Origin of the sequence: Micromonospora sp. NPDC048898 (assembly GCF_043198035.1) — a bacterium.
Lineage (GTDB): Bacteria > Actinomycetota > Actinomycetes > Mycobacteriales > Micromonosporaceae > Micromonospora.
The window spans coordinates 626,112-681,507 of sequence record NZ_JBICUF010000002.1 but is presented as its reverse complement, the minus strand read 5'-3'; the positions used below and the strand labels follow the sequence as shown (position 1 = coordinate 681,507).

At 71.7% G+C, this 55,396-nt stretch carries 57 protein-coding genes and 1 pseudogene (2 of these 58 only partly in view); 15 read left to right on the top strand and 43 right to left on the bottom strand.

The window, feature by feature from the left end; genetic code table 11:
• The 3 genes and pseudogenes from ACGFIQ_RS09900 to ACGFIQ_RS09890 form a co-directional block, all read right to left on the bottom strand.
• Positions 1-561 carry the beginning of an ATP-binding protein gene (locus ACGFIQ_RS09900; RefSeq protein ID WP_357066015.1) on the bottom strand. Its footprint begins 681 nt before the window's first position, so only the first 561 of its 1,242 coding nucleotides appear in the window; it begins with the start codon at positions 559-561; its stop codon lies beyond the left edge, outside the window.
• A 156-nt stretch (positions 562-717) separates the two neighbouring features.
• Positions 718-1,167, bottom strand: coding sequence for a hypothetical protein (locus tag ACGFIQ_RS09895; RefSeq protein WP_393242198.1), 450 nt, complete (start codon positions 1,165-1,167; stop codon positions 718-720).
• A gap of 457 nt (positions 1,168-1,624) precedes the next feature.
• Positions 1,625-2,110, bottom strand: a pseudogene (locus ACGFIQ_RS09890) (hypothetical protein); the annotation flags it as partial.
• A 490-nt stretch (positions 2,111-2,600) separates the two neighbouring features.
• Between ACGFIQ_RS09890 and ACGFIQ_RS09885 the strand changes: the two are divergent.
• On the top strand, positions 2,601-3,242 hold the full coding sequence (locus ACGFIQ_RS09885; protein ID WP_393241964.1) for a prepilin peptidase: 642 nt from the start codon (positions 2,601-2,603) through the stop codon (positions 3,240-3,242).
• 68 nt (positions 3,243-3,310) lie between these two features.
• Here ACGFIQ_RS09885 and ACGFIQ_RS09880 read toward each other — a convergent pair whose 3' ends face one another.
• The 5 genes from ACGFIQ_RS09880 to ACGFIQ_RS09860 form a co-directional block, all read right to left on the bottom strand.
• Entirely contained in the window at positions 3,311-6,502 is a 3,192-nt protein-coding gene (locus ACGFIQ_RS09880; RefSeq protein ID WP_393241961.1) for a UvrD-helicase domain-containing protein, read from the bottom strand.
• 61 nt (positions 6,503-6,563) lie between these two features.
• Positions 6,564-7,856, bottom strand: coding sequence for a metallophosphoesterase (locus ACGFIQ_RS09875; protein ID WP_393241958.1), 1,293 nt, complete (start codon positions 7,854-7,856; stop codon positions 6,564-6,566).
• Positions 7,857-7,866: 10 nt separating this feature from the next.
• On the bottom strand, positions 7,867-8,121 hold the full coding sequence (locus ACGFIQ_RS09870) for a MoaD/ThiS family protein (RefSeq protein ID WP_393241956.1): 255 nt from the start codon (positions 8,119-8,121) through the stop codon (positions 7,867-7,869).
• Between the two features lie 3 nt (positions 8,122-8,124).
• Positions 8,125-9,138 (bottom strand): GTP 3',8-cyclase MoaA, encoded by a 1,014-nt coding sequence (moaA, locus tag ACGFIQ_RS09865; protein ID WP_393241953.1) that lies wholly within the window; start codon positions 9,136-9,138, stop codon positions 8,125-8,127.
• A complete protein-coding gene (locus ACGFIQ_RS09860; RefSeq protein ID WP_393241950.1) occupies positions 9,135-10,049 on the bottom strand; it encodes a fructosamine kinase family protein in 915 nt (304 codons plus the stop codon). Before ACGFIQ_RS09860 ends, moaA begins: the two co-directional genes overlap by 4 nt.
• 195 nt (positions 10,050-10,244) lie before the next feature.
• Between ACGFIQ_RS09860 and ACGFIQ_RS09855 the strand changes: the two genes are divergently transcribed.
• Positions 10,245-11,291, top strand: coding sequence for a DUF4192 domain-containing protein (locus ACGFIQ_RS09855; RefSeq protein WP_393241947.1), 1,047 nt, complete (start codon positions 10,245-10,247; stop codon positions 11,289-11,291).
• Between the two features lie 199 nt (positions 11,292-11,490).
• Here the strand turns inward: ACGFIQ_RS09855 and ACGFIQ_RS09850 are convergent, their stop codons facing one another.
• Complete coding sequence (locus ACGFIQ_RS09850) at positions 11,491-12,045, bottom strand: XRE family transcriptional regulator (protein WP_393241944.1); 555 nt, start codon at positions 12,043-12,045, stop codon at positions 11,491-11,493.
• Positions 12,046-12,515: 470 nt separating this feature from the next.
• Here ACGFIQ_RS09850 and ACGFIQ_RS09845 point away from each other — a divergent pair, with 470 nt between their 5' ends.
• Entirely contained in the window at positions 12,516-13,295 is a 780-nt protein-coding gene (locus tag ACGFIQ_RS09845) for a GAP family protein (RefSeq protein WP_393241941.1), read from the top strand.
• 106 nt (positions 13,296-13,401) lie between these two features.
• On the opposite strand, the gene fdhD is transcribed toward ACGFIQ_RS09845, so the two are convergent.
• Complete coding sequence (gene fdhD, locus ACGFIQ_RS09840) at positions 13,402-14,268, bottom strand: formate dehydrogenase accessory sulfurtransferase FdhD (protein ID WP_393242195.1); 867 nt, start codon at positions 14,266-14,268, stop codon at positions 13,402-13,404.
• A gap of 100 nt (positions 14,269-14,368) precedes the next feature.
• Here fdhD and ACGFIQ_RS09835 point away from each other — a divergent pair, with 100 nt between their 5' ends.
• The 3 genes from ACGFIQ_RS09835 (at position 14,369) to ACGFIQ_RS09825 (ending at position 16,569) form a co-directional block, all read left to right on the top strand.
• The gene (locus ACGFIQ_RS09835) at positions 14,369-15,118 is read left to right on the top strand and encodes a molybdenum cofactor guanylyltransferase (RefSeq protein ID WP_393241940.1); all 750 of its coding nucleotides are present in this window, start codon (positions 14,369-14,371) and stop codon (positions 15,116-15,118) included.
• Entirely contained in the window at positions 15,115-15,381 is a 267-nt protein-coding gene (locus ACGFIQ_RS09830; protein WP_393241938.1) for a DUF6457 domain-containing protein, read from the top strand. Before ACGFIQ_RS09835 ends, ACGFIQ_RS09830 begins: the two co-directional genes overlap by 4 nt.
• 81 nt (positions 15,382-15,462) lie before the next feature.
• A complete protein-coding gene (locus ACGFIQ_RS09825) occupies positions 15,463-16,569 on the top strand; it encodes a hypothetical protein (protein ID WP_393241936.1) in 1,107 nt (368 codons plus the stop codon).
• 7 nt (positions 16,570-16,576) lie between these two features.
• Here the strand turns inward: ACGFIQ_RS09825 and ACGFIQ_RS09820 are convergent, their stop codons facing one another.
• Positions 16,577-17,041, bottom strand: a complete 465-nt coding sequence (locus ACGFIQ_RS09820) for an Lrp/AsnC family transcriptional regulator (RefSeq protein WP_357065971.1) — start codon at positions 17,039-17,041, stop codon at positions 16,577-16,579.
• Between the two features lie 59 nt (positions 17,042-17,100).
• Between ACGFIQ_RS09820 and ddaH the strand changes: the two genes are divergently transcribed.
• Positions 17,101-17,934 carry a dimethylargininase gene (gene ddaH, locus ACGFIQ_RS09815; RefSeq protein ID WP_393241933.1) on the top strand — a complete coding sequence of 278 codons (834 nt, stop codon included), beginning with the start codon at positions 17,101-17,103 and terminating at the stop codon, positions 17,932-17,934.
• 60 nt (positions 17,935-17,994) lie between these two features.
• Here ddaH and ACGFIQ_RS09810 read toward each other — a convergent pair whose 3' ends face one another.
• Positions 17,995-19,182, bottom strand: a complete 1,188-nt coding sequence (locus ACGFIQ_RS09810; RefSeq protein ID WP_393241930.1) for an ABC transporter substrate-binding protein — start codon at positions 19,180-19,182, stop codon at positions 17,995-17,997.
• Positions 19,183-19,262: 80 nt separating this feature from the next.
• The gene (locus ACGFIQ_RS09805; protein ID WP_393241928.1) at positions 19,263-20,060 is read right to left on the bottom strand and encodes an alpha/beta hydrolase family protein; all 798 of its coding nucleotides are present in this window, start codon (positions 20,058-20,060) and stop codon (positions 19,263-19,265) included.
• Positions 20,061-20,143: 83 nt separating this feature from the next.
• Between ACGFIQ_RS09805 and ACGFIQ_RS09800 the strand changes: the two genes are divergently transcribed.
• Positions 20,144-20,746 carry a bacterial proteasome activator family protein gene (locus ACGFIQ_RS09800; protein ID WP_393241926.1) on the top strand — a complete coding sequence of 201 codons (603 nt, stop codon included), beginning with the start codon at positions 20,144-20,146 and terminating at the stop codon, positions 20,744-20,746.
• 3 nt (positions 20,747-20,749) lie between these two features.
• Here ACGFIQ_RS09800 and ACGFIQ_RS09795 read toward each other — a convergent pair whose 3' ends face one another.
• The 3 genes from ACGFIQ_RS09795 to ACGFIQ_RS09785 all read right to left on the bottom strand — a co-directional run bounded on the left by ACGFIQ_RS09795 (position 20,750) and on the right by ACGFIQ_RS09785 (position 23,302).
• On the bottom strand, positions 20,750-21,562 hold the full coding sequence (locus ACGFIQ_RS09795) for an HAD family hydrolase (protein ID WP_393241923.1): 813 nt from the start codon (positions 21,560-21,562) through the stop codon (positions 20,750-20,752).
• Positions 21,562-22,383, bottom strand: a complete 822-nt coding sequence (locus ACGFIQ_RS09790; RefSeq protein WP_357065955.1) for an HAD family hydrolase — start codon at positions 22,381-22,383, stop codon at positions 21,562-21,564. Before ACGFIQ_RS09790 ends, ACGFIQ_RS09795 begins: the two co-directional genes overlap by 1 nt.
• Before the next feature lie 175 nt (positions 22,384-22,558).
• On the bottom strand, positions 22,559-23,302 hold the full coding sequence (locus tag ACGFIQ_RS09785; protein ID WP_393241920.1) for a hypothetical protein: 744 nt from the start codon (positions 23,300-23,302) through the stop codon (positions 22,559-22,561).
• 131 nt (positions 23,303-23,433) lie between these two features.
• Between ACGFIQ_RS09785 and ACGFIQ_RS09780 the strand changes: the two genes are divergently transcribed.
• From ACGFIQ_RS09780 to ACGFIQ_RS09770, 3 genes are all read left to right on the top strand, one after another.
• Positions 23,434-23,865 (top strand): OsmC family protein, encoded by a 432-nt coding sequence (locus ACGFIQ_RS09780; protein WP_357065949.1) that lies wholly within the window; start codon positions 23,434-23,436, stop codon positions 23,863-23,865.
• A 151-nt stretch (positions 23,866-24,016) separates the two neighbouring features.
• On the top strand, positions 24,017-24,379 hold the full coding sequence (locus tag ACGFIQ_RS09775) for a metallopeptidase family protein (RefSeq protein ID WP_393241916.1): 363 nt from the start codon (positions 24,017-24,019) through the stop codon (positions 24,377-24,379).
• Positions 24,380-24,481: 102 nt separating this feature from the next.
• Positions 24,482-25,204, top strand: a complete 723-nt coding sequence (locus ACGFIQ_RS09770; RefSeq protein ID WP_357556562.1) for an AIM24 family protein — start codon at positions 24,482-24,484, stop codon at positions 25,202-25,204.
• Between the two features lie 57 nt (positions 25,205-25,261).
• Here the strand turns inward: ACGFIQ_RS09770 and pheA are convergent, their stop codons facing one another.
• The 5 genes from pheA to ACGFIQ_RS09745 all read right to left on the bottom strand — a co-directional run bounded on the left by pheA (position 25,262) and on the right by ACGFIQ_RS09745 (position 28,759).
• Positions 25,262-26,218 carry a prephenate dehydratase gene (gene pheA, locus ACGFIQ_RS09765; protein ID WP_393241913.1) on the bottom strand — a complete coding sequence of 319 codons (957 nt, stop codon included), beginning with the start codon at positions 26,216-26,218 and terminating at the stop codon, positions 25,262-25,264.
• Between the two features lie 10 nt (positions 26,219-26,228).
• Entirely contained in the window at positions 26,229-26,741 is a 513-nt protein-coding gene (locus ACGFIQ_RS09760) for a hypothetical protein (RefSeq protein ID WP_393242192.1), read from the bottom strand.
• Positions 26,742-26,939: 198 nt separating this feature from the next.
• On the bottom strand, positions 26,940-27,329 hold the full coding sequence (locus tag ACGFIQ_RS09755) for an ACT domain-containing protein (RefSeq protein ID WP_393241910.1): 390 nt from the start codon (positions 27,327-27,329) through the stop codon (positions 26,940-26,942).
• Between the two features lie 65 nt (positions 27,330-27,394).
• A complete protein-coding gene (locus tag ACGFIQ_RS09750; RefSeq protein ID WP_357065932.1) occupies positions 27,395-27,853 on the bottom strand; it encodes a hypothetical protein in 459 nt (152 codons plus the stop codon).
• Between the two features lie 168 nt (positions 27,854-28,021).
• Entirely contained in the window at positions 28,022-28,759 is a 738-nt protein-coding gene (locus ACGFIQ_RS09745) for a hypothetical protein (protein ID WP_357556567.1), read from the bottom strand.
• A gap of 163 nt (positions 28,760-28,922) precedes the next feature.
• Between ACGFIQ_RS09745 and ACGFIQ_RS09740 the strand changes: the two genes are divergently transcribed.
• The gene (locus ACGFIQ_RS09740; protein ID WP_393241906.1) at positions 28,923-30,140 is read left to right on the top strand and encodes an arginine deiminase; all 1,218 of its coding nucleotides are present in this window, start codon (positions 28,923-28,925) and stop codon (positions 30,138-30,140) included.
• A 130-nt stretch (positions 30,141-30,270) separates the two neighbouring features.
• Here the strand turns inward: ACGFIQ_RS09740 and ACGFIQ_RS09735 are convergent, their stop codons facing one another.
• From ACGFIQ_RS09735 to ACGFIQ_RS09670, 14 genes are all read right to left on the bottom strand, one after another.
• Positions 30,271-31,158: a DUF5926 family protein gene (locus ACGFIQ_RS09735; protein ID WP_393241903.1), complete on the bottom strand. Its 888-nt coding sequence runs from the start codon at positions 31,156-31,158 to the stop codon at positions 30,271-30,273.
• A gap of 131 nt (positions 31,159-31,289) precedes the next feature.
• Positions 31,290-31,709 (bottom strand): ATP-binding protein, encoded by a 420-nt coding sequence (locus tag ACGFIQ_RS09730; protein ID WP_393242189.1) that lies wholly within the window; start codon positions 31,707-31,709, stop codon positions 31,290-31,292.
• A gap of 61 nt (positions 31,710-31,770) precedes the next feature.
• Positions 31,771-33,225, bottom strand: coding sequence for an ATP-binding protein (locus ACGFIQ_RS09725; RefSeq protein WP_393241900.1), 1,455 nt, complete (start codon positions 33,223-33,225; stop codon positions 31,771-31,773).
• A gap of 45 nt (positions 33,226-33,270) precedes the next feature.
• The gene (locus tag ACGFIQ_RS09720) at positions 33,271-34,059 is read right to left on the bottom strand and encodes a glycerophosphodiester phosphodiesterase family protein (RefSeq protein ID WP_357556571.1); all 789 of its coding nucleotides are present in this window, start codon (positions 34,057-34,059) and stop codon (positions 33,271-33,273) included.
• A gap of 10 nt (positions 34,060-34,069) precedes the next feature.
• Positions 34,070-34,405, bottom strand: a complete 336-nt coding sequence (locus tag ACGFIQ_RS09715) for a rhodanese-like domain-containing protein (RefSeq protein ID WP_357556572.1) — start codon at positions 34,403-34,405, stop codon at positions 34,070-34,072.
• A gap of 58 nt (positions 34,406-34,463) precedes the next feature.
• Positions 34,464-35,426 carry an LCP family protein gene (locus ACGFIQ_RS09710; protein ID WP_393241897.1) on the bottom strand — a complete coding sequence of 321 codons (963 nt, stop codon included), beginning with the start codon at positions 35,424-35,426 and terminating at the stop codon, positions 34,464-34,466.
• A gap of 183 nt (positions 35,427-35,609) precedes the next feature.
• Positions 35,610-36,872 carry an LCP family protein gene (locus ACGFIQ_RS09705; RefSeq protein ID WP_393241894.1) on the bottom strand — a complete coding sequence of 421 codons (1,263 nt, stop codon included), beginning with the start codon at positions 36,870-36,872 and terminating at the stop codon, positions 35,610-35,612.
• A gap of 175 nt (positions 36,873-37,047) precedes the next feature.
• The gene (locus ACGFIQ_RS09700; RefSeq protein ID WP_393241891.1) at positions 37,048-38,274 is read right to left on the bottom strand and encodes an LCP family protein; all 1,227 of its coding nucleotides are present in this window, start codon (positions 38,272-38,274) and stop codon (positions 37,048-37,050) included.
• Positions 38,275-38,339: 65 nt separating this feature from the next.
• Positions 38,340-39,317 carry an NAD-dependent epimerase/dehydratase family protein gene (locus ACGFIQ_RS09695; protein WP_393241888.1) on the bottom strand — a complete coding sequence of 326 codons (978 nt, stop codon included), beginning with the start codon at positions 39,315-39,317 and terminating at the stop codon, positions 38,340-38,342.
• An 85-nt stretch (positions 39,318-39,402) separates the two neighbouring features.
• Positions 39,403-41,094: a cation acetate symporter gene (locus tag ACGFIQ_RS09690; protein ID WP_393241885.1), complete on the bottom strand. Its 1,692-nt coding sequence runs from the start codon at positions 41,092-41,094 to the stop codon at positions 39,403-39,405.
• Complete coding sequence (locus ACGFIQ_RS09685) at positions 41,072-41,437, bottom strand: DUF485 domain-containing protein (protein ID WP_393241883.1); 366 nt, start codon at positions 41,435-41,437, stop codon at positions 41,072-41,074. The genes ACGFIQ_RS09690 and ACGFIQ_RS09685 overlap by 23 nt, the downstream gene beginning before the upstream one ends.
• A 175-nt stretch (positions 41,438-41,612) precedes the next feature.
• Entirely contained in the window at positions 41,613-42,179 is a 567-nt protein-coding gene (locus ACGFIQ_RS09680) for a flavin reductase family protein (RefSeq protein ID WP_393242186.1), read from the bottom strand.
• 181 nt (positions 42,180-42,360) lie between these two features.
• A complete protein-coding gene (locus tag ACGFIQ_RS09675; RefSeq protein WP_393241880.1) occupies positions 42,361-44,064 on the bottom strand; it encodes an ABC transporter permease in 1,704 nt (567 codons plus the stop codon).
• Positions 44,049-44,813: an ABC transporter ATP-binding protein gene (locus ACGFIQ_RS09670; protein ID WP_393241877.1), complete on the bottom strand. Its 765-nt coding sequence runs from the start codon at positions 44,811-44,813 to the stop codon at positions 44,049-44,051. The genes ACGFIQ_RS09675 and ACGFIQ_RS09670 overlap by 16 nt, the downstream gene beginning before the upstream one ends.
• A gap of 114 nt (positions 44,814-44,927) precedes the next feature.
• Between ACGFIQ_RS09670 and ACGFIQ_RS09665 the strand changes: the two genes are divergently transcribed.
• Both ACGFIQ_RS09665 and ACGFIQ_RS09660 read left to right on the top strand, forming a co-directional pair.
• A complete protein-coding gene (locus ACGFIQ_RS09665) occupies positions 44,928-45,395 on the top strand; it encodes a hypothetical protein (RefSeq protein ID WP_393241874.1) in 468 nt (155 codons plus the stop codon).
• Positions 45,392-45,745, top strand: coding sequence for a hypothetical protein (locus ACGFIQ_RS09660; protein ID WP_393241871.1), 354 nt, complete (start codon positions 45,392-45,394; stop codon positions 45,743-45,745). Before ACGFIQ_RS09665 ends, ACGFIQ_RS09660 begins: the two co-directional genes overlap by 4 nt.
• Before the next feature lie 27 nt (positions 45,746-45,772).
• Here ACGFIQ_RS09660 and ACGFIQ_RS09655 read toward each other — a convergent pair whose 3' ends face one another.
• The 5 genes from ACGFIQ_RS09655 to ACGFIQ_RS09635 are packed head-to-tail and all read right to left on the bottom strand — an operon-like array spanning position 45,773 to position 51,449.
• Positions 45,773-47,413 (bottom strand): cation acetate symporter, encoded by a 1,641-nt coding sequence (locus ACGFIQ_RS09655; RefSeq protein ID WP_393241868.1) that lies wholly within the window; start codon positions 47,411-47,413, stop codon positions 45,773-45,775.
• Position 47,414: 1 nt separating this feature from the next.
• The gene (locus tag ACGFIQ_RS09650; RefSeq protein WP_393241866.1) at positions 47,415-47,828 is read right to left on the bottom strand and encodes a hypothetical protein; all 414 of its coding nucleotides are present in this window, start codon (positions 47,826-47,828) and stop codon (positions 47,415-47,417) included.
• 44 nt (positions 47,829-47,872) lie between these two features.
• Positions 47,873-49,702 (bottom strand): DUF4153 domain-containing protein, encoded by a 1,830-nt coding sequence (locus tag ACGFIQ_RS09645; RefSeq protein ID WP_393241863.1) that lies wholly within the window; start codon positions 49,700-49,702, stop codon positions 47,873-47,875.
• The gene (locus ACGFIQ_RS09640; protein WP_393241860.1) at positions 49,699-50,775 is read right to left on the bottom strand and encodes a sensor histidine kinase; all 1,077 of its coding nucleotides are present in this window, start codon (positions 50,773-50,775) and stop codon (positions 49,699-49,701) included. The genes ACGFIQ_RS09645 and ACGFIQ_RS09640 overlap by 4 nt, the downstream gene beginning before the upstream one ends.
• Complete coding sequence (locus ACGFIQ_RS09635) at positions 50,772-51,449, bottom strand: response regulator transcription factor (protein WP_393241857.1); 678 nt, start codon at positions 51,447-51,449, stop codon at positions 50,772-50,774. Before ACGFIQ_RS09635 ends, ACGFIQ_RS09640 begins: the two co-directional genes overlap by 4 nt.
• A 183-nt stretch (positions 51,450-51,632) precedes the next feature.
• Between ACGFIQ_RS09635 and ACGFIQ_RS09630 the strand changes: the two genes are divergently transcribed.
• Positions 51,633-52,184, top strand: a complete 552-nt coding sequence (locus ACGFIQ_RS09630; RefSeq protein WP_393241854.1) for a Uma2 family endonuclease — start codon at positions 51,633-51,635, stop codon at positions 52,182-52,184.
• 55 nt (positions 52,185-52,239) lie between these two features.
• On the opposite strand, the gene ACGFIQ_RS09625 is transcribed toward ACGFIQ_RS09630, so the two are convergent.
• The 3 genes from ACGFIQ_RS09625 to ACGFIQ_RS09615 form a co-directional block, all read right to left on the bottom strand.
• Positions 52,240-54,300 carry a carboxypeptidase regulatory-like domain-containing protein gene (locus ACGFIQ_RS09625; protein ID WP_393241851.1) on the bottom strand — a complete coding sequence of 687 codons (2,061 nt, stop codon included), beginning with the start codon at positions 54,298-54,300 and terminating at the stop codon, positions 52,240-52,242.
• 165 nt (positions 54,301-54,465) lie between these two features.
• Positions 54,466-55,116, bottom strand: a complete 651-nt coding sequence (locus tag ACGFIQ_RS09620) for a DUF5701 family protein (RefSeq protein ID WP_393241848.1) — start codon at positions 55,114-55,116, stop codon at positions 54,466-54,468.
• A gap of 79 nt (positions 55,117-55,195) precedes the next feature.
• A protein-coding gene (locus ACGFIQ_RS09615; RefSeq protein ID WP_393241845.1) for a LytR/AlgR family response regulator transcription factor crosses the window boundary here: on the bottom strand, positions 55,196-55,396 show its final stretch. The gene runs 558 nt beyond the window's last position; the window shows 201 of its 759 coding nt (coding positions 559-759); its start codon lies off the right edge, out of view; the stop codon is at positions 55,196-55,198.

The window sequence follows — 55,396 nt, the reverse complement described above, 5'->3', positions numbered from 1 at the left end:
CTGCATCTCGTCGATGAAGATGGCGATGCCGGTGCCGACGTCACTGGCCACCGCTGCGGCGTCACTGAGCAACTCGACCAGGTCGATCTCGATGTCGCCGGAGTCGGCCCGGCCGCTGGCCGCCGGCACGTCGATGCCGGGTTGCCACCTGTCGCGCAGCTTCGGCGCGGCACCGGCCCGGCCGGTCGGAGCGGACCGCTGGGCGAACGCCTTGAGAACGCCGAGAAACGCGTCGATCCGATCGGGTGCGCGATGTCGGGGGGCGAGCTCCCGGACCGCCATGTGCAGCGCGGCGGCGATCGGGCGGCGCAACGACTGGTCCGGTCGAGCCTCGATCTTGCCGCTGCCCCAGAGCCGGTTGATCGCCTGCGATCGGAGGGTGTTGAGCAGGACCGTCTTGCCGACGCCCCGCAGGCCGGTGAGCATCAGGCTGCGTTCGGGTCGCCCTCGTGCGATGCGTTCGAGCACGATGTCGAAGACGTCCAGCTCCCGCCCCCGCCCGGCGAGCTCGGGCGGACGCTGGCCGGCGCCCGGCGCGTACGGATTGCGGACCGGATCCACGCATCGCAGAATATCGGGCCGTCTAGCTGCGAACCTAGACACGGATAGATGGGGCTATCGGCGTGTCGGGGCCGTCGACAAGGTCAAGGAGTCGTCGACAAGAAACTAGGGCTGTCTAGCATCCACGCTAGACAGCCCTAGTTTTGGCAATCGGAGCTACCGCTTCCGCAGACAGAGCACGTAGTCGAGCAGGTCCACGGCGTTGTCGTGCACGTAGGTCGCGCTTATCGGGGGTGGCAGCGCGTCACACCGGGCCGAGTCGGTGGTCGCCGGGATCCGCAGCAGCACCTGATAGGTGTTCGGCCCGCACGGCACCTTGCGCAGCTCCGCGGCGTCCTCGGTGCCCTCGTTCACCAGGCAGTCGCCCGTGGCGAACTCGTCGTCGTCCGGCGTCGGCGCGGCCGAACTCGGCGCGCCGCTGGGCAGGACCGGCGGGACGACCGGGGCGCTCGTCGACGGCGTGCGGCCGTCGTTGCCGGCGTCGGCGACCCTCCAGATCGCCCAACCGGCCAGGCCCAGGCACGGGCAGAGCAGGAGCACCACCACCAGCACGATGATGAGGGCGACTTTGCGGCCGGTCCTCTTGACCGGCGCGACGGGCGGCATGCCGTAGCCGCCGGGCGGCGGCTGCCCCCACGGCGCGGGCGGCTGACCCGGCACCGGTCCGGCCGGCGGAAACGGCCCGGGCGGCGGGTAACCCGGGTCCGAGGTCGGCGGGTAACCCGGCCCTGAGGGTGCCGGGTAACCCGGGCCTGAGACCGGCGGCGGGTAACCCGGCCCTGGGACCGGCGGGTATCCCGGATCTGCGGCGGGCGGGTAACCCGGGCCTGAGACCGGCGGCGGCGCCCACATCGGTGCGGTCGGCGGCTCCGGCTGGGTCGGCGGCTCCGGCTGGGTCGGCGGCGGCGCCCACATCGGTACGGTGGGCGGCTCCGCGTCAGGTGGCGGCGGGCCCCACTGCTGCCTGGTCGGATCCTCGGCGGGCGGGCGTTGGTGCGGGTCCTCCGGCTGCTCGGAGCCCGCTGGTCCGTAGGTCGTCATGTCATCCCTGGGGTGGGTGGTCTCAGCGTTGCTTGAGGCAGAGGACGAAGTCGAGAGTGTCCAGCTCACTGTCGAAGAAGTACCAGTTGGTGTAACCCTGGACCTTGCCGCACTTGGTCTCGGCGTCGCGCTCACCGCTTGTCGCACCGTCGATCCGACTCAACACCTCGTACGACTTCGCGACGCACTCGCTGATCAACAGCTTGGGCTTGGCTCCCGCGGCGGCGTCATTGCGGACGCACTGGCCAACCTTGGCGAACCGAGGATCGGCCGACGACTCCGGGGCCGCGGCGCTCGGTACGGGTTCGGTCGCGTCCGCGCTGGGTTCGGCAGCGGCGGGCGAGTCGGTCGGCGCGGCCACCGGAGCCGGGTCGTCCTGCCCGCCTCGGAGCCAGAACACACCGCCGACGGCCGCCATCAGCAGCACGACGGCCAGCACCGCGATCAGCAGCCCCCGACCGCGTCGGCGCGGTGCCGGTGTGGGGTCGCCGCCGGAGGGCGCGGATGGTCCCTGGGGTGCCTGCGGGTACGGCGGGGCCGCCGGTGAATAGGGCTGGTGCGTCGGCGGATAGGACTGCTGCGCTGGCGGATACGGCTGCTGTGCCGGCGGATAGGACTGTGGCGCCGACGGATACGGCTGTTGGGTCGGCGGGCCGGGCTGGTGCGTCGGCGGATACTGCTGCCGCGCCGGTGGGTAGGGCTGCGGCACCGGCGGGTACGGCTGTTGCGCTGGCGGATGGGGCTGCTGCGCCGGCGGGTCGGGCGTCTCGTCCGGTCGCTGTCCCCGCCACGGCCCCGGGTAGCTGCCCCCGGGTGGTCCGTAGTTCGTCATGCCGCCCTCCTGCACGAGTGGTGGGAGTGCGATCACCGATACGCGACGCCGACTCCGACGCCACCGTAGCGTGGTCGACTGATGAGCTCATCTCCACCGAGCGGGATCGGCGGGAACCCGCGATCGGGGACCGCGTGCAGGGGCGACGGCCGGTAACGTCCGGCCCATGTCGGCCGCCGCGCTGTTGGGGGTGGCGGTGCTCGGTGGGTTGGTCGGTGTCGTCGTACCCTGGCTGGCCCGGCGCTTCACCGCCCTGCCGATCCGGCCGCGGCCCTGGCGTGGCCCGTGGGTCTGGCTTGGTCCGCCGCTGGCGGCGATGGTGTTCGTGGGGCTTGCCGTCGCACAGCGTGACGACCCGGCGTTGCCGGTCCTGCTCGCGGTGGCGGCGGTCGGGCTGGTGCTGGCCGCTGTCGACCTGGCCTGCCTGCGGCTGCCCGACCCGCTCGTCGGCGTCGCCGGCACGCTGGCCCTCGGTGGTCTGACTGCGGCGGCGCTGCTGGCCGGCACGCCCGGGCGGCTGGTCGGTGCGCTGATCGGCGCGGCGGTCACCGGCGCGGCACACGTGCTGCTGGCCCTGCTGCCGGGATCCCGGTTGGGCTTCGGAGACGTGAAACTCGCCGCCGTCCTCGGGCTGCCACTCGGCTGGCTGGGTCGGGACGCGCTGCTCGCCGGGCTGCTCCTGCCGCACGTGCTACACGGCGGGCTGGTCCTGGGCCTGCTCGTCGCACGGCGGGTACGTCGGGACACCCTGCTGCCGCTCGGGCCGGCGCTGCTCGTCGGCGCGTGGCTCGGCATGCTCGTCGGCTGACCTCGCCGGATGGCGTGACGTCGTTCGGTGGCTCGCGCCACGCCGTCGTCACCCGGGCCGTCGGCCGCTCAGATCAAGCGGAGCTGGCGGTCCTTCGGACGGCGCGGCTCGGCCTCGCCGAACCGCTCGAACAGGCCCGGATCGATCACGCCCAGGAACGGCGACGGGGCACAGTCGCGCTCCGCGCCGTGCCGGGTGCGGCGGGCGGCGTGACTGACGTACAGCCGGTCCTGGGCGCGGGTCAACCCGACGAAGAAGAGTCGGCGCTCCTCGGCGACCGCGTCCTCGTCGGGCGTCGAGCCCGGCCACCGCAGCGGCAGCAACCCGTCCTCCACACCGACCAGGAAGACCACCGGAAACTCCAGGCCCTTCGCGGCGTGCAGGGTGAGCAGCGTGACCGCCTCGGCGCGCGGGTCGAGCGCGTCCACCTCCGCTCCGGTGGCCAGTTGCGACAGGAACGCCTCCAGGTCGTCACCGCAGCGCCGGGCCAGCGGGGTCAGCAGGTCCACCGCCGAGCGGACGGCCTCGGGGCGTACCGTGCCGGTGCCGTCCAGGGTGGGCACCGCGAACCGCTCGGCGACCACCTGGCCGGCCAACCGGACCCGGGCCGCCAGCGAGCCGGCCAACCCGTCCGCGTGCCGCAACTCGCGGGCGATGGCCGCCACCCCCGGCCGGTCCCGCAGCCGGTCGTGGGACCGCTTCTGCACCGGGATGTTGGCGCGGGCCAGCGCGTCGACGATGGGTGCGGCCTGCGCGTCGGTGCGGTACAGCACGGCGATGTCGGAGAACGACAGCGAGGTGGACCGGCCGTCGATCCGGCCCGAGTCCAGCGAACGGTGGGACAGCCCGCCGACCAGCTCGTCCACCGTGCGCACCACGAAGTCGGCCTCTTCGGCGACTGACGCCGCCGGGTAGCGCCCGACCAGCGGGGCCTCCGGGTCGAGTCGGGCCGGATCCAGCCGCCGGCCACGGACCAGCGAGGACGGTGCGATGGCCTGCACGGCGGCGGCCAGGATCGGCGCCGACGAGCGGTAGTTGCGGTTGAGCCGGACCAACCGGGCGTCCGTGAAGTCCTCGGAGAAGCGCAGGAAGTAGCCGACGTCGGCACCCCGGAACGAGTAGATCGCCTGGTCCGGGTCGCCGATCGCGCAGAGGTTGCCGTCCGCCGGGCTGAGCAGCCGCAGCAGCTCGTACTGCACCTCGTCGACGTCCTGGTACTCGTCGACGAAGATCCAGCGCCAGCGGTCCCGGTAGCGCTCGACCAGCTTCCGGTCGGCCCGCAGCAGCTCCACCGGCAGGGTGACCAGCTCGTCCAGGTCGACCAGGTCCTGCTTGCGCAGCAGCGTCGTGTAGCTCGCGACGTCGTCGCCGGCCGCGGACCGGGCCGCTGCCCGCTCGGCGTCGTCGGCGATGCGGAAGTCGGCGGGCAGGCCCGCCGCGTCGGCGTTCTCGCGCAGGATGGTCAGGCCCAGCGCGTGGAACGTACCCACGGTGACGTCCTCGGCGACCGGGCCGAGCAGGCCGTCGAGGCGGTGTCGCAGCTCCTCGGCGGCCCGACGGGTGAACGTGATCGCGAGGCAGCGCTCGGGAAAGACGTTCAGCTCCGCGCAGAGGTACGCGATCCGGTGCGTGAGCGTCCTGGTCTTGCCGGTGCCCGGCCCGGCCACGATCAGCAGCGGCCCGCCGGGTGCGGAGGCGGCCACCCGTTGCATCGCGTCCAGCCGGTCCAGCAGGCCGGTGCCGACCTCCTCCATGCCGGAGAGCATCGGCTCGAACGGCTCGTGGGGGGACGGCGGCGACGCGATCGGGGGTGCGGGAGCCGGGGCCGGCTTACGCTTCGGCTCCGCCTTCGCCGCCGCCGGGCGCTTTGCCGCCGGCCGGGCCGCCGGCTCCGCGGGCCGACGCTGCGCCGGCACCGGTACGTCGAAAAGCGTCTCCTGTGCCGAGCCGGAGTTGGCGTCCAACTCCGCCGGGTCGAAGAGCGTGATCACCCCGTACTCGCCGTCGTAGCCCGGCACCCGACGCACGTCGCCTCGGCGCAGCCGCCCGATGCCCTCGGCGAGCAGCTCACCGCCGGCCTGCCCGATGTCGGCCAGCGGCGTCGTGGTCAGGATTTCCAGCTCCGGGCCGAGCGCGGCGACCAGCTCGTTGAGCCGTCCCTCGACCTTCTTCGACCGGGCACCCACCTTGTTGATCTCACCGAGGATCTCGGCCAGCGGGACGAGGTGGGTGACGTCCCGAGCCTGTGCCGGCCGGTGCCCCTCCGGGCGGTCCGCCAACTCCTCGATCCGGCTGAGGACGCCCACGGTGAGTGGCTTGCCGCACTCGGGGCAGCGCCCACCGGCGGCCCGGGTCCGCTCCGGGGACCAGTTGACCCCGCAGAGCCGGTGCCCGTCCGCGTGGTACTTGCCCTCCTCCGGGAAGAACTCGATGGTGCCGGCCAGACCGTCACCGGTGCGCAGCGCCTCCCGGACGGCGAAGTAGTCCCGTTCGCTGGTCAGCACTGTCGCCTCCCGGCCGAGGGCCGGCGGCGAGTGCGCGTCCGAGTTGGAGACCAGTTGGTAGCCGTCCAGGCTGCCGACCCGCCAGTTCATCGCCGGGTCGGAGGAGAGGCCGGTCTCCACGGCGAAGATGTGGTCGGCAAGGTCGGCGTAGCAGTCCGCGATCGCGTCGAAGCCGGACTTCGAGCCCAGCGCGGAGAACCACGGCGTCCAGATGTGCGCCGGCACCAGGTAGCCGTCCGGGCTGGCCTCCAGGGTGATCTCCAGCAGGTCGCGGGAGTCCAGACCGAGGATCGGTCGGCCGTCCGAGCCGAGGTTGCCGATCCGGCCGAGGGCGGTGTTGAACCGGGCCACCGCGTCGAGATCCGGCAGGTAGATCAGGTGATGCACCTTGCGGGTCCGGTCGTCCCGCTTGTAGATCGTGGAGATCTCCACGCTCAGCATGAACCGGACCGGGTCCGCCTCCGCCGTCGAGGCGAGTCGCGGCGGCAGCCGGCGGGCGATGTCCCGTTCCATCTCGGCGTCGAGCCGGTACAGCCCCGGCTCCGCCGGGCGCAGGGTCTCCCGCAGATGGTCGTACCAGGCGGGGTGCGTGAAGTCGCCGGTGCCGAGCAGACCGATGCCCTTACGCCGCGCCCACCACCCGAGGGTCGGCAGGGTGAGGTCACGGCTGCACGCGCGCGAGTATTTCGAGTGGATGTGCAGGTCCGCGACGAATGGCGAGAGGCCACCGGAGGGTACGGCACTGAACGGGGGCACGCCGCATCCTGTCACGCCCGCCGCGCCGGCCGCCTGCCGCCACGCGCGGACGTGACGTCCGCTATGCCGAGCGCAACTCCACAAGACTGATCTGCGGCTCCGCGCCGACCCGGACCGGCGGCCCCCAGAAGCCGGCGCCGTTCGTCACGTAGACCTTGGTGCCGTCGACCTCGCCGAGGCCGCTGACCACCGGCTGCGCCAGCCGGACGACCAGGTTGAACGGCACCACCTGGCCACCGTGGGTGTGCCCGGACAGTTGCAGGTCGACGCCGTAGTGGGCCGCCTCGACCGCCGCCAGCGGCTGATGGGCGAGCAGCACCACCGGACGGCTCGGGTCGCGGTCACCGAGGGCGGCGGCGAAGTCGGGCCCGGCGGCGAGGCCGGTGGTCCCCGTGGCGTCCAGGTCGTTTACGCCGGCCACGTCGAGCACGCCGCCCCGGGCCCGGATCTCCTGCCGCTGGTTCTGCAGCACCCGCAGGCCGAGCCGGTCGACCTCCTGGACCCACTCCTCCACGCCGGAGTAGTACTCGTGGTTACCGGTGACGAAGAAGTTGCCGTAGCGGGAGCGCAGGTCGCGAAGGGGTGCGGCGGCCGGGCCGAGTTCGGCGACCGAGCCGTCGACCAGGTCCCCGACTACCGCGACCAGGTCGGCGTCGAGCCGGTTGATCGCGGCGACGATCCGCTCGGTGTGCGCCCGGCCGCGCAGTGGGCCGAGGTGGATGTCCGAGACGGTCGCGATGCGCAGGCCGTCCATGCTGCGCGGGAGCTTGGCGAGGGGGATCTGCACCCGGTCGAGTCGTGGTGGGCCGAGAGCGGTGCGAACGCCGTACCCGGTGATGCCGGTGGCGGTGAGGCCGGCGAAGATGGCCGCCCCACGGGCCAGCAGCAGCCGGCGGCCCGGGTCGTGGCCCGCGGCCGTGACGGCACCGGCGGCCGGCGGCTCGGGCGGCCCGGCCGCGCCCACCAGCCCCGGCTCGGGTGCGGCGGTGGTCGGTTCGGCCGCGGCGACGAGCACCGGCTCGGGTGCGGCGGTGGTCGGCTCGGCCGCGGCGAGCCGGCGGCGCAGCACCAGCCGGGTGACGAGCATCGGCACTTCGAGCACGACAAGCACGACGAGCAGGTAGAACATCACGGCGAGCCACAGGTAGCCCGGCCAGGCGAGCCAGTAGAGCCCGGCCTGCGTCCCGAGGAGGGTGGCCGGCACGAGCAGCGCCAGCACCAGGGCGGCGATCCCGCCGACCCGCCGCCAGCGGCCCGGATGTGTGGTGTCCCGAACGAGTCGCTTCCACAGGTAGAGGTGGATGAGACCGGTGGTCAGCGCCAGGACGGCCACGAACCCCAGAACCGCCAACATGTGCGCCTCCTCAGCCGCCCGCGAACGGGGGCAGAACGTCGATCGTGGCCCCGGCCGGCAGGGGTGCTTCACGATCATGACAGGTGACGCCATCCACCAGAAAACTCGCCACTCGCAGCACGGCGGCGAGTCGATCACCGTGTCGCCGCACCAGCTCGGCGGTGAGGTCGTCCAGCGACCGGCCGGCGGGCAGGACCTCCTCGGCGTGCCCGGCAGCGGCGCGGGCACCCGCGAAGTAACGGATGGTCAGTCGGTTCGGGGCCACGCCTCAACCCCCGATCGCGGACATCGGCCGGGTCGGCTGGAGGAAGGTCGGGTCGTCGATACCGTGCCCGGCGCGCTTGCCCCACATCGCGGTGCGCCAGCGTCGGGCCAACTCGTCGTCGTCCGCGCCGGTGCGCAGCGCCGCGCGCAGGTCGGACTCCTCGGTGGCGAAGAGGCAGGCGCGGACCTGGCCGTCCGCCGTGAGCCGGGTGCGGTCGCAGTCCCCGCAGAACGGTCGGGTGACGCTGGCGATCACGCCGACCCGAGCGGGACCTCCGTCGACCAGCCAGGTCTCCGCCGGTGCCGCGCCGCGCTCGGTGGGGTCGGGGCTCAGCTCGAAGACGGTACGCAGGGAGGTCAGGATCTCCTCGGCGGTGACCATGGTGTGGCGGTCCCAGCCGTGCTGGGCGTCCAACGGCATCTGCTCGATGATCCGCAACTGGTAGTCGTGCTCGACGGCGAAGCGGAGCAGGGCCGGCGCCTCGTCCTCGTTGACACCGCGCATCAGCACTGAATTGATCTTCACGGGGCTGAGCCCGGCGGCGGCCGCCCCGGCGAGCCCGGCCAGCACCGCGTCGAGGCGCGGGCGGCGGGTGAGTCGGGTGAACCGGCCCGGGTCCAGAGTGTCGAGTGAGACGTTGACCCGGTCCAGGCCGGCCGTACGCAACGCCGGGGCCAGCCGGTCCAGCCCGATGCCGTTGGTGGTCAGCGAGACCCGGGGGCGGGGCCGCAACGCGGCGACCGCGCTCACGATGCCGACCAGCCCGGGGCGGATCAGCGGCTCACCGCCGGTGAACCGCACCTCGGTCACACCGAGCCGCTCGACGGCCACCCGGACCAGCCGGACGATCTCCTCGTCGGTCAGCAGGTCGGGGCCGGCCAGCCAGGGCAACCCCTCCGCCGGCATGCAGTAGGTGCAGCGCAGGTTGCACTTGTCGGTGAGGGACACACGCAGGTCACGGGCGACGCGGCCGTACCGGTCGACGAGGACGCCATCGGTCCCCGGGGCGACGCTCACCTGTCGACCGTAGCGCGTTCGACCCGGACCGGGACGGCGCGGGCGGCCTGAAGGACCGCGCCCCGATAACCGCCGCCGAAGAGCGCGGTGTGCACGAGCAGCAGATGCAGCTGATGCAGTGGCACCCGGTCGCGCCAGCCGTCCGGCAACGGCCAACTCTCCCGATAGGCGGCAAGCACCCGGCCCAGGTGGGGGATGCCGCCGAAGAGCGCGAGCTGGGCCAGATCCGTCTCCCGGTGCCCGCCGTGCGCCGCCGGGTCGATCAGCCAGGCCCGGTCGTCGGCGCCCCACAGCACGTTGCCCGGCCACAGGTCGCCGTGGATGCGTGCCGGCGGCTCGTCGCCGCCGAACTCACCGAGCCGACCGATCACCTGCTCGACCAGTCTCGCGTCGGCGCTGGTCAGGGCACCACCGTCGACCGAGCGCCGCAGGTAGGGGACGAGGCGTCGCTCGGCGAACCACGTCGACCAGGGCCCGGCGGTGGGGGTGTTGTCCTGGGGGAGCGACCCGATGAACCCCGGCCAGGCCGCCCCGAAGGTCGCCGAGCCCGCCCGGTGCAGGTCGGCCAACTCCCGGCCCAAGCGTGCCGCGGCCTCCGGCGTCGGCTCGCCGGGCTCGACCCAGTCGAGCGCCAGCAGGCCCGGCAACGCCACGATCACCTCGGGTACGGCGACCGCCCCGGACTCCCGCAGCCAGCGCAACCCGGCCGCCTCGGCGGCGAAGAAGCCCTCCGGGGCCGGTCGGCCCGCCCCCTCGGGCCAGGACTTGGCGAAGACCGAGTGGCCGTCGTCCAGGGTGAGCCGGGCGGCGGCGCAGATGTGCCCACCGGCGACCGGCGTCTCCCGGATCCGCTGATGGGTCCGGAAGGTGGGCAGGTGTGCCGGGTGCGCGCGCAGGTACGCCAGGTCCATCAGCGCACGGTAACCGCTTCCTGTGACACCACGGTGTCGCCCGAGGACATCGGGCCTCTTTCGGCACCCCCAGGTGCGCTTTCCGCGATCCGTAGGTGCGCGATGAGCAGGGAGAACACGCTCAGTAGCTGTGGATAAGCAGCGTGTCGTCCACAGGGTCTGTCGGGCGGGTCAGGCCCGCCGCAGGCTTCCGACATGGCCTCGACCGAACGCCCTCAGCTCGCCGTCCGCTCGCCCGCCGACCTGATCGCCGCCGTACCGTACCTGCTCGGCTTCCACCCCGCCGGCAGCGTGGTCGCGGTGGCGTTGCTCGGCCGGCAGATCATCTTCGCCGCCCGTGCGGACCTGCCCGAACCGTCGACCGATCTGGTCGAGCGGGCCCGGCACCTGGCCGGAGTGATCCGCCGGCAGGGCGCGGAGGCCGCCACCGTGGTCGGCTACGGGCCACCCGATCGGGTGACACCGGCCGTCGACGCGGTGCGCGCCGCACTGAACGCCGGCGGGACGGAGGTGCTCGACGCGCTGCGGGTGACCGGAGACCGGTGGTGGTCCTACCTCTGCACCGAGCCCGACTGCTGCCCACCCGAGGGCCGACACTACGACCCGGCCGCCAATCCGGTTACCGCCGCGGCGGTCTTCGCCGGCCAGGTCGCGCTCCCCGACCGGGCCGCCCTGGTGGCGCAGGTGGCACCTGTGGACGGGCCGGCTCGGGACGCGGCGCGTACGGCCACCGCCCGCGCCCGCCTGCGCCTGACCGAGCTGCTCAAGCAGGCGCCCGAGAGTGACCTGCTCGGCAGTCGGGCGGTGCGCACCGCAGGGCTCGAAGCGGTCCGCGAGGCCCAGCGTCGGCAGCGTCGTGGTGAGCGGCTCGACGACGACGAGGTGGCCTGGTTGAGCCTGCTGATGACCCACCTGCCGGTCCGCGATCACGCCTGGGAACGCACCGACGGCCGAGATCGGGACATCGCCCTCTGGACCGACGTGCTGCGCCGGGCCGAGCCGGAGTTGGTCGCCGCCCCAGGTGCGTTGCTGGCGTTCGCGGCCTGGCGCGCGGGGCAGGGGGCGCTGGCGGCGGTCGCACTGGAGCGCACGCTGAGCCTGCACCCCAACTACTCGCTCGCCGTGCTGTTGGACGACATGCTCCGGCGCGGTGTGCCCCCATCCGAGCTGGACGGTTGGCCGTCGGACGGCATGCCCGGCGTGATCCGCCCCCGCAAGCGAAGGCGGCGTGGCCGCCGCTGACCAGCCGGTCCCCGGTCGGCGCCCGGCCTGGCACGGGAGTCGCCCGGCCTGGCACGTCGGGGTCGCCCGGCCCGCGCGTCGGGAGTTGATCGACTCGGCTTCAAGGAAATCGGGGCATCCCCGTTGCCGGGACACCCCGGCATCAGCAAACCCGAGTCGATCAAGGGTCAGCGGGCGACCGGGCTGGCCCTGAGCGCAGCTACGCCGCCCCCGCGGCATCCCACAGAGACTCGAAGTGCTCCACGTAACGATCGAACGGACCGCCGGACTCCCTGCGTCGGAGGTGCATCGTTACTGAGTCCTGCCCGAGCCCCGCGCCGATGTGTGTTGCCACAATCGCCTCGTCATCGAAGATCCAGACAGACATAGCAACGTGTCGTTCCGACAGCCGGACCGCAAGAGGTGCCGGAGACTTGGCGATCTCCGCCTGTGTCATCGCTATGCGGGTCGCGAGCGTGAGGGGAGTCGCCTCGATCCGCTCCCGCTCCGTGGTGACGTCGCTCCTCGGGTCACCGAGCAGGAAACGCACATCGGCTCCGCCCTGGGCCTTCGCGCCGAGGGCGGCGGCGGCGTTAGGTACCTCAAGCCACACGAAATAGCTCGTGTATCCGCCGAACCACAACCGCGTACCCGCTTTGTTGATCAACTCCCGGAACAGCGAATTCGGAAGGTCGGAGCGGCGTGCGTAGACGCCGACCAGGTCACGGTCTGAGCCAACCTTGATGGCGCGGCGAACGACCTCGGGCCATGGCACCTCTACATCCTCACCCGGCGGCCCGCACTTAGGGGAACATCGTTTCGCGTCATCGCAAGGCGACCTCTCCTGGACGTCCCTCGATGGTCGCATGGGGGCGGTCCAGGCGTCCTGCACCCGTTGACCGTGTCCGCTGGGGCGACTGGAATCAGGCGACCAGTCGACGTCGATCTCGACACTCGTCGAGCTTTCCAGGGTGCTGGCATGGAGTTCGCCGTTAAGGCCTCCCGCGCGGTGCGGTCGGGATCGTCGCCGCACAGCCGGCGGTTTGCCGACAGATCCATGATCGACTCGGTTTCCTGAAAGTCGGGGTGTCCCCGCCACCGGGACACCCCGGTATCAGCAAACCCGAGTCGATCACGGGTCAGTGCGTGACGGGGCGAGCCTGCGACAGCTCGCCCCGCCGCTGATCCCGCGTCCCCGAGGGCGATCGCGCCGGGGCGGGTCCCCGCACGGCCCTCCGTCGAACGATGTACGCGTTTCTCCTGATCGCGGCCGACTCGGTGGGGCGCGAGCCGGCCGACAATGATCGGGTGACCCCCGAACTGCTGCTCTCGCTGGCCGGGCTGGCGTTGGTGGACAGCACCAGCATCGGCACCCTCTTCATCCCGGTCTGGCTGCTGCTCGCTCCCGGGCCGGTCAACGCCCGGCGGATCCTGGGCTACCTCGCCACCATCGCGGCGTTCTATCTCGCGGTGGGACTGCTGCTGGTGTGGGGCGGCAGCAGGTTGGGCGATGCGCTGGGCGGTGCCCTGGACAACCGGGCTGTCCTCTGGGCACAACTCGTGCTGGGCGTAGCGATGTTGGCGCTCAGCTTCCGCTACGACGGCAAGCGGCGCCCCCGTACCGGTGGTGTGTTGCGGTGGCGGGACCGGGCCACCGCAGGCGACTCCTCGGCCCGCTGGCTGGTCGGGCTGGCGTTGCTGGCCGCGCTCGCCGAGGTGGCGACGATGCTCCCGTACCTCGGCGCGGTGGGCCTGTTGGCGACCTCGGGGGTGAGCGCGGTGGCCGTGGTGGTGCTGCTCGCCGGATATTGCCTGGTCATGGTGCTGCCAGCGGTGGTGTTGCTGGGCGCCAGGGTGGCCCGCCCGGCGCTTGTCGAGCCGGTGCTGGCCCGCCTCAACGCGTGGATCGTCTCGAAGGCGGGCGGTGCGTTGGGTTGGATCCTCGGCATCGCCGGCTTCCTGATCGCCCGCGACGCCGCCGCGCGGCTGGCCCTGTTCGACCTGATCGACCGGATCGGCCAGTGAATTACCGGCCCTGAGCGTCAATCTTGCAGTTTCGGTCGCCGTTATGCGTCTTATGCCAATTCTTGTCTGGGCAGAAAGTGCAAGATCGACGCGGGTGGGGGCGTCGTCAGGCTGACTGCTCCAGCGTGATGCGGTGTGGGTTGGTGTAGACGTTCATGGTTTGGCCGCGTAGGAAGCCGACGAGCGTCATCCCGGCCTCGTCGGCCAGTTCGGCGGCGAGCGTGCTCGGGGCGGACACCGCCGCCAGCATCGGCAACCCGGCCATCCACGCCTTCTGGGTCAGCTCGAAGCTGGCCCGGCCGGAGACCAGCAGCAGGTGTCCAGCCAGTGGCAGTCGACGTTCCCGCACGGCCCAGCCGATCACCTTGTCCACCGCGTTGTGTCGGCCCACGTCCTCCCGCAGCACCACCAGCTCTCCGCCGGGGGTGAACAGGCCCGCCGCGTGCAGCCCGCCGGTCCGGTCGAAGCCACGCTGGGCGGCGCGAAGCCGGTCGGGCAGTTCGGCGAGGAGCGTGGCCGGCACGCTGAGCGGATCGGCGGAGACCGGGAACTGTGACCGGGTGCGGATCGCGTCGATGCTGGCCTTGCCGCAGACTCCGCAGGAACTGGTCGTGTAGAAGTTCCGGGACGGATCGGTGGTCGGCTCCGGCACGCCGGGGGCGAGCACCACGTCCACCACGTTGTACGTGTTCGGCGTCTCCACGCCAGCGCAGAGCTGCGCGGTCAACACGTCGTCGGTCGACCGGATCAGCCCTTCGGTCAGGAGGAACCCGATGGCCAGGTCCAGGTCGTCGCCGGGGGTACGCATGGTCACGGCGAGGGGTTGTCGCCGGCCGGGGCCGGCGGCGCCGACCCGGATCTCCAGCGGCTCCTCCACCGCCAGCGTGTCCGGCCGACGGATGGACCCGCGACCGGCGGTCGCAGCGTCCAGGTCGATCCGAAGTACGCCGCGCCGATCAGTTGCCCGTCCCATCCCGCCATCCTCCACCTCCCGCCGGTACGCCCGCACGGCCACGGGCATCGCGCACCCGGCGGCGACCGCCAGCGAGTGTGGACACGGCTACGGTGGCCGGATGGGGACGTATGCCGCCGTGGTGCTCGCAGGTGGGTCCGCCCGACGGATGGGCGGGGTGGACAAGCCCGCGCTCCCGGTCGGTGGCCGGCCGATGCGCCTGCGGGTGCTGGCCGCCGTCAGCGACGCCGGGCCGCGGGTGCTGGTCGGGCCGGTCGACGCCGTCCCGGAGGGCGTGCGGGTGACCCGGGAGGACCCGCCCGGCGGGGGTCCGGTCGCCGCGGCGGCCGCCGGGCTGGCACTGCTCGATCCGGACACCGCACTTGTCGCTCTGCTCGCGGCCGACCTGCCGCTGCTCACCCGGGCCGCGATCGGCGACCTACTGACCCATCTCACCGAGGAGAACCCCGGCCAGGCTGCCTCGGCGGGCCAGGCTGCCTCGGCGGGCCAGGCTGCCTCGGCGGGCCAGGCCGCCTCGGCGGGCCGAGCCGCATCGGCGGGCCAGGCCGTACCGGCGGCGGCTGGCAGCGGTCTGGTCGGGAACGGGCGGCGTCGGCCCGACGGGGCGTGCTTCGTCGACGGGGACGGGCGGCGGCAGTCGCTCTGCGGTGTCTGGCGGGTCGCGGCGCTGCGGGCCGCGCTGGACCGGTTGACTGCCGAGCGGGGCGGGAGCCTGTCCGGTGCCCCGGTCCGGGCGTTGCTGGCCGGCCTCGTCGTGCGGGAGGTGCCCTGGTCCGGTGAGGGCCCGCCGCCCTGGTTCGACTGCGACACTGACGAGGACGTACGCCGGGCGGAGGAGTGGGCGCGATGACGGTGATGGACGACTGGGTCACGGCGGCGTGCACCGAGCTGGAGCTGGACCCGGCCGGGGTGCCGGTCCCGGCGGTGCTGGATCTGGCCCGCGACGTCGCCCACCAGGTGCTGCGGCCGGGTGCGCCGGTGACTGCGTACCTGCTGGGGCTGGCGGTCGGCCGGGGTGCCGACCCGGCGGACGCCGCGGCCCGACTCAGTGCCCTGGCTGGCGCCTGGCCCGTCGAGCTGGGCGCGGACCCCGCGGACCCGACGGCCCCCTGACCACCGTTGTCCGATCCCGGTCCGGGCTGATTGAGCCGCCAGGCGGCGTGGGTAGGGTGATCGTGACGGACGGAGGCGATCATGACGGCTGACCACCCCTCGGCGCCGATCGGTGACCTGCCCGGCGCTACGGCTGAGCCGGCGGAATCGATCCTGCTCGACGAACCCAGCACGACCGACCTGCGGGCGAAGGTGACCGAGGCGTGGCAGGAGTTCGCCCGTGCGCTCGCCGTGCGGCTGCGGGAGCTGCCCGTCGGCGCGCACCTGGAGGTGACCCTGGACCCGACCGCCTCCGGCACCGGGGACGCCGTCTACTCGGTGAGCGTGGACGTGCACGACGGTGGCGCGTTGTCCGCGCGGGCGGTCGGCAACGCCACGCTGCCGGCGGGCTACCGGTTGGACCGCGGCGCGGTGGCGGACATGGTCGCGCTCGGCTGGTCGCCACCCGGGGTGGTCGCCGGATCCGGCGGTTTCTTCGGGCTGGACGGCACGACGGGCGAGTCCACCCGGATCGCCGCGCTGCTCTCCCGGACGCTGCGTGACGTCTACGGCGCCCCGCACCCGGCGTTCCTCGTCTACCTGGTGCAGGACGCCGAGGGCGAGCCGCTTGCCGTGGACCCGTTGGGCACGGCACGCAGCGAGTTCGGCCCGGACGCCGACGTCGAGGCCGACCTGGAGGAGGCGCTGGCCGAGGCGGCCTCCGCGCAGGTCGAGCGGGACGACGTGCTCGACCTGGCTGATCGGGTCCGGACCGTGGTCTCCACGATGCTCAAGTCGGACACCGACCGGTTGCAGGTCGACTCGGACGGCGACATCAACATCCGGGCCGGCTCGGCGATGGTCTTCGTACGGGTACGGGACAATCCGCCGCTGGTGGACGTGTTCTCCCCGGTGCTTACCGAGGTGGAGCCGACCGAGCGGCTCTACGTCAAGCTCTCCGAGTTGACCAACCGGATGCCGATCGGCCGCCTCTACTGCGCCGACGACACGGTCTGGGCGTCCATCCCGGTCTTCGGTCGCAACTTCCAGGCCACGCACCTGATGCTTGCGGTGCAGGTGATGACCGGGCTCGCCGACGAGTTGGACGACCGTCTGCACGGCGAGTTCGGCGGCAAGCGGTTCTTCGGCGAGGGCGACAAGCCGGTCCGGCGTGACGACTCGGAGCACCGCACCGGCATGTACCTCTGAGCCCCGCTCAAGCGGTGCGGGGCGACGGGCCGACGCCCGGGGACTCGGCCAGGCGGGACAGCACGATCGTGCTGCGGGTGGAGGTCACGAAGGACTCGGCGCGCAGCCGCTCCAGCGCCGCCTCCAGGTGGGCGATGTCGGCGGCGCGCAGGTGCACGAGCGCGTCCGCCTCCCCGGAGACGGTGTAGGCGCCGACCACCTCCGGGTGTCGCCGGGCGGCCACGCCGATCTGGGCGGGGGTGGTCCGGCCGGCGCAGAACAGCTCGACGAACGCCTCGGTGGTCCAGCCGACGGCTGCCGGATCCACCACGGCCGTGAATCCCCGGATCACACCGGTGGCGCGTAGCCGATCGACGCGACGCTTGACGGCCGGGGCGGAGAGTGACACCCGGGTGCCGATGTCGGCGTACGACGCACGGGCGTCGGCGACGAGTAACGCAATGATCCGCTGGTCTACCGCGTCTATCTGCAACGTTCCGCCTCTGAGAAGCAACGGTTGTGGCTGTTACCAAAGTTCCACGGTACCTACTCTTGGTGACCGTGAACCAGCAGCGAGTCCCGCGAAAGCGGACATATCTCATGTGCTCGCCCGAGCACTACGCGGTCGAGTACGCGATCAACCCGTGGATGGACGTGACCACGCCCGTCGACCGGGACCTGGCCGTCAAACAGTGGGACCGGCTGCACGAGACGCTTGTCGGTCTCGGCCACGAGGTGCACCTGCTCACACCCGAGGAGGGCCTGCCCGACATGGTCTACGCCGCCAACGGTGCCTTCGTGGTGGACGGCAGCGTGTACGGCGCCCGGTTCAGGCACGAGCAGCGGGCCGCCGAGGCCGCCGCCCACCACGCCTTCTACGAGTCGCAGGGCTGGCGGTTCGTCGCACCTGGCGAAACCAACGAGGGCGAGGGCGACTTCGCGTACGTGCCGGAGGCGCACGGCGGCCTCATCCTCGCCGGGCACGGCTTCCGCACCGAGCTGCCGGCGCACGGTGAGGCGCAGGAGGCGCTGGGCCGACCGGTGGTGTCCCTGCGTTTGATCGACCCCCGCTTCTATCACCTGGACGTGGCACTCGCGGCCATCGACGACTCGAACGTCGCCTACTTCCCGGGCGCGTTCTCCGCAGCCAGCCAACGGGTGCTCACCCAGCTCTTCCCGGACGCGGTGCTCGCCGACGACGAGGACGCTCTGGCCTTCGGGCTGAACCTGGTCAGCGACGGCGCGAACGTGGTGCTCAACAGCGAGGCGACCCGGTTCGCCGGCAAGCTGAAGGCGGCCGGGTACACCCCGGTCCCCGTCGAGTTGGCCGAGCTGAAGAAGGGCGGCGGCAGCGTGAAGTGCTGCATCGCCGAGCTGCGGCACTGACTCCCGTACGACAGGGCCGGCCTCCCCAACGGGAGGCCGGCCCTGTCGTACGCTCCGGGCTCAGCCCAGCGTGGCCAGCTCGTTGATCAGCACGTTCGACATGACCTGGCCGTCGCGCTGCACCTCCCGCAGGTACCACTTCTGCTGGGGGGTACGCGGCTGGTTGAACTGCCAGATGCCGCGCGGGCTGTCGATCTGGCCGATCCGGCCGAGTGCCAGGTTGACCTGCTGCGGGTTGGGCGAGCCGCCGGTGAGCTGGATCGCCTGGTCGAGCACCTGCGCCGCGTCGTACGACGCCATCGCGTACGTGGTGGGGGTGACCTGGTATTTCTTGCGGTAGGCCGAGGCGAAGACACGGTTGGACGTGTTGTTCAGGTCGGCCGAGTAGTTCAGCGCGGTCTGGATGCCCAGCGCGTTTTCCTTCAGGCTCTCCAGCACGGTGCCCTCGGTGAGGAAGCCGGGCGCGTAGATCGGCCCGGCGAACTTCTCCCGCAACTGCTTGATGAACTCCACCGCGGCTGCTCCGGCGAAGAAGCAGAAGACCGCAGTGGGCTCCTTGGCCAGCGCGGTGCTGATGTCCGCCGAGAACGCGGTCTTGCCGGGGTTGGGGTTGGCGCTGGTGTAGGTGACCGGGTCGCTGATTCGCGGGTCGGTCGCGCCGAACTCCTGCCGGAAGCCGCGCACCACGTCCGGGCTGCCGACGTTCTCCGGCATGATGATCGCCACCCGGCCGTTGGCGGGCAGTTGGTCGCGCAGGTAGCGGCCCAGCGCCTTGCCGGCCTCGTCCAGCACGTACGACGTCCGCCAGATGTAGAACACGCTCTGCAGGCTGCTCGGTGAGGCGTTGGAGCCGATCAGCGGGACCTTGGCCTGCTCGACGGTGTCCCGGATGCCGACCATCACCGCCGAGTTGACCACCCCGGTGAGCGCCAGCACGCCCTGCTTGAGCAGGCCATCCACGGCGGCCTTGCCGGTCTTCGCGGTGTCGCCCTCGTCGGCGGTCAACAACTCCACCGGGTGGCCGCCCAGCCGCTTGTCGTGCAGGTCGAGGAAGAGTTGGAAGCCGTTGGTGATGTCATCGCCGATGCTCTTCAAACCGCCGGCCTGCGGGGTGATCAGCCCGATCTTGATCGGGCTGCGGTTGACTGTCGGTTCGGGGTCGGTGTCGGAGCCACATCCGGCGACGAACCCGGTGGTACCGAGCGCGGCCAACAGTTGGAGCGCCCGCCTGCGATTCATCTGCGACACCGAGTTCCTTCCAAGGAGCGTTGCAGGGCTGAACACCGCCCCTCCGGCGTTCTACCTGGTCCGCGACGCTGCGTCAATGGCTAGTGATCAACCTGCAGGGACCGCAACCCGGCGAGGACGCGGGGCCAGGCGGTGGACTCCGGGTCGATCAGCCCGAAATGCTCGCATCCGGGCAGCTCAACAAGGGAGATATCGGATCCCGCGGCAGTTGCCTCCGTGACGAAACCCCGGCTCATCTCCACCGGAACCTGTTGATCCTCCGAGCCGTGCAAAACTACCGTCCGTGTCCGCGCCGGCACCAGTAGCCGTGGATCCGTCGCCGCGTACCGGTCCGGGACCTCGGCCGGGCCGCCGCCGAGCAGCGCGGCCACCGCGCCCGAGTCCAGATCCCGCCGGTACGCCTCGCCCAGATCGGCCACCGGGGCCAGGGCGAGCACCCCGCCCACCGTCGCCGGCGCGGTGGCCGCCACGTACAGCGCCAGGTGACCGCCTGCGGAGTGCCCGACCAGGATCGGCGCGGCCCGGGTCACCCGGCCGGGCAGCGCCTCGGCGGCCAGCCCGGGCAGCTCGGCCACCCCGGTCAGCACGTCGGTCAACGTGCCCGGCCACCCACCTCCCGGCTGCCCGGTCCGCCGGTATTCCAGCTGCGCCACCGGGTAGCCGTCCGCGGCGAGTGCCGCAGCCAACGGGTCGGTGTGTCGTCGGTCGTACTCGACCCGCCAGAAACCGCCGTGCAGGACGACGACCAGCGGGAGCGCTGGCCCAGCTCCCGCCGGGCACCGCAGGTCGGCCACCTGATCCGGGTGGTCGCCGTACGCCACGGTCCGGTCGGGCCCCGGTGCGGGCCGGGTCAACACGGCGCGCGGGTCGGCAGGCATGGCGCGACGGTAGCGCGCCCGCGCGGGTGGTTCGGTCCCGGTAGTCGGTCCCGGGCGCCAACGGTCCAGCCCGCTGGGTAAAGATGGACCCCATGACCGAAGCGCGCTCAGCTGGACAGGACGACGAGCCCGGCACCGACGACTCCGGCCACCCCGGCACTGTCGTGGTGGTCGGTCCGGACGGCCGGCCGATCGGGACGATGCAGACCGACGAGGGCCAGGGTGAGGATCCGACCCGCCTGGTCGAACAGCCGGCCAAGGTGATGCGGATCGGCAGCATGATCAAGCAGTTGCTGGAGGAGGTGAAAGCCGCACCACTCGACGACGCGAGCCGCAACCGGATGCGGGAGATCCACGAGCGGTCGATCGTCGAGCTCAAGGAGGGCCTCGCCCCCGAGCTGCGCGACGAGCTGGAGCGCATCTCGCTGCCCTTCACCGAGGACAAGGCCCCCAGCGAGGGCGAGTTGCGGATCGCGCACGCCCAACTCGTCGGTTGGCTGGAGGGCCTGTTCCACGGCATCCAGGCGGCCCTGGTGGCCCAGCAGATGGCCGCCCGGGTGCAGTTGGAGCAGATGCGTGGTGGCCGGCAGGCGCTGCCCAGTGGTCCCGGCGGGATCGTCCCCGGGATGTCCGGCATCGCCCAGCCGGGCGGCGGCGAGGGCCACAACACCGGCCAGTACCTGTAACCCTCAGTCCACCCCGAAAACCTTCTCCAGGTACGCCGCCACGCCGTCCTCGGTGTTCGCCGTCGTCACGTCGTCGGCGACCGCTAGGACGGCGCGGTGCGCGTTGGCCACCGCCACGCCCCGTCCGGCCCAGCTCAACATCGGCACGTCGTTGGGCATGTCGCCGAAGGCCAGCACGTCCGCCGCGGCCACCCCGAGTTGGTCGCAGTACCAGGCCAGCCCGGCCGCCTTGGTCACCCCGGCCGCGGAGATCTCCACCAGGCCGGAGGACGACGAGTGCGTGGCCTCGGCCAGCCCCGCCACCGCCGCCGCGATCAGCGCGGCGAAGGCGTCCGGGTCCTGCTCGCCGGCCCGCGCGAGCAGCTTCACCGCCGGCACCGAGAGCAACTCCTCCGGCGTCTCGATCGGTCGGATGCCCTCCGGGTCGACGTCCCAGCGCAGCGGGTAGTGCGCCTCGTGCCGCATCTCCCGGCTGTCCAGGATCTCCACGGCGAAGCTGATCCCGGGCACCTCGGCCCGTAGCCGTCGGGCGACCTCGGCCAGGTGGTGCGGGGCGAGCGGATCAGCCCGCACCACCTCGTCGGAGAACGGGTCGTAGACCACGGCACCGTTGGCGCAGACCGCCGGCAGCGGCTGGGCCAGTTGGTCGTACACCATCTTGAGCCAGCGGACCGGACGGCCGGTGACCAGGACGACGGGCGTGCCTCGCGCGGAGATCCGCGCGAGCACGTCGGCGGTGCGGGGGCTGACGGTGTGGTCGTCGCGGATCAGCGTGCCGTCGATGTCGGTGGCGATCAGGCGGGGTGTCTCTTGCATCACCGGGACAGTAGCCGGTCCAGATACACCGCCACACCGTCGTCGTCGTTGCGCAGGGTCACCTCGTCGGCGGCGGCACGCAGGGCGGGGTGCGCGTTGGCCACCGCCACCCGGGACCAGCCGGCCCACTCGAACATCGGCAGATCGTTGGGCATGTCACCGAAGACCAGGACGTCGGCCGGATCCACCCCGAGGCTCTGCGCCACCACCGTCAGCCCGGTGGCCTTGTCCACGCCGGGCGGGCAGATCTCGATGAAGCCGAGCCCGGCCTGGGTGAGCGTGGCGACCTGCGGCGCAACGATCCGGCGGGCCACCGCCAGCAGTTCGTCCACGTGGTGGTCGGCGGTCCGGGCGAACGCCTTGATCACGTCGCAGGAGAGGCACTCCGCGCGGCTGCGCGCCTCGAACCGGTCCTGGTAGGGCCAACTCTCGTGGTAGTCGCCCCAGAGCGGAGCATCGTGCTCGTCGGACGCCTCGACCATCACGGTCAGCGGGCCGACCTCGGCCTCCAGGTCGGCGAGCAGCCGGGCCAGTACCTCGGCGGGCAGCCGCTCGTCGCGGAGCACCACGGGGCCGGCCGGGTCGCTCTGGTCGACCACCCGGCCACCGCCGGCCATCACCAGGAAGTCCGCGGCCCGGATGTCGTTGCGGGTCAACTCGGTCAACCGAGGGCCGCGTCCGGTCGCGCCGACCACCGGAATCCCGGCGGCCCGCACCCGGTCGAGCACCCCATGGGTGTACGCGGAGACGGTGTCATCGCTGCGCACCAGCGTGCCGTCGAGGTCGGTCGCGATCAGCTTGGGCAGGCCCGGGCGGGTCATCGTTCCTCCTTCGCCCGCCGCCGTCGCACCTGCTGTCCCCTTCTGTCGAGGAGACCCGGCGTCACGGCGGGCAGCAACCGTACCTCGCGCAAAGGGTCGCATCCATGGCTTCCAGACGAATCGGACGCGAACAACCCCCACCCCGCCCCGCACGCGCCCGCGCGGGGCGTGGGGGTCAGGGCTGGGGGTCGGGGTGGGCGAAGGGGGCGGCGGGGGTGACTGTCAGGTCGGTTGGGGCGGGTGGGCCGTACTCGATGGGGTCGGGGTTGCGGCGGCGGCGCCAGGGTCGCGAGGGTGGCGCCTCGGCGGGCCCGTCATCGTCCGGTGGCCCGGCGAACGTGCCGGAGGATGTGGCGGGTGCCAGCCGCAGGGCGACCGCGAACAGCACACAGGCGGCGAACGCCATCACCAGCCCACGGCCGTATTCGGCCCGGAACCCGTCCGGCGGCGAGTAGAAGAAGTTGCGCTGGCTGGGGTCGTTGAGGGTGGCCGTGGCGGCGATCAGCACCGCCAACAGGGCACCGGCCAGGGTGAGACCGGCCAGCCGGGCGTTCGGCCGCACGGCCGCCGTGCCCCGCAGGGCCAGCGCCACGGTGCAGACGAGACCGAGCAGCCCGACCAGGTAGCCAACGCCGAAGCCGCCGACCTCGGACACCCCGGCCGGCACCTCGATCGTGCCCTCACCCTCGGGCCCGCCGCCGTTGGGCAGGCTCATCACCAGCCATTCCCCGACCAGCGAGGCGATCCCGGCGACCGCGCCCAGGCCGGCGAGCAGCAGGGGCAGCCGAGGGTCCTGCGCGAAACCGGCCAGGGACCAGCCGAACCGGCGCCGCGGAGCCGGGTCGACAGCACCCCACTCGATCACGGCCGGCTCCTCGGACCGGCCGCCCTGCCGGGGGATCGGAAGTTCGTCGGACATCGGCAATCCTTCCGCCGGTCACGGACCTGGGTCGCATCATGGCACAGTCAGCCGATCGTGACAGGGATCGCAGGGTAGGCGTCCGTGCCGGTCGGTCGCTCGACGGTCACCTTTCCGCTAGCGTTCTCCTCATGCCTATCCGTACCGCTTCAGCACAATGGCAGGGCAATCTCACCGAGGGCTCCGGCACGGTCCGCACCGGTAAGGGCGGCCTGTCGGGCAACTACTCCTTCAAGTCGCGCTTCGAGGAGGGCGAGGGCACCAACCCGGAGGAGCTGATCGCCGCCGCGCACGCCGGCTGCTTCTCGATGGCGTTCTCGAAGGCGCTCGCCGACGCCGGCTCGACGGCCACCTCGGTCGAGACCACCGCCAAGGTCCACCTGGACAAGACCGACGCCGGCATGACCGTGACCCGGATCGACCTGGAGACCGTCGGCCAGGTCCCGGGGATCGACGACGCGGAGTTCCAGAAGCTCGCCGAGGCCGCCAAGGCCAACTGCCCGATCTCCCGCCTGCTCTCGCCGGGCGCCGAGATCACCCTCGACGCGCGCCTGGCCTCCTGAGCGGTCGACCCACAACAGCCGGTCGACCTCACAACCGCTCGTTCACGGACGAGAGTCTCCGCCCGCCCCTGGGTGGTCACTCTCTCCGTGAGCCTGCGGATCCGATCGGCGCCACGTCTCGACCGGCCCAACGGGTGCGGCGTCGGGCAGAATGGGTGCCGTGCCGGTAGACATGACCCGCGAGCGCTTCGAGGAGCTGGTTGCCGACGCCCTCGACGAGGTGCCCGAGGAACTGCTCGGCCTGATGAGCAACGTGGTGATCCTCGTCGAGGACGACCCGCCGCAGGGCGAGCCCGGCCTGCTCGGCCTCTACGAGGGCCACGCCCTGACCAGCCGCGGCTGGGACTACTCCGGTGTCTTGCCGGACCGAATCTTCATCTACCGCCACCCGATTCTGCGAATCTGTGACAACGACGACGATGTCGTCGACGAGGTGGCGGTGACCGTCGTGCACGAGATCGCGCACCACTTCGGCATCGACGACGATCGGCTACACGCACTGGGCTGGGGCTGAGCCCTCCGACAGCCGCGCTCACCGCTCGGCCGATGGTCCGTGGTTGCCCTGGTCGCCTACCTTCGGTGCAGCAATCGCAACCCTGTCAGGAGGCACCCTTTCATGCGCAGTGAGCTGTTCTCCGCGGAGAATCTGGAGAAGGAGTCCGCGCAGCCCGGCATGCGGCTGCAAAACTCCAAGATGTTGAAGATCGAACTCAACGGCGAGGCGATGGCCCGGGTCGGGTCGATGGTCGCGTACCAGGGGAATGTGCAGTTCCAGGCGCTCGGCTCGGGCGGGCTCGGCAAGTTTCTCAAGCAGAAGCTCACCGGCGAGGGCGTCCCCCTGATGAAGGTTTCCGGCCACGGTGACGTCTTCCTCGCCGAGCTGGCCAAGGACGTGCACATCATCGACCTGGAGCCGGGCGACGCCCTCTCCATCAACGGCTCCAGTGTGCTCGCCTTCGACTCGACCCTCCAGTACGACATCAGGATGGTCGGCGGCGCCGGGATGGCCTCCTCGTCCGGCCTGTTCAACTGTGTGTTCAGCGGCCACGGCCGGATCGCCATCACCACCAAGGGCACCCCGGTCGTGCTCAACGTGGACGCCCCCACGTACGTCGACCCGCAGGCGGCGGTGTGCTGGTCGGCGAACCTGCAGACCGGCTACCACCGGGCCGAGCAACTGGGCCTCGGCACGCTGCTGGGTCGGCGTACCGGTGAGTCGTTCACGATGAGCTTCGCCGGTCAGGGCTTCGTGGTGGTGCAGCCGTCGGAGGAGCCGCCGGTCATGGGCAGCGGTCAGCAGCAGCAGGAGGGCGGTCTGCTCGGCGGTCTGCTGAGCTGACCACCTGCGGCGCGGGCGCTCCCGATCGGTTGAGCTGATGGGGGGCGCCCCGCCCGGTCAGGTCAACTCACCTGTGCGCAGTCGGGTCAGCCAGGCCGCCGCGTCGACGTAGTCGGCGTCGGAGAGGCCCGCCGGCGCGGGCACCGGCCGATCGCGCGCCGCCTCAACCCACCGGTGCCGGGGGTACGAGCCCAGGAAGCGGACCTCCGCGCAGACCCGGCGCAGCCCCTGCAACGCCTCACCCAGTCGTACGTCGGCGACGTGGCCGGTGCAGTCCAGGAAGAAGACGTACCGGCCCAGTGCCTCGCCGGTGGGACGGGACTCGATGCGCGTCAGGTTGACGCCGCGGACGGCAAGCTCCATCAGCACCGACAGCAGCGCGCCGACCCGGTCGTGCGCGATGTAGACCGCCAGCGAGGTGAGGTCGTCGTCGGTCGGCGGCGGAGGTGGCCCGGGGCGGGCCACCAGCGCGAACCGCGTCACCGCGTCCGGATGATCGGCGATCTTGTCGGCGAGTGTCACGAGTCGGTGGCGGGCCGCTCCGATCGGCGCGCAGATCGCGGCGTCGTACGCGCCGGTGCCGGCACCGGCCGCCGCCGCGCCGTTGGAGAGCACGTCGACCACCACGGCGTCGGGCAGATGGTCGCGTAGCCAGCCCCGGCACTGGGTGGACGCCTGCGGATGGGCCGCCACGGTGCGGATCGAGGTCAGCGGAGTGTCGGGTCGAGCGCCGAGCACGAACGCCACCGGCAGGACCACCTCTCGGGTGATCACCAACGGCTCGCCCTCGACCATCTCGTCGAGCGTGACGCCCACCGCGCCGCCGATCGAGTTTTCCAGCGGCACCAGCGCGGCGTCGGCGTCCCCGGTCCGGACGCTGTCCAGCGCCTCCCCGACGCTGCGGGCGGGCGTACGGGTGCCGCGCTCGGCGGCGGGAAGGGTGCGCAGGGCCTGCTCGGCGAAGGTGCCCTCCGGCCCGAGGTAGACGAAGCGTGTCGGCGGTGTTCCCGGCATGCCGGTCAGCCTACGCACTCGGCCGGCTGGCCGGAGCGGCGTCGCAGGCGAGGGCGCGGATCCCGGCTGGGCTGGTGGCGCGTACCTCGATGGTGCAGACGTCGGTGCCGGCGGTGACCAGGGTCGGTGCGGTGGCCTGGCCCCGGGTGACCACCTGGAGTTCCTCGTGCCCGGTCACCTGCAGGACTGTGTACTGCCACTCGGCGGCGCAGAGCGGCCCGGTGCGGACCTGGACCCGAACGTTGGCCGGGAGCACCCCGGCCCGGCCGCGCAGCAGTTGCACCACCCGCTCGCCGGTCGGCCCGTTCCGGCAGGGTGTGGCGACCAGCCCGGCGTCCGGGGTGGGCGTGACCGTGCCGAGTGGTGGTGCGGTGGCCGGCGGCGTGGTGGGTGCGGTGCTCGGGCCAGGTGTCGTCGGTGCCGCGGTGCGGGTTGGCGCGGCAGTCGGCTCCCGTAGCTCGGGTGGGGCGCCACAGCCGGCGAGCACCGCGACGGCGAGCACCGCGAGCGCGACCGGTCGAATCCGGGCGGTGGCCCGAGTGGGGACATGGTCGGATGCCCGGCTGCGTGTCGCCGGTGGGAGGTAGGCCGTCGCCCGCGGTGGGGGAGACGGGGGGTGGGACGGGGTGAACGGCACGGGCCGATCCTCGGGACATCGGAGAATTCGTCGCGGCCGGGGTGGCCGAGCCCATCGTAGGGTCAGCGGCCGGTCGGGTGAAGGTCAGCCGGTGACGCGGTGCCCGGCGCGCTGTAGCGCGGCGGTGCCCTCGGTCAGCCGGACGGCCGGCACCAGCAGGTAGTCGGTGTCGAAGGTGGAGAACGTGACCACACTGACCCGTGCCTCGGCGAGCGGATCGACGAGCGCGGCCAGGCTGCCGGTGCTGGCCATGTCGGCCGGGGCGGTGACCCGTAGACAGCGCCAGGCGGTCTCCATCACGGCCTGTACCGGAACCCGATCCGCTGGGCAGATCACCGAGATCCCGTCGGAGGTCCAGCTCACCGTCACCACGTCGGTGCCGCTCAGCCCGCTCGACAGCGCGTACGGCAGGGCGGTGCCGGCGGCCAACCGCCACACCGCGTACTCCCCTGGCAGCAGGGCGATATCGAGCATGGGGGCACCTTACGGCCTACTCGCGCGGGGCTGCGCCAGCAACGCCGTGTGCGGCTTGTCGCAGGTCAGACCTCGGAGAAGAAGGTGAGCGAACCGGCCACGGCACCGTCGGTGAGCACCGGGGTGGAGATCGCGTCGACTGTCGCGTCGGAGCTGTTCGCCGAGGCGGCCTGCACTCGGAGCAGCCCCCGGGCGAGTCGACCGGAGGTGAGCGCCAGCAGGGGCGGGATCTTGTCGATCTCGGCCTCGGTCAGCTCGCCCCGGTTGGCGGTGAAGTCGAGGAGGCGCAGCCCTCCGTCGAGCAGCGGTCGCCCGATCAGGACATCCGGCTCGCCCAGGCAGAGCAACTGGCAGCCGGCGGTGGAGATCGCCACCACCAGGGTGTCGGTGTCGATCAGCAAGCACGGTTCGTCGGCCCGGGAGACTGTCGAGGACCATTGGCCGACGTTGCCGGACTCCGGCTCTGTCGAGGCCCGCGCCGCCGGCACGAACGCTTCTGAGAGCGAAAGTTCGACGTGGGCCACCGCGCCTCCTATGTGCACCGATCGACTGTCCACGCTAGCGGGTCGCCGACGGAATCACCGAGCGCACCGGGTCACCGAGTCGCGCAGCGTGAACCGAGGCGACCGGTGACGGCGCGGAGACCGGTGGGTAGTCGGGGGGACCGGAGCCGCGTGGCGTCGACGGTGACGTTACCGGCGGTGGGCCGGCTTGTCAGCGGCCGTTCGGCCCTCGTCATACCACCGGTAGTCGGCAGTTGGACGGTACGTGCCGTTGAGCCAGGTGCTGGGATGCTGTGCGACCCGGGAGAGCTTCTCGGCCGTGGCGGGGCTGATCCGGCTGCCACCAGCCACGAGGAGCCGGTCCAGCTCTCGGTGGGTGGCCATCAGACAGTCCTTGGGGAGGCCGTAGACGCTGATCACACCGGAGCCGACGAAGGTCAGCACCGGCGTCACCGGGACGGGCAGCCCCACCGCGTCGGAGAGGGCCTTGCTGGCCCGCTTGGCGTCCCGGCGGGACTCGGCCACGTACGGTGGACGCTTGCCGTTGATCTGCACGACGTCACCGGCGACGAGGACCCTGGCCCGGCCGTGATCGGCGATGGTCACGGCGAAGAGACCGCTCGGCCCGATGGCGAGGAACCCGGCCCGTTCGTCCTGACCGCGATCGAGGACGTCTGTGACGTCGGTGCGCGGCCACTCGATGACGTGCCAGGCCGGCCCGAGGTGGTCGAGTTGGCCCAGTGCCCGTGCCCCGGCCGCCTCGAGGCGGCGCGCGCCCCGCTCGGCACGACGGCGGCGAGCCCATTCGAGCGGTGTCGGACGGACCGGTTCGAGAACCCCTGGCGACTCGACGCGGGGGTGTGGCACCGCGACGGGCGGCAGTGCCCGAGCGGACGGTACGGCTCGTCGTGCGGGAAAGACAGTCATCGCGACCTCCGGCAAAAGGTCCCTCGAAGTTATGTCCTCACTACCCTACGTTGCCACTACCGGTGTTCGGCAAGCCGGAGCGCCGGAGTGACTATGGATGAATGCCATATTCATCCACAGTTCTTTTCTCGGATGCCGCCAAACCCTGCCCTACGCTGCGGGAGTGACCCACTACGTCGACAGTGAAGTGGGCCGGCTCGGCAGCGTACTGCTGCACCGGCCCGGCCCCGAACTGGCCCGGCTCACGCCCCGCAACAACGACTCACTCCTGTTCGACGCGATCCCCTGGGTCGGACGCGCCCAGGAGGAGCACGACGCGTTCGCCACCGCCCTGCGCGATCGTGGGGTCGAGGTGCTCTACCTGGCGACCCTGCTGGCGGAGACGCTTGCCGTCGCGGACGCCCGTGCCGAGCTCACCGAGGAGGTGCTGCGCTCCCGGCGGCTCGGCGACACCCTGCGGGCCCGCGTCGCCGACCATCTCTCCTACCTCGACCCGGCCGCCCTGGCCGACGTGCTCACCGCCGGGCTGGCCCACGAGGAACTGCGGATCTCATCGGCGCGGCCGGGCGGGCTGGTCTACACGCTGATGGATCGACACGACTTCGTTATCGATCCGTTACCAAACCTGCTGTTCACCCGCGACTCGTCGCTGTGGATCGGCGATCGGGTCGGTGTGACGAGCCTGGCCATGCCGGCCCGCCGACGCGAGACCACACTGACCGACGCCATCTACCGCCACCACCCACGCTTCGCCGGCACCGAGTTCGTCTACCGCCCGAACCTGGAGCACCTGGAGGGCGGGGACGTGCTGCTGCTCGCGCCCGGGGTGCTGGCGGTCGGGGTGGGTGAGCGGACCACACCGGCCGGCGCGGAACGCCTCGCCCGGCAGGTCTTCGCCGCGGGGCTCGCCCACACCATCCTGGTGGTGCCGATCGCCCAGAAGCGCGCCACCATGCACCTCGACACGGTCTGCACGATGGTCGACGTGGACGCCGTGCTGATGTATCCCAACATCGCGAGCACACTGTCCGCGTACACCGTGATCGCCGGCGCGGATGGTGCGGACCCGCGGGTGGACGGGCCCGCGCCGTTCCTGCGGGCCGCCGCCGACGCGATGGACCTCGACCTGCTGCGGGTCATCGACACCGGGTTGGACCCGGTGACCGCGGAACGCGAGCAGTGGGACGACGGCAACAACACCCTCGCGTTGGCGCCCCGGCTCTGCGTCGGCTACGAGCGCAACACCGAGACCAACGCCCAACTGGAGCGCGCCGGCATCGAGGTGATCCCGATCGCCGGCTCCGAGTTGGGCTCCGGCCGTGGCGGGCCGCGCTGCATGTCCTGCCCGATCACCCGCGACCCGCTGCCCGTCGCCGGCTGAAACGCACGGCGTCCGGCCGCGCGGGACGACCGTGCCCGACCTGGCCGGGCGACCGCGCCCGGCGCTGGGCGGAAGACCGAGTCGGCGACCGTACCCGGCTGGGCGGGACGGCCGAGCTGGGCGACCGCGCTCAGCGCAGGGTGAGTTGGCGGCCGAGCAGCCCCTGGCGGGAGCGCCGGCCGGCGGCGTCGAGCGGGTCGGTGGCGGCGAGTGCCTCGGCGTACCGCTTGGCGAACTGCGCCACCGGCTCCTCCCACTCGGCCGCCGGAGTCTCCTCCGGCAGGTCCCAGACCGGCACCAGCCGACCGTGCGCGCGGAACATGCCGGCGAACTTGGTCTGCTCGCCGAGCGTCAGCGTGCCGGCGGCACCGAGGCGGGCCAGCGCGTCCAGGGCGGCGTCCTCGTCGTCCGGCAGCACCCAGCGCACGTGTGCCTTCTCCGGGACCTGGCACCAGTAGGCGGCCTTCGCCGCGGTCAGCCGCACGGTCGGGTAGATGGCCGCGTTCGCCCGCTCCAGCGACGCCTGGACGGTCGGATCGTCGGCAGCCCCGGGGTCGAGCCAGAACTCGAAGCCCTCGTGCAGGGCGACCTCAAGGGGGCCGTCCACGAGGATGTCCTGTAGGCGGGGGCCGGGGCCGGGCAGCGGCGGCACGGTCACCTGGCCTCCCGGCTCGGTGCGCAGTGCGCTGAGCAGCGCCTCGGCCAGATCCCGGGAGACGTCACCGGACTGCTGGTGGCGTTGGAGGCCGATGAGCACCCGGCCGTCCGGCTTGGTGATCGCCGGGGCGGCCATCGGCAGCACCGTGGCGAGCGTCGCCGGCCGGTCACCGAACTCCTCGACCAGGGCGGGTGCCAGCCGCAGCGGCGCGGAGGCGGCGGGCACCAACTCGCGTAGCGCGATCCACTCGACCTCGTCGGCCAGCCCGTCGAACGGGCGCGGCACGAAGACGTCGCGCACCTTCTCGCGGCGGGGGGCGGTGTCGGTGGTGGTGCGTTGGCTCTTTCGACGCTTGCTCACGGCGTCAAAGCCTAGAGCCCCCGCCGCCCGGCCGGAGCCCGGACCCACCCACCCCGTCCCATCGCTCCTTGATCATGGAGTTGTTGGCATCGCGCCCGCGTGTCGTGGCAACAACTCCATGATCAACGATGTCAGCCCGCCGGCACCAGGTTGGGGCGGGGCGCTGGGGTTGGGTCGAACTCCGCCCAGACCCGCTGGCCCATCCCGTCCCGTTCGACGCCCCAGCGGGTGGCCAGCCCGGCCACGATGTGCAGCCCTCGCCCGTCCGCCGCGTCCGTGCTGGCCGTCCGGAGCCGTGGCGCGGTGCTCGCGCCGCCGCCGTCGGTGACGCCGAGCTGGATCAGGGTGCCCTGGGCCGAGGGCCGCAACCGCCAGGCCACCCGGACCACCCCACCGGGCAGCGGCCGGGCGTGCCGCACCGCGTTGCCCACCAGCTCCGCGAGCACCGCGATCAGATCCGCGAGGAGCGTCGGAGCTACGACGTCCGCCAGCTCACCGGCGAGCCGGTGCCGGGCCAGCCGTGCCCCGGCCGGGTGGTGGGGAACCACCACGCACCACGCCCGATCCCTCGCTGCCGCTGCCACCGTTGCCTCCACGTCGCGCCACCCTCGGTCAACCGCGCGGTAGCCGCACCTCTGCGACCGTACCGCCGCCGGTCCTCGGACGTAGGGATACCCATCCATTCTGTTGTTCAACGATTCGGCGAACGAGATAGAGGCCGAGCCCCGCCCCCGGGTAGCCGCGCCGGTCGCCGGACTCGCCCTGCCAGAACCTGTCGAACGCCCGCTCCACGTGCTCCGGTCGGATGCCGATGCCCCGGTCGCTGACCCGGAACGCCACCAGTTGACCGTCTGGCGAGGCGGCGATCTCGATCGGGGAGTCCGGTGCGGAGTATTTGCCGGCGTTCGTCGTCAGCTCGGTCAGCACGGTGGCCAGGCTGGGTCGGTGGCCGAGCGCCTTGGGCAGGTCGGCCGGGAGGCGGAGCACCAGCCGGCGGCGCAACTCCGTCGGCAGGTCCAGGACTGCCGAGCGCAGCGCCTCACCGAGGTCGAACGGGGTGGGCGGATCGTCGCCCGGCCCGGCCTCGGCCGCCGAGCTGAGGAGACGGTCGACCAGCCGGGCCAGCTCGTTGGCGCGTTGCCCGATCACCCGGGCGGCCTGCCGCCGGTCGATGTCGGTCAGCGACTCCCAGTGGTCGGTGAGGGTGTCCGCGTACCCCTTGATCACGGTGACGGGGGTGCGCAGCTCGTGGCTGGTCACCGCGACGAACAGCTCCCGGTCGTGGTCGCGGCGCTGCTGGTCGGTGATGTCGCGGAAGGTGACCACCCGCAGCGAGCCCGGGCCGGGCAGCTCGCCGGAGGTGATCCGCAGCCAACGGCCGTCCGGCATCCGGTGGTCGCGGACCTGACCGGAGGGCGGCAACGGAAACGGCAGTGGACGGCTCAGGGCCTGCTCGACCGACCGGCCGGTGACCTGGGCGGCGGCCGGGTTCCAGAGGCGGACGTACCCGTCCCGGTCGACGACGGCGAGCCCGTCGGCGAGTGCCGCCACCACCGGGCCGTCACCGTGCACCGGCAGGCCGCTCTGGTCGCCGTACATGTGCGCGACACAGGACGCGAGGTAGGCGACGACCCCCTGCCGCTCGGCGTCCGGCTTGTCGTCGCCGGGATAGAGCGCGTGCAGGCTGCCGACGGTGTGGCCGCCGATCTCGGCCCGCGAGACCACCATCCAGCGCAGGTCACTGCCGGCCAGCTCGCCGGCCAACTTGCCGTTGAGGTGGCCCACCCGCACGTTGCGCACCCGTGGCCCGTTGAGCAGGCAGACAGTGTCCGGGTCGTCGGCCGCCAGCGGACGGCCGAGGGCCCATCCCGCCGTGCCGGTGGCGGCGATCACGCGACCGCCGGTCGGACCGAACTCGACGAACGCCATACCTGTTGCGCCGAGGGACGGCTGAGCCACCCGCAGCAGTTGGGTGAGGACCGGAAGGCCCGCCTCCCCAGAGTTGATCATCTCGATCACGACTGTGTGACCGGTGAGGAGAGCGGGGAAATCGATACGCTCCGGCATGTGCCGAGTCTGCCTCGCCGGCCTGGATTTGGCACCCCTGCCGGGTCAGCGGTCCAGTCGGGCGAGGGCGTAGCCCGGCCGGTCGGTGATGATCCCGTCCGCCCCGGCGGCCAGCACCAGATCGAGGTCGGTCGGCTCGTTGACCGTCCAGACGTACACCTGGTTGCCGGCCGTGCGAAGTGCGGGCAGCAGCTGCGGGCGGGCCCGGACCAGGCCGATGCCCGGCCCCGCGATGCGGGTGCCGAACGGCAGCCGCCCCAGCCGCGGCCAACGCGGCAACACCTCCAGCAACAGCACCGTGGGCAGCTTCGGCGCGAGTTCGTGCACGCGGCGGACCGCCAGCGGGGAGAACGACATGACGGTGACCTGCACCGGGTCGTCCGGCGCCGGGTCGGCAAGCCCGTACCGGCGCAGCAGGCTGACCAGTCGCCGTTCCACGTTGGAGCCGTAGCGGGAGGGATGCTTCGTCTCCACCAGCAGCCGGACCGGCCGGCCGGCGGCGAGGACCGCGTCCAGCAGTCGGGTCAGGGTCAGCAGCCGGGTGTGCGAGTCGTCCGGGGGTACGTCCCCGTCCGGTGCGCTGCCCGGGTGCCAGGAGCCGAAGTCCAGTGCCTCCAGTTCGGCGAGCGTCCGCGCGCTGACCAGACCGCGACCGTTGCTGGTGCGGTCCAGTCGCCGGTCGTGCACGCAGACCAGGTGCCCGTCCCGGGTCAGCCGGACGTCACACTCCAGGCCGTCGGCACCCTCGTCGAGGGCGCGCAGGTACGCGGCGAGGGTGTGCTCGGGAAGGTCGTACGAGGCGCCGCGGTGCGCGAAGACAAGTGGCCCACCCATCCCGGCCGCCTCAGATGACCTGGCCGGGCTGCCCGTTCGCGTCGACCACCGGACGGCCGACGGCGGCCCACTGGCGCATCCCGCCGTCGGCGTTGCGCACCTGCTCCCAGCCGTTGTTGACCAGGTAGGCGACGACCTGGGCGGAACGTCCGCCGGAGCGGCAGATGACCGCCACGTCCCGGTCGGTGGGCACCTCCGCGAGCCGGGCCGGCAGCTCCATCATCGGCAGGTGGTGGGCGGTGGGCGCATGGCCGGCCGCCCATTCGTCGGCCTCCCGCACATCCAGCAGGTAGGTCTCGTCGGCGATCTCGGTCACGGGCACGGTGGGAACCTGGGGTCCGAACACAGGAAGCAACACTAGATCCTCGTCGACCGGTTCGGCACCGACCTGGCCGTCGGGACCATCACAACCGGGTCACCCAGCGCGGGTTGGCCTGCGCCCACGACGGCATCTGCCGGCCGCGTACCGCCTCGAACAGCCCGTTGCCTCCGTTGTCCAGCACCACGTACGAGACCTCGTCGATGGTCTGTGGGGACGACGGCACCTGGACGCCGCGCATCCCGTCGGGCGGCAGCGCGCGCAGCGCGAGGAGCAGGTCCTCCAGGGGTACGCCGTTGGTGTCTACAGTCAACGAGCCGCCCACCGCCCGCAGCACCTGGTCCAACTTGACCGGGTTGCTCCGCAGATCTGCCCTGCCGGCGCTGTCCAGCATCGCCCGGAGCAACTGCTGCTGGTGGTGCTGCCGGTCGTAGTCGCCCCCGGGCAGGTCGTAGCGCTGCCGGACGTAGTCCAGGGCCTGCGCCCCGTCCATCTGTTGGCAGCCGACGGGGAAGACCCGGTTGGTGTGGATGGAGCGGACCTCGGTGTCCACGCACATCCGCACCCCGCCGAGCAGGTCGATGACCTTCCGGAAGCCGGAGAAGTCGATCAACGCGGCACCGTCGAACCGGATTCCGGTGAGCCGGTTGAGGGTGGCGGAGAGCAGCTGGGCGCCGGCCGGTCCGCCGCCGCCGTGCTCGTACGCCGCATTGATCTTGTCCGGTCCGCCGCCGAAGCCGTTCGCGGGCGGGATGGCGACAAGCAGGTCACGCGGCACGGAGACCAGGTACGCCTCCCGCTGGCCGGCCGGCACGTGCACGATGAGAATGGTGTCGGAGCGTTGGTCCGGTCCGCTGTCGCCGGGGCGACGGTCGGAGCCGACCAGGAGATAGTTGAGGGGCCCGTCCAGGTCGGTGCGTTTGGTGCGGGCGTCCGCGTCGAGCAACTGCTCCTTGGTGACCGTGCGGTCGTACCTGTTGCTCAGCGTCCTGAGGCCGACCACGGCGAGCCCGGCCAGCAGGACGAGGGCCAGGCCGATGCCGAGCATGATCCGTGACCCTCGGGCGCGGCGTGCTCGGCTGGGCGGAGCCGCTCCGGCTCGGCCCGCCACGTTCCGTCCCCACCTGGACGTGACCGCCTCCCCGCGACCGATACGTGAAACCCGCTCACGTCAGGTTACGGGCGGTGACGGGCTGGTCGCCGGCTTTCCGGGACTTCCGACCGGCACCGCTCACTTGCGGCTGGAGATCACCTCGGGGTGGGCGAAGACGAACTCGGCCAGCTTGTCCTGCTTGACCGCTCGGAACATTTCCTTCGTCTCGTCGTTCAACGCCTCGGTGCCGTTGCTGGTGCCGTTGAAGGTGCCGTTGTTGGTCTTCAGCATGGTCAGCTCGTTCGCGGTCACCCCGCGCATGGTGAAGATGAAGTTCTCGATCGACGCGCCGCCGGTGTCCAGCACGAACGCCTTGCCGGCCGCCTTGATCAGCTGCTGGAGCTTGGTCGGGTTGGTCAACATCCCGCCGTCGGTGGCCTTCTTGGCCATCGCCTTGATCAGCTGCTGCTGGTTCTGCTGCCTGTCGTAGTCGCCACCGGGCAGCCCGTAGCGCTGCCGGGAGTAGTCAAGTGCGGCCCAGCCCTCCATCTGCTGGCAGCCCTTCTTGTGCACCACCGGGGTGCGGGCCTTGCCGGTCTTCTTGGCGTCGGCGTTCCACATCGGCTTGCCGTCGACGAACGACATGTGCTTGGACCTGACCTCGTGGCTCACGCAGATCCGCACGGTGCCGAGGGTGTCGATGACGTTCTTGAAGCCGCCGAAGTTGATGATCGCCGCGCCGTCGAAGCTGACGCCGGTGAGTCCCTTGATCGTCTCGGCCATCAACTGGGCGCCGCCCTCCCAGCCGCCGCCGTTGCGGGCACCCACCTCGAAGGCCGCATTGATCTTCGCGCTGCCGCCGGACCAGCCGTTCTTCGGGCGGGCCGGGATCTGCACCTCGGTGTCCCGGGGGATGGAGATCAGGTACGCCTGGTCGTGCGTGGCCGGGATGTGCAGGATGATGATGCTGTCCGAGCGGACGTCGTCGGCGGCCCAGCGCTCCCGCGCGTCAACGCCGAGCAGCAGCATGTCGATCGGGCCGTCCAGACTGGCCCCGCCCTCGGCGTCGGACTTGCTGGCGTCACCGAGCAGGTTGCGTTGCGCGATGTCCCCGGTCGCCTGACCGATCAGCACCTTGCCGCCGACGATGCCCACGCCGCTGCTGAGCATCAGCACCGCCCCGAACACCACGGTCAGCCGGGCCCACAGCGGGTCCTTGCGCTTGGTCCGCTTCTTCGCCGACCCCCCGCCAACGACCCGACCACCGTTCCCGCCGCCGGGCGGGCGACCGCCCGGCCCGCCACGCGAGGGGCGCGCCTGGGCCGGTATGGATGCGGCGGCACGGCCGCTGGGCGCGGCGGACCCGGGGGACGAAGGGCGACGACTGGCCTGAACCGGCATGCGTGCTCCAGCTCGTGATCAGGAGGGGGCGGCACCACTCTACGTACATCAAATCGACTTGGCGAGTTCATCGCGGGTCAATTGGGTCGTCGATTTCCCATGGGGCGGATCGATCGCCGCGTCTCGATGAGCCGAACGGCGGGACCACCGTCGGCCCGGCGGCCGACCGGCACGGTCAGCCGCCGTTCTTGCCCTTCGGCGGGTTGGCCTTGACCCAGTCCGCCATGGTGTCCGCCGTCATGGCCTTGTACATGGCGAGCGCCTTCTCCCGGTCGGAGACCACCACCGACTCGCCGTTGATCGTGTCGCTGCCCGAGTTCGGGCTTGTCACGAAGGTGAGGTTCTGGCCGCGCAGGTTGCGGAACTGCAGCGCCATGTCGGTAACCGAGAAATCCTGGTCGACGGTCACGGCCGCGGTCACCGACTTGAGGAAGTTGTTGAGCTTCGCCGGATTCGCCAGCGTGCCGCTGCTCGCCGCCTTGTCCATCAGCGCCCGGAGGAACTCCTGCTGGTGCCGCATCCGGGCGAAGTCCCCGTCCGGGAACTGCTTGCGCTGCCGGATCCAGTCCAGCGCCTCGGCGCCGTCCATGTGGTTGGTGCCCTTGGTGAACGTCCGGTACGGCTTGTGGATCGAGGTGATGGTCCGCTCCACCTTCAGGTCCACCCCGCCGAGAGCGTCGGTGACCTCCTTGAAGCCGCCGAAGTCGATCGCCATCACGTGGTCGATCCGGACGTCGGTGAAGCACTCCACGGTGCGAACCGCCAGCGGCAGCCCGCCGAACGCGAACGCCGCGTTGATCTTCGCGCGCTGGCCGGAGGCGCAGTCCGCGCCGGCGCTCTCCGGAATCGGCACGTAGAGGTCGCGCGGGATGGAGACCAGGTACGCCTGCTGGTGGTCGGCCGGGATGTGCATCACGATGACCGTGTCGGCGCGCCACTGACTTTTGACGTCGACCGGCGCGTCCGGGTCCCGTGAGTCGCTGCCGACCAGCAGGATGTTCAGCGCGCCGTCAACGGTCTTGGCCGGCCGGCCACCGGTGATCTCCGCGAACGGGTCGGTGCGGGCCAGGTCACCGTTGAGGTTGCGGGCGTACAACCAGGCGCCCACGCTGCCGAGCAGCGCCAGCACCAGCACCGCGACCCCCGCCACGAGGGCGATCCGGCCCCAGCGCGGTCGCGGCCCACGTCGCCCCGACCCGCCGAGGCCACCCGGCCCGCCGGGCCCCCGTGGCCCCACCGGGCCGTCGGGCCTGGGCTGCTCCTCGTCGTACGGCGGGTAGAAGCGTGCCTCGGTTGGACGGGCACGCCCGGAGGCTGCCCGATCGGGGCCGGGCACCGACGCACGCCCGGAGCTGCGGTGCAGGTGCGGATGCGGGACGCCGGCAGACGAGGTCGCAGACATGTCACTCAGGGTACGTAGCGCGAGCCACTGCCGCCTTCAGCCGACACTCAGCGATCGCCGTCGCGTCACCCGAGGTGAGCCCGGAAGTACGCGATCGTGCGTCGCAGGCCGTCTTCGGGCGCCACCGTCGGCTCGTAGCCGAGCAGTTCGCGGGCCAGGGTGAGATCGGGCCGCCGCATCTCCGGGTCATCCGAGCTGCGAGTGACATAGGTCACCGTCGAGCTGCTGCCGGAGAGTGACACGATCAACTCGGCGAGTTGCCGCATGGACAGCTCGTGCTCGGTGCCGCAGTTGATCGGGCCCGTCTCGGTCGAGTCGAGCAGCAGCAGGATGCCCCGCACCAGATCTTCGACGAAGCAGATCGACCGGGTCTGGTTGCCGCTGCCGTGCACGGTGATCGGCTCGCCGCGCAGCGCCTGGGAGATGAAGGTGGGGATGGCCCGGCCGTCGTCCGGGCGCATCCGCGGGCCGTACGTGTTGAAGATCCGGACGATCGCCGCGTCGAGCCCCCGGTACCGGTGGTACGCCATGGTGGCCGCCTCGGAGAAGCGCTTCGCCTCGTCGTAGACGCTGCGCACCCCGATCGGGTTGACGTTGCCCCAGTAGGTCTCGCGCTGCGGGTGCTCCTTCGGGTCCCCGTACGCCTCGGAGGTGGAGGCCATCAGGAACCGGGCGCCGTCGGCGACCGCGCGCTCCAGCAGGTGCAGGGTGCCCACCGAGCCGACCCGGAGGATCTCCACCGGCAGGTGGGCGAAGTCGGTGGGGCTCGCCGGTGAGGCCATGTGCAGGATGGCGTCGAACCGCTCGGCCAGTGCCGGGTGGTTGGTCGGCAGGCCGTCGGAGATGTCCGCTTCGACGAGCGTGAACGTTGGCCGCTCCAGCAGGTGGGCGATGTTTTCCTTGGAGCCGGTCACGAAGTTGTCCAGCGCCACCACCGCGCAACCGCGGGCGATCAGCACATCCACCAGGTGTGACGGGACGAAGCCTGCTCCGCCGGTGACGAGAACGCGGTGACCGGAACCGAAGCGCTCAGCAACCTTCATGCTGGTCAGCCTACCGATCCCCGATAACGGCGAGAGGCCCCCCGCGGACGCGTGGCGTCAGCAGGGGGCCCGGTGCCTGGATCAATCAGTGGGCGCCAGCGCCGGTGAGGGCGCGCACCTCCAGCTCCGCGTACTTCTCCTCGTCGTGCTCCTTGGAGATGACCGTGCCGATCCACCCGCACAGGAAACCGAACGGGATGGAGAGGATGCCCGGGTTGGACAGCGGGAACCACTGCCAGTCGTAGTCCGGGAACATCGAGGTCGCCGCGCCGGAGACCACTGGCGAGAAGAACACCAGCAGCACGGCCGAGAGCAGACCACCGTAGATCGCCCACACCGCGCCGGAGGTGTTGAACCGCCGCCAGAACAGGCTGTAGAGGATCGCCGGCAGGTTGCCCGAGGCGGCGACCGCGAAGGCCAGCGCCACCAGGAACGCCACGTTGAGGTTCTGCGCGAAGATCGACAGCAGGATGGAGATCGCGCCGATCACCAGGGCGGAGATCCGGGCGACCCGGACCTCCTGGCGCTCCGACGCCTCGCCCTTCTTCATGACGTTCGCGTAGAAGTCGTGCGCGAGGCTGGACGAGGAGGCCAGGGTCAACCCGGCCACCACCGCCAGGATGGTGGCGAAGGCGACCGCCGCGATGATCGCCAACATGGCCGCACCACCCAGGTCGCCGCCGAAGAAGTCCATACCCAACGCCTCGGCCAACTGCGGTGCGGCGGTGTTGCCGGCCTTGTCCTGATCGGTGATCGCCTTGCTGCCGACCAGTGCTGCCGCACCGAAGCCGAGGGCCAGGGTGAGCAGGTAGAAGGTGCCGATGATGCCGATCGCCCAGAGCACGCTCTTACGGGCCGCCTTGGCGGTCGGCACCGTGTAGAAGCGGATCAGGATGTGCGGCAGACCGGCGGTGCCGAGCACCAGGGCGATGCCGAGCGAGAGCAGGTCCATCTTGTTGTAGAACGTCTGCGTGGCGTTTCCGGCGACCTCCACGCCGTACCGCAGGCCCGGTTCCAGGAGGGCCTCGCCCTTTCCGGATTTGGCGGCGGCGGCGCCGAGCAGCTCCGACAGGTTGAAGTTGTACTTCGCCAGCACCAGCACGGTCATCAGCAGTGCGCCGCTCATCAGCAGGAACGCCTTGACGATCTGCACGTACGTGGTGCCCTTCATGCCACCCACGGTCACGTAGACGATCATCAGGGCGCCGACCATGATGATGGTCGCCACCTTGGCGGTCGCCGCGTCCATGCCGAGGAAGGTCGTACCCGGCCTGATGCCGAGCAGCAGCGCGACGAGCGCACCGGCGCCCACCATCTGCGCCAACAGGTAGAAGATCGACACCGTGATGGTGGAGACCGCCGCCGCCGTACGCACCGGACGCTGCCGCATCCGGAAGGCCAGCACGTCGGCCATCGTGTACCGGCCCGAGTTACGCAGCAGCTCCGCGACCAGCAGCAGGGCCACCAGCCAGGCGACCAGGAAGCCGATCGAGTAGAGGAAGCCGTCGTAGCCGTACAGCGCGATGATGCCGGCGATGCCGAGGAACGAGGCGGCCGACATGTAGTCGCCGCCGATCGCCATGCCGTTCTGGAAGCCGGAGAAGGACCGGCCGCCCGCGTAGAAGTCGGTAGCCGTCTTGGTCTGCCGGCTGGCCCAGATGGTGATGGCCAGGGTCACCGCCACGAAGACCAGGAAGAGCGTGATGGTCAGGTTGCGGGCGGTGTGGTTGCCCGCCTCAGCCGCGAGGAACGTCTCAACCGCGTGAACCGTCTTCACGGGTCACCTCCCCGATCTCGGCGCGGATCCGGTCCGCGATGGGGTCGATCTTCCGGTCGGCGTACCGGGCGTAGAGCCAGGCGATCAGGAACGTCGAGACGAACTGGAGCAGGCCGAAGACCAGTGCGACGTTGATGTTGCTGCCGAACAGCTTCGTGCCCATGAAGTCCCGGGCGTACGCGGAGAGAATGACGTAGAGCGCATACCACAGGAAGAAAGCGACGGTCATCGGGAAGACGAAGCCGCGCAGCGCACGCCGCAGCCCGGCGAATTCGTCCGACCGTTGTACGGCCAGGTACTTGTCCGACTGGGAAGCGGCCGGAGCGGGTGTGTCCGTGGACATCTGTGGATCACCACCTTCACAGGCGTCAGAGGAGTTTCGCGCACGGTAGAGAGCGCACTCCCCGACAGGGAAGGCTGAGATCGACGGCGGTAGACGAGTGCGCCGAGCGGTTGGTTGCCTGCGCCAAGTGACTCAGGTCACCCCGGTGACCGGTCGGTCCGGTCGAGCCGCCCGTTCAGGCCGGCAACTCGTGGTACCGACCGCGGAAGTGCAGCAGCGGAGACGTCTCCTCGGTCAGCTCGACCGTCTCGATGGTGGCCTCCACCAGCAGGCCCCAGCCGCACTCGCGGGCGCTGTCCAGCCGGCATCCGACCCAGCCGCCGGCATCCCCGGGCACCGGCCCGTGCGAAGTGTCGACCCACTCGCCGGTGGCGAAGAGCCCGCCCGGGGCGGGAAAGAGGCCGGCGAACCGGTCCGCGAGTTGCCGGTGCGGCGGGCCGAGCAGCGTGACCGCGAACCGGTTCGCCTCCTCCACTGCCGCCCAGAGGTCGGACTCCGGGTCGATCAGCCCGAGCAGCCGGTCCGGCTCCCCCTCGGCGACAAGCGTGGACGACACCGTCAGCCCGGCCGGGCCCGGGGCCGTCCAGAGTGTCACAGGCGTGGCGAGCCGACCGCGCAGCCGGCGTACCGGCGACCGCTGCCCCCTCGGCACCGCGAACGGGTCGGTGTGATGGATCTCGGCACCCGGCTCATGATTCACGTGAAACATTGTGCCGCCCCGACCCCGCCAGGCCGGGCGCATCGGCAGCGGTTCGCTGGCCGGGGGACGATGCACGAACAACCGTGATGACTCAGAGGCATATTTATGACACGGAGGCTTACCGCTCGTGGCGATGCGAGAGTCCCGGGCGGCACCCATCACCGGTGGTCGCCGTTCGCGGCTTCGTCGCCGACACCGCCCAGGCCCTCGGCCGGCGCGTCGGCTAACGGCGTGGCGTGACCAGGGCCAGCAGCTCCGGCTGACGCCGGTCCAGCACGTCGCCGGCCAGGTACGCGCCCAGCAGCGCCGCGCCCACCCCGTACGCCGCGCCCACCGGCAGGGCCAGCCACAGCCAGGCGTCGCCGAGTAGTGCCGCAGCCGCCACTATCGGCACCGCCGCGACCACCGAGGCGAGCATGGCCACCACGGTGAGCAGCCCCTTCGCCACGCCGGCACCGCTGTTCATCGCGAACGGGTTGCTCGTCTCCGGCAGCGAGTACGCCCCGAACACCGAGATCAGGCTGTTCACCGCCAGCCCGGCACCGTAGGTGGCGACCAGGCTGCCGATGGTGAGCCCGATCCACTCCGGTCGGCCGAGCACTACCGACAGCACCACCGCGACGAACCCCAGCAGCGGCAGCACGTACAGCGAGAAGGCCACCATGCGGGCGTGCAGCTCCACCCGGCCGGGCACGCCGGCCACCACGTTCGCCGCGTACGCGCTGCCGTCGAAGCCGAACTGGTTGGCCAGGGTGACGGCGGCGAGCACACCCACGAGGAGCATGGAGATGGTGACCACGAACGGTGAGCTGTCGGCGACAGCCGCGGTCAGCCCCGCTTCGCCCTCGAACGCGAAGTCCCCGCCCGTCACGTTGATGAACACGGGCACGAAGATGCCGACCACCGCGATGGTGACCAGGTTGGCCCGGCGGCGGGCGTCCCGCCACCAGTAGCGGGCCTCCCTGGCGACCAGCGCACCGAACCGGCCCCGCCGCGCCCAGCCGACGAACCTGGGAAACAGTTGCTCGACCGCGCCGCCGGTGGCGGCGCTCCGCACCGGCGTCTTGCCGGCGCTCACCGCACCCACCATCGCCGACTCCAGCGACCGGGACCACCAGAGCAGCAGGGCACCGATCGCCACCACCGTGATCAGCAACTTGACCGGTGCGGCCCAGACCCGGCCCTGGGCCACGTCGATGCCCATCGTCCACGGCGCGCCGAACGGCGTCCAGCCGATCACGGTCGCCACGCCGGCCAGTCGGTCCCAGTTCGCCTCCCGCAGGGCGGCGAGGCCGACGACCTGCAACGGGCCGAGCATGGCGGCGGTCACCGCCAGCAGCACGGCCGCCAGGTCACGGACCCGACGCGACCGCAACATGGTGGCGAACGCGCTGGTCACCGCCCGGCTGGCGGCCACGCAGAGCAGCAGCCCGGCGAGCACGCCGACGAGGGCGACCAACCCCGCCGACCAACCGCCCAGGGACAGCGCGGTGAGCACCAGCCCGAACGACGCGATGAGCACCGCCACCACCGGCACACTGATCAGGGCCGCGACGAACAGGCCGGTCACCAACGTCCGGCGGGGCAGTGGCAGCAGCGCGAACCGGGCCGGGTCCAGGGTTTCGTCCACCCCGAAGAAGACAAGCGGCAGGAGGAGCCAACCGAGCACCAGCAGGCCGCCGCCCGCCGCCGCGACGAGCACCGCGTACGTGCCGTCGTCGGCCAGGCCGGGCGCGGCGAAGAGGAAGAAGCCGCCGACGGCGAACCAGAGCCCGACCACCGCACCACCGATGAACAGGGCGACCCGCCAGCCCTGGCCCCGGAAGCTGTTGCCCATCACCCGCAGCTTGAGCCGCGCGAAGTGTCGAGCGGAGACCGCACGCACCGGCACGGCGGGTGCGGTGTCCGCGATCACCGGGAGAGCCACGACAGCTCCTCGCCGGTCGCGGTGCGCCCGCCCACCACCTCGACGAAGACCTCCTCCAACGAGCGGTCGCCGCGCACGTCGCCGATCGTGCCGACCCGCTTGATGGTGCCGCCGGCCAGGATGGCCACGTGCGAGCAGAGCCGCTCGACGACCTCCATCACGTGACTGGAGAAGATCACCGTGCCGCCACCTGTCGCGTAACGGGTGAGGATGTCCCGGATCAGCGCGGCGGAGACCGGGTCGACCGCCTCGAACGGCTCGTCCAGCACCAACACCCGAGGACCGTGCAGCAGCGCACAGGCCAGGCCGATCTTCTTCTTCATGCCCGCCGAGTAGTCCACCACCAGCGTTCGGCCGGCATCGCCGAGCGCCAACACGTCGAGCAACTCCGCGGCCCGCTGGTCGACCACCGCCGGGTCCATCCCCCGCAACAACCCGTTGTACGCCAGCAGCTCGGCCCCGGTCAGCCGGTCGAACAGGCGGACACCGTCGGGCATCACGCCGAGCAGCCGCTTTGCGGTCACCGGATCCTGCCAGACGTCGTGCCCGAGCACCCACGCCGAGCCGGCGTCCGGCCGCAACAGCCCGACCGCCATCGACAGGGTGGTGGTCTTGCCGGCGCCGTTCGGGCCGAGCAGACCGTAGAACGAGCCGGCCGGGACGTCCAGGTCGACGCCGGCCACCGCGATCGTGCCGTCGAAGCGTTTGGCCAGGCCACGCAGTGCGAGCGCGGGGTGCTCAACAGTCATGCGCCGACGTTATCCGTCGATCGCCACTTCCGCCCTCCGGCGCCAGACGGACGCGCGATCATCCGGTAGTCGCATCCGCCGCGAATCGTCGACTACTGAAGTAGTGTTGATGTCATGTCCATGCCATCGGAGTCCGTGCCGTTCTCGGAGTTGCTACGCCAACCCGTCGAAACGGCGGAGCGGCTCTCTCGTGCTCGCGCGGTGCGGCTGCGCCGCCGTGACGCGCCTGATCTGGTGCTGATGTCTGCCGACCGGGCGGCGGCCGAGGGCGAGGTGGTGGACCTGACGGCCCGGCTGCTGGCCAGCGTCGTACACCGGGATCCGACCCTGGTCCGCGAGGCGCTGCCGACCGTGCTGCCCTGGGTGCGGTTCCTGCCGCCGGACGACGTCGAGCAGATGGCCAGCGAGTTCGTCGCCACGGTGGAGGCGGCGGCCGCGGTGGGCAACACCGCGGCGGTGTCGCAGCTGCTCACCGAGTGGCGGCATACCGCCGAGATCCACGCCGATCCCGACCTGCATCGAGTCCTGGCAGCGCCGAGCTCCGACGACTTCGGGCCGGTGGCGCGCCCGAGCGGCGAGTGAGCGCCAAGCGCGGCGACCGGGCTGCGCCGCCACCCCGCCCTGGCGGCTACATCCTGCGATTCGCCACCAACGATGCGGCCAAGGGCTGGGAGGACCTGTGCCGCCAGGCCGCAGCCAACACGCGGGCCGCATTCGACGCCATCGAATCCAACCCCTGCCCCTCTCCACCGACGAGCCGGCAGCACCCCCTCAAAGGCACTCTCGCCACCGCTGCGCACAACGGCAAGACGCTGCCGCAGTGGCAGTACGAGGTCACCGCGGGCGGGCGTATCTGGTATCTCCCCGATCACGACACCCGCACCTGCTGGGTCAAGCACGCCGGCACGGGCCACCCGAGGGCGACCGACTGATCAGGACCGGCGCTCAGTCGCGACCAGCTAGAGGCGGACGGTCTCGGGGGTGTGCAGGCGGAGCATGGTGGCCGCGATGTCGGCCGGGGCCCGACGCCGGGTCGCCATCGACACCACGACCATCACGGTGAACGCCAGCGGCACCGTCCAGGCGGCCGGCTGCGTGGTGAGCGTGGCCGGCCAGCCGGTCAACGGCGGCCCGAGCACGGTGACCAACACCGCCCCGATCGCCGCGCCGCCGCCAACCACCACACCGGCGGCGGCGCCCACGTCGGTCAACCCACGCCACCAGATGCCGAGCACCAGCAGCGGGCAGAAACTCGACGCCGCGACCGCGAAGGCCAGCCCGACCACCTGCGACACGTCGAGTCCGGAGACGTGCAGCGCCAGCAGCGTCGGCACCGCTCCGGCGAGCACCGTGGCCAGCCGGAAGCCGCGTACCGAGCCCTGGCCGAGCACATCCGTCGAGATCACTCCGGCGACGCTTGTCAGCAGCCCGGACGAGGTGGAGAGGAACGCCGCGAACGCGCCCGCCGAGACCAGCGCGGCGAGCAGCCGCCCCACTGTCCCGTCGCCGAGTACCGCACCGGGCAGCAACACCACCACCGCGTCGGTCTGCCCGCTGACCAGCAGTTGCGGCGTGTAGATCCGGCCGAGCACCCCGTAGAGGGTGGGCAGCAGATAGAAGACGCCGACGAGGGCCAGCACGACCAGGGTGGTCCGGCGTGCCGCCGCGCCGTCCGGGTTGGTGTAGAAACGCACCAGCACGTGCGGCAGCCCCATGGTGCCCAGGAACGTGGCCAGGATCAGCGAGTACGTGGCGAACAGCCCCCGGTCGTCGTTGCCCGCGGCGCTGGGCAGCAGCCAGTCGCTGGCGCCGGTGGCCACCCCGGAGACGTCCGGCACCGGGTCACCGGCGGCGAAGGTCAACTCGTCGCCGGGGCGTACCTCCCGGATGTCACCGGCGGGCAGGGTGAGGGTCGCGCGGTGCTCGACCACGACGGTGGTCGCGGTCCGGAACGTCGGCCCGTCGGGCGGCGTCACCGCCGGGCGGCCGTCGGCCTGCCACTGCAACGCCAGGAAGATCACCGGTACGGCGAGCGCGGTCAGCTTGAGCCAGTACTGGAACGCCTGCACGAAGGTGATGGCCCGCATCCCGCCCAGCGCCACGTTGGCGGTGACCACGGCGGCCACCAGCAGGGCACCGACCGGGTACGGGGCGCCGGCGACCGTGGCCAGGGTGAGCCCGGCGCCCTGGAGTTGCGGCACCAGGTACAGCCAACCGATGAAGATCACGAACGCGGTGGCCAGGATGCGCAGCCGGCGGGACCCCAGTCGCAGCTCGCAGAAGTCGGGCAACGTGAACGCGCCCGAGCGGCGCAGCGGCGCGGCCACGAACAGCAGCAGAGCCAGGTAACCGGCGGCGAAACCGACCGGATACCAGAGCACGTCCACGCCGTACTTGAGGACCAGACCGGCGATGCCGAGGAAGCTCGCCGCCGACAGGTACTCCCCGCCGATGGCTGCGGCGTTCCACGTCGGGCTGATCGCCCGGGACGCCACCAGGAAGTCGGACGTGGTCCGCGCCAACCGCAGCCCGTAGAAGCCGATCCCGACGGTGACCAGGGTGACCGCGACGATGGCCGGGACCACGAAGTCGTTGCCCACCTCAGTGCTCCGGCCGCTGCACCAGATCGGTGAAGTCCTGCTCGTTGCGCTCGGCCAACCGCACGTACGCCCAGCCCACCCCGATCAGGAACGGGAACGAGGCCACCCCGAGCAGCAACCACGGCAGGTTGACACCGACGACTGTGGTCCGGCCGAGCGAGGGTGCGATGGCGAACAGCCACGGCAACCCACCCAACCCGATGGCCACCACCAGGGAGAGCCGCAACGCCAGCGCGAGCTGGGCCCGGACCAGGCCGCGGACCAGCGCCTCGCCGACCTGGGTCTGCTGGGCCAGCTCGGCGCGGGTCCGCTCGGCGCGGGTGTCCTGCCGGCTGATCTCGGCCAGCACGATCCGGGCCCGCCGGGGCGGCGGTACCGCACCGCCCGACCCCACGTCAGGGAGTTGCTTGGCCACCCCGGCAGTCTTGCCCGCCGCGCGCGATTGTCAAGCGGTGGCCCTCACCAGCGTCGCGTACCGGGGCAGTCGGTCACATTGGTGACTGTCGGGATCGTGGCGAGGTCCTGTCGTGCCCTCTCCCGGCCGAGGTTCGCTCCCCACAGGCCATCGCTGGGCAGCTCGGCGGCGATCTCCCCCAGTGCGCAGGTGCGCATCGGCTCGGGCAGTCGAGCCAGGGCCGGTACGGCGTCCGCCGACAACCCGGACAGGTAGCTGACGTCCAACCGACCGGTCTCCAGGTACCTGTCGACGTTGCGGTCGGCGATCAGCCGGTCCGGGTTGACCAGCGCCAACCCGAGCAGCGCCAGCACCGCCGTGCCGACCACCAGCCGGGGCAGCCAGGCGGCCCGCAACCGCACCACCGCCACCCCGACCAGGACGAAGAGCAGCCCGAGCCAGAGTTCGACTGTCGTCACGAAGAGCCGGAGCCGGGTCGCGCCGTACGCGTCGGCGTAGACCTGCATCCGGTAGAGCGCGGAGGCGACGACCACCAGGCTGAGCGCGGCGAGCGTGCCGAGCAGTACGCGAACCAGCAGCCGGTCCGCTCGGGTGGCCTTCGGTGCCCGACGGGCGGCGATCGCGATCACCAGCAGGGTGAGCGCGGTGACGGCGAGCAACTGCCAGAAGCCGCCCCGGGCGTACTGGGCGTAGGTGAGCCCGGCCGTCCGCAGCACGTGCCCCGCGCCGCCGAAGAACACCGTGAGCTGGACCAGCACGAACGCGGCGAACAGGGTGTCGAGCAACACCAGCGGCAGGGTCCACTCCAACCGGTGGGCCGGTCGGGCCGGGCCCGGCCGCAGGCCCTCCAGGTCGGGCGGACGGCTGACCAGGTACGCGGCACCGAGCAGACCACCACCGATCAGCCCCAGACGCACCAGCCAGCCAACGACACCGGCCGCCGAGATGTCGGGCAGGAGACCCGTGACCAGATCGGCGAAGACCGCGTCGGCGGAGGAGAAGAGCAGACCGAACAGCAGCAACAGGCCGGCGGAGATCGCCAAGCTGGTCAGGATGCGGCCGACCCCGATCCCCGCCCCGGCCGGGCGGGTGTCGCGCAGTCCGCGTACCGCCCAGGGGAGCGCCCGTACCGTCGCGGCCGGCGGCAGCGTCGCGGCGACGAGCATCCCGAGCGGGCTTCGCCCGCCGGTCACCGCGAGTGTCCCGGTCACCGCCGCCGCGACCAGGCAGAGCGCGAAGAGCCAACCGGCCGCGCGGACCGTGCCGACGGCGACCAACGCGATCGTCGCGACGGCCCAGGCGACCTGTGCCGCCCGTCCCGGTGCCCCCGTGGCACCGGGACGGTCAGCCGCCCCCGCGGTAGGCGGTGCGGTCGCGGTCGCGGCCGACGTGCCGCCCGCTGGCGGCGTGGTGGCGGCGGTCGGCGCACCCGGCGCTGTCGGCGCTGCTGGTGCACCTGGCGCATCTGGCGCGGTGGCGGTCGGGGTCGCCGGCCCGCCCGGTGCGGCGCTGGGCACGACCGGCGCGGTGACGCCCGCTGGCGGGGACGACGTCCGGGAACGGGCGATGCTGGCGGTGACCAGGGCGGCGGTGCCGGCCAGTGTGGCCACCAGCCAGCCCAGGCCGGGACGAACCATCGTGAGCGTGGCGGCGCCGACGACCGCCGCCATCGCCACCGCCGCCAGGACCAGCGGACGGGCGGAGCCGGACGGCCCCGGCCAGCGCCGCTCGATCAGTGACGGTGGCCGTGGCCGGGCCGGCGCGATCGGCCACGGTTGGGGCTGACCGACGGCCGGGCCCGGCCTGACCGGCGGAAAGACCTGCGGTGCGGTCGGTCCGCCGGCCGGAAGCGGGGTGGAACCAGGGCTGGTCATGCGACCTCTTTCCGGTGTGACCCGTCGCTCGGGATGGTGACCTGGATGCGGCAGCCGGGCCGATCGACCCGGTGCGGTGGTGTGACGGGGTCGAGGACGGCGATCCGACCGCCGTGCAGTTCGACGACCCAGCGGGCGATCGCCAGGCCGAGGCCGGTCCCGCCGCCGGCGGAACGGTCGCCTCGGGTGAACCGTTCGAAGACCCGGGACCGCTCGCTCGGCGAGATGCCCTGGCCCTCGTCGCTGACCTCGAAGCGGAGCTGGCCGGCGTGTTCCTCGGCGCTCAGTCGCACCGTGCCGCCGGGCGGGCTGTGCCGTGCCGCGTTGTCGAGCAGGTTCGCGAAGACCTGGTGCAGCCGCCACGGGTCGGCGTAGACGGTCAGCGGATCCGGCAGTTCGCGGAGCTGGAAGCGCACATCCAGTGCGGCGCCGACCGCGGTGGCGGTGGCATGCTCCACGGCCTCGTCGAGGAAGTCGTTCACGTCGATCTGTACCCGGCGCAGTGGCACCACCCCGGCGTCCAGGCGGGACAGGTCGAGCAGGTCGGCGACGAGGTGCCCGAGCCGTTCGGTCTGGGACAGCGCCGAGCGCAGCGCGGCCGGTTCGGGATCGGCCACCCCGTCGACCATGTTCTCCAGCACGCCCTGCAGGGCGGTGATCGGCGTACGCAACTCGTGTGAGACGTTGGCGATCAGCTCACGTCGACGCTGGTCGGCGGCGTGCAGATCCTCGGCCATCTTGTTGAACGCCTGAGCCAGTTCGCCGACCTCGTCGCGGGACGTGGCGCGTACCCGTCGGGTGTAGTCGCCCCGGGCCATCGCGCCGGCAGCCGCCGTCATCTCCCGCAGCGGCGAGGTCATCCCGTGGGCGAGCACCTGCGAGGTGACAAGCGCGATGCCGATGCTGGTGATCGCCGTGCCGGGCGGGAGCCACCCGACGCCGTACCAGAAGTAGCCGATGGCCACGGCCCAGGAGGCGACAAGCAGGACGCCGAGCTTCATCTTGATCGAGCGGACCGGGTCCAGTGGACGGGGTAACACCCGGTCCAGCCAGCCCAACAGCCGACCGGTCACGCGGGCACCTCCAGGGCGTACCCGACGCCGTGGACGGTCCGGATCAGGTCGGCGCCGAGCTTGCGGCGCAGCGCCTTGATGTGGCTGTCCACCGTGCGGGTGCCACTCCCGTCGACCCATCCCCACACGTCGGCGAGCAGCCGTTCCCGGGGAAGCACCGTGCGGGGCCGCCCGGCGAGGTGGACCAGCAGGTCGAACTCCGTCGGCGTGAGGTGCACGTCCGCGCCGGCCCGGCGGACCCGCCGCTCGGCCTCGTTGATCTCGATGTCGCCGAGGTGGATCGCGGGCGGCGCCGGGGCGGCGGCCCGCTCCACCCGCCGCAGCAGGACGTGCACCCGGGCGGCCAGCTCCCGCATCGAGAAGGGCTTGGTGAGGTAGTCGTCCGCGCCGACCGCGAGCCCCACCAGCAGGTCGGTCTCGTCGTCCCGGGCGGTGAGCATCAGCACCGGCACCGGCCGGTCGGCCTGGATCCGGCGGCACACCTCCAGGCCGTCGAAGCCGGGCAACATCACGTCGAGTACGACGAGATCCGGCTGGCCGGTGCGGAACTGCGCGACGGCGCTGGGCCCGTCCGCCGCGACCTGCACCGTGAAACCCTCGGCGCGCAGTCGGGCGGCGATGGACTCGGCGATGGTCCGTTCGTCCTCGACGACCAGTATCCGGCGTTCCTTCATGGGTCCCGACTGTAGGGAGCCGCCGTGGAGATCAGTGGGTCACGTTGTGAATAACCTGTGGAGAACCGTTCACGCCTGTGGATAACTCCGCCCCCATGCCGGCTGGCATGGGTGAACTCCCGAGGCTCGTTGTGGACGACCGGGTGAGCTGTCAGGGTGGTCCGGTAGAGAGGAGGTGTGACGGTGACGAACCCTGCCCGGCCCGGCTGGGGCGACGCCTGGACGGTGGACGACCTCCAGAGCCTCCCCGCGGACGACCAGGTCTACGAGATCTTCGACGGGAGTCTGCTCGTGTCCCCCCATGCGGACGTCTTCCACGGCGCGGTCGCCAACCGCCTTCGCCGGATCCTCGACCGGCAGGCCCCTGCCGGTGTGCTCGTCGGTCAGGACATCGGCGTCAGTGCCAAGCGCTCGTCGTACTTCGTGCCGGATCTCTTCGTCGCCGGTGAGAGCGCACTGGACAGCGGCGGTGCCGCGCTCGACCCGGCCGACGTGCTCCTCGTCGTCGAGGTGATCTCACCGAGCAACGCCGGCCGGGACCTGGTGCTCAAACGTCACGAGTACGCGGCCGTCGGCATTCCGCTCTACTGGCTGGTCGAGCCCCGGAAGCAGACACTGACTGTGCTGGCGAACGGCGCGGGTGGTTACCGCGAGCAGGCCCTTGTCCCGGTCGGCGAGGTCTACCGCACCGCACAGCCGTTCCCCCTCGCCCTGCCGCTGGCCGACATCTTCTGACCGGACGCGAAACGGGGCCGGTGGCAACGCCACCGGCCCCGCTGCGTCGAATCCGTCAGCTGGTCGGCACCACCAGGTCCACGGTCATGCTGCCGCTGGCCGGGATGGTGAACTGGGCCAGCTTGCGGGTGCCGTCCGGTTGGGTCACCAGGTAGCGGCCGTCGAACTGCTCGTCACCGAGGGCGACGTTGTAGGTGAAGAAGACCCGCTGCGGCCCTTTGAGGCGGAAGCTGTACCGCCCGTCGGTCAGCCAGCCGCTGCCCGCGATGTCGCCGGTGTCCACGCTGTGGGCGACGACGAACCCACTGGTGAACGGGGTGCCGTCGGGCGTGCGGAAGGTGCCGCTCAGTTGGACGCCCTGGTCGAGTTGGACGTTGTGGGTGGCGGCCGCCCCGGCGGTCACCGGCACCGGAGTGGCGGTGAACCGGCTGGGCTTGTCGCCGGACCACTCGCTCGCGTACGGGTTGGCGCCGACAATCACCGGCCAGGCGTACGGGCCGAGCCGCTCGAGGGTGTAGACGCCGTGCTCGTCGGTAACGGCGTCCTGCGCGCCGACCCCGGGGTGGGCGGTCAGCACCGACACGGCGGCGTTCTGCACCGGCTTGCCGGCCGGGTCGGTGACCGTGCCGGCCCGGTCCAGTCTGATCTGCGGGCCGGTGGCGACCTGGCCGACGGTCGCGGTGACGACCGCCGCCTCCCGCTCGTCTCCACTGCCGCCGTTGACGCCCACCCACTGGCGGCCGTAGTTGCTGTCCCGCGGCGCCGCGAAGAGCTTGTAGCTGCCGGCGGCGAGCGGCCCCACCGTGATCTTGCCGTTCTGGTCGCTGCAGTCGCTGTAGCCGTCCGCGAGCTTCGCCTGCTTCGGCAGGAACGTGTCCAGGCAGACGTCCGGCACGGGCCTGCCGCTCTGCCGATCGAGCACAGTGGTACTGACGAGCGCGCCGGGACGCATTTTCACGGTCAGCTTGGTGTCGCGGTCCGCCCTCACCCGTACCCCGGTCACCTCGCGCTTGAAGTGGAGCCGGTCCGGCACGTCCAGGTAGATGGTGTGGCTGGCCTGCGGCAGGCCGGTGACGGTGACCGTGCCGGTGCCGTTGCTGCAGACCGACTGGGCGCAGAAGTTGGCGATGGGCGCTCCGCTGACCGAGTCGACCGCCCGCACGGTGACCGAACCGGTGCCGAGCAGGCTGTCCGTGATCCTCGTCTGCTGCCCGCCGCGTACCTCGACGCGGTCGGCTTCCTCGGAGGTCAACTTGCCGCGGTAGTACTGCTGCCGCTCCCCGCTGGACACGCCAACGACGTACGAGCCCGGAAGTAGTTGCGCGGAGAACTCGCCGTTGGCGTCGGTCTGCGTCCACGCCCCGCTGGAGCTGCTGCCGTTGCTGACGCTGACCTCGGCGCCGGCGAGCGGGGCACCGGCGGCGGTGGTGAACCGGCCGGTCAGAGTGCCCGCCTGCAGCGCGGTCTCGTTGACCACTGTCGCCTCGTTCGCCTTCACCTCGAAGACCGTGGCGTTCTCCGAGTTGGTCGTTCCGGGCACGTACTGCACCTGGTAGGAGCCCTCGACCGGCTGGAAGCTGAGGACGTAGCGGCCCGGCCGTACGCCGAAGGTGAATCGGCCCTGGTCGTCAGTGAGATTCCCGGCCGTGCCGCCCGTCTCGACCTCGCGGGCCTCGATCCACAGGTTGGGCAGGGGTTCACCGGCGGTGTTGACGATTTGACCGGTGATGGTGCCGACGGCGAAGAGCTGGTCGTCGGCCCTGGTGGTGCCACCGGCGGTGACGGTCACCGGCGTGGCGTCCCCGATTGTCGACTGCTGGCGGTAGTACTGCCCAGGCTGCTCGGGCGGAAAGTAGCCCACCAGGTACGAGCCTGCGGGAAGGTCGGCGACGGTGTAGTCGCCGTCGGCGTCGGTGATGGCGTTCCTGAGGAAGTCGTAGGTCTCCGACTCGTAGACCATCACCTGAACCTCGGCGGCGGCGGCACCCGTGCTGGTGGTCACGTGTCCGCTGAGAGCGCCGGTGGCCGCGGCCTGGGCCGGGGTGGCGCCGGGCAGCACGAGTGCCGCCACGATGGCACCGCCCAGCAGGGCGCGGCGAGCTTTGGTTAGCTGCATCGATGTCCCAATGTGAGGGTGGTGGGGCGCCCGCGCAGGCTTCGCCCACCCCGACCCTGCGCCCCGTACCGGAATCGGTAGCAGGAGAATAGGCCAACGGCGATATGTGCCGGCACGGCCGGTCGGGCAGGTTTCGCACGACCGGCCATCCCCCTCAGTGGACTGTCACTCCAGGCCGACGCGCTCCGGCCTGGCCGAGGCGGAGCCGAGCCAGGTGTGCGGGTTGCCGTACCAGCACCAACCCAACTTCGGTGCGCCCTGGCTGATCCAGAGCGCCGGCACCCGCTTGTCGCCGCAGCGGGAGCCGACGAGCGAGAAGCACCTGTTGCTCGCCAGTGCGGCCGGGTGCAGCGTGACGAAGGCGAGCCCTTCGTCGATGGTGAGCGGCAGCCGGCCCCGGGCGGTGATCCCCTCCATGGCGGTGACCGGGGGCAGGTTGCGGAACTCCTCGCCCCGGTCGACGTCGAAGAGCAGGTACGCCGGCCCGGCCGGCACCTCCAACTCCTTGATCGGGTCGAAGCGGGGCAGGTCGTCCTCGGCGTAGTTGCGGTCGACGACGCCGGGCTTGCGCTTGCCGGCCAGGGTGGTGCGGCCCACCCGTTCCGGCACCCCGATCAGGTCCCTGGTGATCACCAGCAGGAACGGCACCCGGGCGTCGGTCGGGTCGGGCAGGCCGGCGGTGCCCTCGACCGCCCTGGCCCGCAGCGGCGCGACCAGGTCGCGGAAGGCGCTCTCGGACAGCCCGGCCAACTCGGGGTAACCGAGTTGCACCAGGCGGTCCAGTTGACTGTCGAACTCGGTGGCGGCGTCGAACACGGAGGCTCCATTCGTCGTCCAGCAAACGTACCGTACGACGTACGGGGAGTCGGGGTTATTCCCGCCGCGGCAGTCCGGCTCAGCGGCCCCAGTCCTGCTTCGCGGCCCGGACCAGCTTGTCCTTCAGCTCCCGGGTGTGCCGCCGACTCACCGGCAGCTCGGTGGCGTCGATCACCACCACATAGCCCGAGTTGACCAGCCGCAGCTCCGCGATCAACTTCAACTGCACCAGGTACGACCGGTGCACCCGGACGAAACCGGCATCGGCCCATCGTTCCGC

Coding starts and splice junctions, on each gene's coding strand:
- ACGFIQ_RS09895 (WP_393242198.1), bottom strand. CDS start 1,167: ATGCCGCCCGTCGCGCCGGTCAAGAGGACCGGCCGCAAAGTCGCCCTC.
- ACGFIQ_RS09885 (WP_393241964.1), top strand. CDS start 2,601: ATGTCGGCCGCCGCGCTGTTGGGGGTGGCGGTGCTCGGTGGGTTGGTC.
- ACGFIQ_RS09875 (WP_393241958.1), bottom strand. CDS start 7,856: ATGTTGGCGGTTCTGGGGTTCGTGGCCGTCCTGGCGCTGACCACCGGT.
- ACGFIQ_RS09860 (WP_393241950.1), bottom strand. CDS start 10,049: ATGGACCTGGCGTACCTGCGCGCGCACCCGGCACACCTGCCCACCTTC.
- ACGFIQ_RS09855 (WP_393241947.1), top strand. CDS start 10,245: ATGGCCTCGACCGAACGCCCTCAGCTCGCCGTCCGCTCGCCCGCCGAC.
- ACGFIQ_RS09845 (WP_393241941.1), top strand. CDS start 12,516: ATGTACGCGTTTCTCCTGATCGCGGCCGACTCGGTGGGGCGCGAGCCG.
- fdhD (WP_393242195.1), bottom strand. CDS start 14,268: ATGGGACGGGCAACTGATCGGCGCGGCGTACTTCGGATCGACCTGGAC.
- ACGFIQ_RS09835 (WP_393241940.1), top strand. CDS start 14,369: ATGGGGACGTATGCCGCCGTGGTGCTCGCAGGTGGGTCCGCCCGACGG.
- ACGFIQ_RS09830 (WP_393241938.1), top strand. CDS start 15,115: ATGACGGTGATGGACGACTGGGTCACGGCGGCGTGCACCGAGCTGGAG.
- ACGFIQ_RS09825 (WP_393241936.1), top strand. CDS start 15,463: ATGACGGCTGACCACCCCTCGGCGCCGATCGGTGACCTGCCCGGCGCT.
- ACGFIQ_RS09805 (WP_393241928.1), bottom strand. CDS start 20,060: ATGCCTGCCGACCCGCGCGCCGTGTTGACCCGGCCCGCACCGGGGCCC.
- ACGFIQ_RS09800 (WP_393241926.1), top strand. CDS start 20,144: ATGGACCCCATGACCGAAGCGCGCTCAGCTGGACAGGACGACGAGCCC.
- ACGFIQ_RS09795 (WP_393241923.1), bottom strand. CDS start 21,562: ATGCAAGAGACACCCCGCCTGATCGCCACCGACATCGACGGCACGCTG.
- ACGFIQ_RS09790 (WP_357065955.1), bottom strand. CDS start 22,383: ATGACCCGCCCGGGCCTGCCCAAGCTGATCGCGACCGACCTCGACGGC.
- ACGFIQ_RS09785 (WP_393241920.1), bottom strand. CDS start 23,302: ATGTCCGACGAACTTCCGATCCCCCGGCAGGGCGGCCGGTCCGAGGAG.
- ACGFIQ_RS09780 (WP_357065949.1), top strand. CDS start 23,434: ATGCCTATCCGTACCGCTTCAGCACAATGGCAGGGCAATCTCACCGAG.
- ACGFIQ_RS09775 (WP_393241916.1), top strand. CDS start 24,017: ATGGGTGCCGTGCCGGTAGACATGACCCGCGAGCGCTTCGAGGAGCTG.
- ACGFIQ_RS09770 (WP_357556562.1), top strand. CDS start 24,482: ATGCGCAGTGAGCTGTTCTCCGCGGAGAATCTGGAGAAGGAGTCCGCG.
- pheA (WP_393241913.1), bottom strand. CDS start 26,218: ATGCCGGGAACACCGCCGACACGCTTCGTCTACCTCGGGCCGGAGGGC.
- ACGFIQ_RS09755 (WP_393241910.1), bottom strand. CDS start 27,329: ATGCTCGATATCGCCCTGCTGCCAGGGGAGTACGCGGTGTGGCGGTTG.
- ACGFIQ_RS09745 (WP_357556567.1), bottom strand. CDS start 28,759: ATGACTGTCTTTCCCGCACGACGAGCCGTACCGTCCGCTCGGGCACTG.
- ACGFIQ_RS09725 (WP_393241900.1), bottom strand. CDS start 33,225: ATGCCGGAGCGTATCGATTTCCCCGCTCTCCTCACCGGTCACACAGTC.
- ACGFIQ_RS09720 (WP_357556571.1), bottom strand. CDS start 34,059: ATGGGTGGGCCACTTGTCTTCGCGCACCGCGGCGCCTCGTACGACCTT.
- ACGFIQ_RS09710 (WP_393241897.1), bottom strand. CDS start 35,426: ATGCTCGGCATCGGCCTGGCCCTCGTCCTGCTGGCCGGGCTCGCCGTG.
- ACGFIQ_RS09705 (WP_393241894.1), bottom strand. CDS start 36,872: ATGCCGGTTCAGGCCAGTCGTCGCCCTTCGTCCCCCGGGTCCGCCGCG.
- ACGFIQ_RS09700 (WP_393241891.1), bottom strand. CDS start 38,274: ATGTCTGCGACCTCGTCTGCCGGCGTCCCGCATCCGCACCTGCACCGC.
- ACGFIQ_RS09695 (WP_393241888.1), bottom strand. CDS start 39,317: ATGAAGGTTGCTGAGCGCTTCGGTTCCGGTCACCGCGTTCTCGTCACC.
- ACGFIQ_RS09685 (WP_393241883.1), bottom strand. CDS start 41,437: ATGTCCACGGACACACCCGCTCCGGCCGCTTCCCAGTCGGACAAGTAC.
- ACGFIQ_RS09680 (WP_393242186.1), bottom strand. CDS start 42,179: ATGCGCCCGGCCTGGCGGGGTCGGGGCGGCACAATGTTTCACGTGAAT.
- ACGFIQ_RS09670 (WP_393241877.1), bottom strand. CDS start 44,813: ATGACTGTTGAGCACCCCGCGCTCGCACTGCGTGGCCTGGCCAAACGC.
- ACGFIQ_RS09665 (WP_393241874.1), top strand. CDS start 44,928: ATGTCCATGCCATCGGAGTCCGTGCCGTTCTCGGAGTTGCTACGCCAA.
- ACGFIQ_RS09645 (WP_393241863.1), bottom strand. CDS start 49,702: ATGACCAGCCCTGGTTCCACCCCGCTTCCGGCCGGCGGACCGACCGCA.
- ACGFIQ_RS09635 (WP_393241857.1), bottom strand. CDS start 51,449: ATGAAGGAACGCCGGATACTGGTCGTCGAGGACGAACGGACCATCGCC.
- ACGFIQ_RS09625 (WP_393241851.1), bottom strand. CDS start 54,300: ATGCAGCTAACCAAAGCTCGCCGCGCCCTGCTGGGCGGTGCCATCGTG.